Origin of the sequence: Paucidesulfovibrio longus DSM 6739, from assembly GCF_000420485.1 — a bacterium.
In the GTDB taxonomy this organism is placed as follows: domain Bacteria; phylum Desulfobacterota; class Desulfovibrionia; order Desulfovibrionales; family Desulfovibrionaceae; genus Paucidesulfovibrio; species Paucidesulfovibrio longus.
This window is the reverse complement of sequence record NZ_ATVA01000014.1, coordinates 337,913-393,734: the sequence shown is the minus strand read 5'-3', so window position 1 is coordinate 393,734 and position 55,822 is coordinate 337,913. Positions and strand designations below refer to the sequence as shown.

Annotated in this window: 57 protein-coding genes and 1 riboswitch (2 of these 58 cut by a window edge); of the genes, 21 read left to right on the top strand and 36 right to left on the bottom strand. The window is 67.2% G+C overall.

Annotated features, from left to right (window positions below; genetic code table 11):
- The 16 genes from G452_RS0111020 to G452_RS19170 form a co-directional block, all read right to left on the bottom strand.
- On the bottom strand, positions 1-636 hold the 5' portion of the coding sequence (locus G452_RS0111020) for a (Fe-S)-binding protein (protein WP_022662318.1). It extends 549 nt beyond the left edge of the window; the window shows 636 of its 1,185 coding nt (coding positions 1-636); its start codon is at positions 634-636; the stop codon falls past the left edge of the window.
- The gene (locus G452_RS0111015; RefSeq protein WP_022662317.1) at positions 633-2,021 is read right to left on the bottom strand and encodes an FAD-binding oxidoreductase; all 1,389 of its coding nucleotides are present in this window, start codon (positions 2,019-2,021) and stop codon (positions 633-635) included. Before G452_RS0111015 ends, G452_RS0111020 begins: the two co-directional genes overlap by 4 nt.
- A complete protein-coding gene (locus G452_RS19180) occupies positions 2,011-3,462 on the bottom strand; it encodes an ATP-binding protein (protein WP_022662316.1) in 1,452 nt (483 codons plus the stop codon). Before G452_RS19180 ends, G452_RS0111015 begins: the two co-directional genes overlap by 11 nt.
- A gap of 203 nt (positions 3,463-3,665) precedes the next feature.
- Positions 3,666-4,151 carry an SsrA-binding protein SmpB gene (gene smpB / locus G452_RS0111005; RefSeq protein WP_022662315.1) on the bottom strand — a complete coding sequence of 162 codons (486 nt, stop codon included), beginning with the start codon at positions 4,149-4,151 and terminating at the stop codon, positions 3,666-3,668.
- A 12-nt stretch (positions 4,152-4,163) separates the two neighbouring features.
- The gene (gene ptsP, locus G452_RS0111000; RefSeq protein ID WP_022662314.1) at positions 4,164-5,948 is read right to left on the bottom strand and encodes a phosphoenolpyruvate--protein phosphotransferase; all 1,785 of its coding nucleotides are present in this window, start codon (positions 5,946-5,948) and stop codon (positions 4,164-4,166) included.
- Entirely contained in the window at positions 5,948-6,265 is a 318-nt protein-coding gene (locus G452_RS0110995) for an HPr family phosphocarrier protein (RefSeq protein ID WP_022662313.1), read from the bottom strand. Before G452_RS0110995 ends, ptsP begins: the two co-directional genes overlap by 1 nt.
- Positions 6,266-6,320: 55 nt before the next feature.
- Positions 6,321-7,106 (bottom strand): PTS system mannose/fructose/sorbose family transporter subunit IID, encoded by a 786-nt coding sequence (locus G452_RS19175; protein ID WP_022662312.1) that lies wholly within the window; start codon positions 7,104-7,106, stop codon positions 6,321-6,323.
- 60 nt (positions 7,107-7,166) lie between these two features.
- Complete coding sequence (locus tag G452_RS0110985; RefSeq protein ID WP_022662311.1) at positions 7,167-7,712, bottom strand: biotin transporter BioY; 546 nt, start codon at positions 7,710-7,712, stop codon at positions 7,167-7,169.
- Complete coding sequence (bioB, locus tag G452_RS0110980; RefSeq protein WP_051142038.1) at positions 7,712-8,761, bottom strand: biotin synthase BioB; 1,050 nt, start codon at positions 8,759-8,761, stop codon at positions 7,712-7,714. The genes G452_RS0110985 and bioB overlap by 1 nt, the downstream gene beginning before the upstream one ends.
- Entirely contained in the window at positions 8,758-9,627 is an 870-nt protein-coding gene (gene rsmI, locus G452_RS0110975) for a 16S rRNA (cytidine(1402)-2'-O)-methyltransferase (RefSeq protein WP_022662309.1), read from the bottom strand. The genes bioB and rsmI overlap by 4 nt, the downstream gene beginning before the upstream one ends.
- 60 nt (positions 9,628-9,687) lie before the next feature.
- Positions 9,688-10,164: an acyl-CoA thioesterase gene (locus G452_RS0110970; RefSeq protein ID WP_022662308.1), complete on the bottom strand. Its 477-nt coding sequence runs from the start codon at positions 10,162-10,164 to the stop codon at positions 9,688-9,690.
- A complete protein-coding gene (locus G452_RS0110965; RefSeq protein ID WP_022662307.1) occupies positions 10,161-10,409 on the bottom strand; it encodes a hypothetical protein in 249 nt (82 codons plus the stop codon). Before G452_RS0110965 ends, G452_RS0110970 begins: the two co-directional genes overlap by 4 nt.
- A gap of 141 nt (positions 10,410-10,550) precedes the next feature.
- Positions 10,551-10,859: a hypothetical protein gene (locus G452_RS0110960; protein WP_022662306.1), complete on the bottom strand. Its 309-nt coding sequence runs from the start codon at positions 10,857-10,859 to the stop codon at positions 10,551-10,553.
- A 1-nt stretch (position 10,860) separates the two neighbouring features.
- Entirely contained in the window at positions 10,861-12,024 is a 1,164-nt protein-coding gene (locus tag G452_RS0110955) for a THUMP domain-containing class I SAM-dependent RNA methyltransferase (RefSeq protein ID WP_027189194.1), read from the bottom strand.
- Positions 12,025-12,141: 117 nt separating this feature from the next.
- Positions 12,142-13,455 (bottom strand): hypothetical protein, encoded by a 1,314-nt coding sequence (locus tag G452_RS0110950; protein ID WP_022662304.1) that lies wholly within the window; start codon positions 13,453-13,455, stop codon positions 12,142-12,144.
- Between the two features lie 50 nt (positions 13,456-13,505).
- Positions 13,506-14,636 carry a (Fe-S)-binding protein gene (locus tag G452_RS19170; RefSeq protein WP_022662303.1) on the bottom strand — a complete coding sequence of 377 codons (1,131 nt, stop codon included), beginning with the start codon at positions 14,634-14,636 and terminating at the stop codon, positions 13,506-13,508.
- Positions 14,637-14,759: 123 nt separating this feature from the next.
- Between G452_RS19170 and G452_RS0110940 the strand changes: the two genes are divergently transcribed.
- The 7 genes from G452_RS0110940 to G452_RS0110915 all read left to right on the top strand — a co-directional run bounded on the left by G452_RS0110940 (position 14,760) and on the right by G452_RS0110915 (position 20,710).
- Positions 14,760-15,638 carry a TRAP transporter TatT component family protein gene (locus G452_RS0110940; protein WP_022662302.1) on the top strand — a complete coding sequence of 293 codons (879 nt, stop codon included), beginning with the start codon at positions 14,760-14,762 and terminating at the stop codon, positions 15,636-15,638.
- A gap of 58 nt (positions 15,639-15,696) precedes the next feature.
- Positions 15,697-16,692 carry a TRAP transporter substrate-binding protein DctP gene (gene dctP, locus G452_RS19165; RefSeq protein WP_162141300.1) on the top strand — a complete coding sequence of 332 codons (996 nt, stop codon included), beginning with the start codon at positions 15,697-15,699 and terminating at the stop codon, positions 16,690-16,692.
- 11 nt (positions 16,693-16,703) lie between these two features.
- Complete coding sequence (locus tag G452_RS0110930) at positions 16,704-17,231, top strand: TRAP transporter small permease (protein ID WP_022662300.1); 528 nt, start codon at positions 16,704-16,706, stop codon at positions 17,229-17,231.
- Entirely contained in the window at positions 17,225-18,481 is a 1,257-nt protein-coding gene (locus G452_RS0110925) for a TRAP transporter large permease (RefSeq protein ID WP_022662299.1), read from the top strand. Before G452_RS0110930 ends, G452_RS0110925 begins: the two co-directional genes overlap by 7 nt.
- A 112-nt stretch (positions 18,482-18,593) precedes the next feature.
- Positions 18,594-19,457: an NAD(P)-dependent oxidoreductase gene (locus tag G452_RS0110920; RefSeq protein WP_022662298.1), complete on the top strand. Its 864-nt coding sequence runs from the start codon at positions 18,594-18,596 to the stop codon at positions 19,455-19,457.
- A gap of 69 nt (positions 19,458-19,526) precedes the next feature.
- The gene (locus G452_RS21490; protein WP_155887668.1) at positions 19,527-19,763 is read left to right on the top strand and encodes a hypothetical protein; all 237 of its coding nucleotides are present in this window, start codon (positions 19,527-19,529) and stop codon (positions 19,761-19,763) included.
- 23 nt (positions 19,764-19,786) lie between these two features.
- The gene (locus G452_RS0110915; protein ID WP_022662297.1) at positions 19,787-20,710 is read left to right on the top strand and encodes a hypothetical protein; all 924 of its coding nucleotides are present in this window, start codon (positions 19,787-19,789) and stop codon (positions 20,708-20,710) included.
- A 33-nt stretch (positions 20,711-20,743) separates the two neighbouring features.
- Here G452_RS0110915 and G452_RS0110910 read toward each other — a convergent pair whose 3' ends face one another.
- The 10 genes from G452_RS0110910 to ffh all read right to left on the bottom strand — a co-directional run bounded on the left by G452_RS0110910 (position 20,744) and on the right by ffh (position 28,865).
- Positions 20,744-22,195: a sensor domain-containing diguanylate cyclase gene (locus G452_RS0110910; protein WP_022662296.1), complete on the bottom strand. Its 1,452-nt coding sequence runs from the start codon at positions 22,193-22,195 to the stop codon at positions 20,744-20,746.
- Between the two features lie 96 nt (positions 22,196-22,291).
- Complete coding sequence (locus tag G452_RS0110905; protein ID WP_022662295.1) at positions 22,292-22,921, bottom strand: hypothetical protein; 630 nt, start codon at positions 22,919-22,921, stop codon at positions 22,292-22,294.
- 130 nt (positions 22,922-23,051) lie between these two features.
- Positions 23,052-23,459, bottom strand: coding sequence for a YraN family protein (locus G452_RS0110900; protein ID WP_022662294.1), 408 nt, complete (start codon positions 23,457-23,459; stop codon positions 23,052-23,054).
- On the bottom strand, positions 23,456-24,130 hold the full coding sequence (locus G452_RS0110895; protein ID WP_022662293.1) for a ribonuclease HII: 675 nt from the start codon (positions 24,128-24,130) through the stop codon (positions 23,456-23,458). Before G452_RS0110895 ends, G452_RS0110900 begins: the two co-directional genes overlap by 4 nt.
- Positions 24,131-24,328: 198 nt before the next feature.
- Positions 24,329-24,679: a 50S ribosomal protein L19 gene (rplS, locus tag G452_RS0110890; protein ID WP_022662292.1), complete on the bottom strand. Its 351-nt coding sequence runs from the start codon at positions 24,677-24,679 to the stop codon at positions 24,329-24,331.
- 30 nt (positions 24,680-24,709) lie between these two features.
- On the bottom strand, positions 24,710-25,996 hold the full coding sequence (gene trmD, locus G452_RS0110885) for a tRNA (guanosine(37)-N1)-methyltransferase TrmD (RefSeq protein ID WP_022662291.1): 1,287 nt from the start codon (positions 25,994-25,996) through the stop codon (positions 24,710-24,712).
- 97 nt (positions 25,997-26,093) lie between these two features.
- Positions 26,094-26,666 carry a ribosome maturation factor RimM gene (rimM, locus tag G452_RS19160; protein WP_022662290.1) on the bottom strand — a complete coding sequence of 191 codons (573 nt, stop codon included), beginning with the start codon at positions 26,664-26,666 and terminating at the stop codon, positions 26,094-26,096.
- A gap of 25 nt (positions 26,667-26,691) precedes the next feature.
- On the bottom strand, positions 26,692-26,925 hold the full coding sequence (locus G452_RS0110875) for a KH domain-containing protein (RefSeq protein WP_022662289.1): 234 nt from the start codon (positions 26,923-26,925) through the stop codon (positions 26,692-26,694).
- Between the two features lie 88 nt (positions 26,926-27,013).
- Positions 27,014-27,250 (bottom strand): 30S ribosomal protein S16, encoded by a 237-nt coding sequence (gene rpsP / locus G452_RS0110870; protein WP_022662288.1) that lies wholly within the window; start codon positions 27,248-27,250, stop codon positions 27,014-27,016.
- 85 nt (positions 27,251-27,335) lie between these two features.
- Positions 27,336-28,865 (bottom strand): signal recognition particle protein, encoded by a 1,530-nt coding sequence (ffh, locus tag G452_RS0110865; RefSeq protein ID WP_022662287.1) that lies wholly within the window; start codon positions 28,863-28,865, stop codon positions 27,336-27,338.
- A 169-nt stretch (positions 28,866-29,034) separates the two neighbouring features.
- A riboswitch (SAM riboswitch) is annotated at positions 29,035-29,135 on the top strand.
- A gap of 172 nt (positions 29,136-29,307) precedes the next feature.
- Between ffh and G452_RS0110860 the strand changes: the two genes are divergently transcribed.
- Entirely contained in the window at positions 29,308-29,745 is a 438-nt protein-coding gene (locus G452_RS0110860; protein WP_022662286.1) for a hypothetical protein, read from the top strand.
- Positions 29,746-29,864: 119 nt separating this feature from the next.
- On the opposite strand, the gene G452_RS21685 is transcribed toward G452_RS0110860, so the two are convergent.
- The 10 genes from G452_RS21685 to G452_RS19145 form a co-directional block, all read right to left on the bottom strand.
- Positions 29,865-32,099 carry a methyl-accepting chemotaxis protein gene (locus tag G452_RS21685; protein WP_211213495.1) on the bottom strand — a complete coding sequence of 745 codons (2,235 nt, stop codon included), beginning with the start codon at positions 32,097-32,099 and terminating at the stop codon, positions 29,865-29,867.
- Between the two features lie 81 nt (positions 32,100-32,180).
- Positions 32,181-33,392 carry a PP2C family protein-serine/threonine phosphatase gene (locus G452_RS0110850; RefSeq protein ID WP_022662284.1) on the bottom strand — a complete coding sequence of 404 codons (1,212 nt, stop codon included), beginning with the start codon at positions 33,390-33,392 and terminating at the stop codon, positions 32,181-32,183.
- A 244-nt stretch (positions 33,393-33,636) separates the two neighbouring features.
- Entirely contained in the window at positions 33,637-35,028 is a 1,392-nt protein-coding gene (locus tag G452_RS0110845; RefSeq protein WP_022662283.1) for a sigma-54-dependent transcriptional regulator, read from the bottom strand.
- Positions 35,025-38,564, bottom strand: a complete 3,540-nt coding sequence (locus G452_RS20650) for a PAS domain S-box protein (protein ID WP_022662282.1) — start codon at positions 38,562-38,564, stop codon at positions 35,025-35,027. The genes G452_RS0110845 and G452_RS20650 overlap by 4 nt, the downstream gene beginning before the upstream one ends.
- 155 nt (positions 38,565-38,719) lie before the next feature.
- The gene (locus G452_RS0110835) at positions 38,720-39,181 is read right to left on the bottom strand and encodes a TadE/TadG family type IV pilus assembly protein (RefSeq protein WP_022662281.1); all 462 of its coding nucleotides are present in this window, start codon (positions 39,179-39,181) and stop codon (positions 38,720-38,722) included.
- A 9-nt stretch (positions 39,182-39,190) separates the two neighbouring features.
- Positions 39,191-40,531, bottom strand: a complete 1,341-nt coding sequence (locus G452_RS0110830) for a vWA domain-containing protein (RefSeq protein ID WP_081650579.1) — start codon at positions 40,529-40,531, stop codon at positions 39,191-39,193.
- On the bottom strand, positions 40,431-40,820 hold the full coding sequence (locus tag G452_RS0110825; RefSeq protein WP_027189188.1) for a TadE/TadG family type IV pilus assembly protein: 390 nt from the start codon (positions 40,818-40,820) through the stop codon (positions 40,431-40,433). Before G452_RS0110825 ends, G452_RS0110830 begins: the two co-directional genes overlap by 101 nt.
- 35 nt (positions 40,821-40,855) lie before the next feature.
- Positions 40,856-42,061 carry a pilus assembly protein TadG-related protein gene (locus G452_RS0110820; protein WP_040368538.1) on the bottom strand — a complete coding sequence of 402 codons (1,206 nt, stop codon included), beginning with the start codon at positions 42,059-42,061 and terminating at the stop codon, positions 40,856-40,858.
- The gene (locus tag G452_RS0110815) at positions 42,054-42,449 is read right to left on the bottom strand and encodes a TadE/TadG family type IV pilus assembly protein (protein WP_022662278.1); all 396 of its coding nucleotides are present in this window, start codon (positions 42,447-42,449) and stop codon (positions 42,054-42,056) included. Before G452_RS0110815 ends, G452_RS0110820 begins: the two co-directional genes overlap by 8 nt.
- Before the next feature lie 8 nt (positions 42,450-42,457).
- Positions 42,458-42,871: a TadE/TadG family type IV pilus assembly protein gene (locus G452_RS19145; RefSeq protein WP_162141299.1), complete on the bottom strand. Its 414-nt coding sequence runs from the start codon at positions 42,869-42,871 to the stop codon at positions 42,458-42,460.
- Positions 42,872-43,119: 248 nt separating this feature from the next.
- Between G452_RS19145 and G452_RS0110805 the strand changes: the two genes are divergently transcribed.
- From G452_RS0110805 to G452_RS0110745, 13 genes are all read left to right on the top strand, one after another.
- A complete protein-coding gene (locus G452_RS0110805; protein ID WP_022662276.1) occupies positions 43,120-44,529 on the top strand; it encodes a sigma-54-dependent transcriptional regulator in 1,410 nt (469 codons plus the stop codon).
- A gap of 402 nt (positions 44,530-44,931) precedes the next feature.
- The gene (locus tag G452_RS0110800; protein ID WP_022662275.1) at positions 44,932-45,114 is read left to right on the top strand and encodes a Flp family type IVb pilin; all 183 of its coding nucleotides are present in this window, start codon (positions 44,932-44,934) and stop codon (positions 45,112-45,114) included.
- A gap of 126 nt (positions 45,115-45,240) precedes the next feature.
- The gene (locus G452_RS0110795) at positions 45,241-45,825 is read left to right on the top strand and encodes an A24 family peptidase (RefSeq protein ID WP_022662274.1); all 585 of its coding nucleotides are present in this window, start codon (positions 45,241-45,243) and stop codon (positions 45,823-45,825) included.
- A 16-nt stretch (positions 45,826-45,841) separates the two neighbouring features.
- A complete protein-coding gene (cpaB, locus tag G452_RS0110790; protein WP_022662273.1) occupies positions 45,842-46,678 on the top strand; it encodes a Flp pilus assembly protein CpaB in 837 nt (278 codons plus the stop codon).
- A 9-nt stretch (positions 46,679-46,687) separates the two neighbouring features.
- Positions 46,688-48,193, top strand: a complete 1,506-nt coding sequence (locus G452_RS0110785; RefSeq protein WP_022662272.1) for a type II and III secretion system protein family protein — start codon at positions 46,688-46,690, stop codon at positions 48,191-48,193.
- Positions 48,194-48,225: 32 nt separating this feature from the next.
- Positions 48,226-48,519: a hypothetical protein gene (locus G452_RS19140; protein WP_022662271.1), complete on the top strand. Its 294-nt coding sequence runs from the start codon at positions 48,226-48,228 to the stop codon at positions 48,517-48,519.
- The gene (locus G452_RS0110775) at positions 48,516-48,707 is read left to right on the top strand and encodes a hypothetical protein (RefSeq protein WP_022662270.1); all 192 of its coding nucleotides are present in this window, start codon (positions 48,516-48,518) and stop codon (positions 48,705-48,707) included. The genes G452_RS19140 and G452_RS0110775 overlap by 4 nt, the downstream gene beginning before the upstream one ends.
- Before the next feature lie 51 nt (positions 48,708-48,758).
- Entirely contained in the window at positions 48,759-49,949 is a 1,191-nt protein-coding gene (locus tag G452_RS19135; RefSeq protein ID WP_022662269.1) for an AAA family ATPase, read from the top strand.
- A complete protein-coding gene (locus tag G452_RS19130) occupies positions 49,946-51,376 on the top strand; it encodes a CpaF family protein (protein WP_022662268.1) in 1,431 nt (476 codons plus the stop codon). The genes G452_RS19135 and G452_RS19130 overlap by 4 nt, the downstream gene beginning before the upstream one ends.
- 43 nt (positions 51,377-51,419) lie before the next feature.
- Positions 51,420-52,421: a type II secretion system F family protein gene (locus G452_RS0110760; RefSeq protein ID WP_022662267.1), complete on the top strand. Its 1,002-nt coding sequence runs from the start codon at positions 51,420-51,422 to the stop codon at positions 52,419-52,421.
- 10 nt (positions 52,422-52,431) lie between these two features.
- Positions 52,432-53,379 (top strand): type II secretion system F family protein, encoded by a 948-nt coding sequence (locus G452_RS0110755; RefSeq protein WP_022662266.1) that lies wholly within the window; start codon positions 52,432-52,434, stop codon positions 53,377-53,379.
- 61 nt (positions 53,380-53,440) lie between these two features.
- Positions 53,441-54,907 (top strand): tetratricopeptide repeat protein, encoded by a 1,467-nt coding sequence (locus tag G452_RS20645; protein ID WP_162141298.1) that lies wholly within the window; start codon positions 53,441-53,443, stop codon positions 54,905-54,907.
- A 104-nt stretch (positions 54,908-55,011) separates the two neighbouring features.
- A protein-coding gene (locus tag G452_RS0110745; protein ID WP_022662264.1) for a hybrid sensor histidine kinase/response regulator crosses the window boundary here: on the top strand, positions 55,012-55,822 show its start. The gene runs 956 nt beyond the window's last position; 811 of the gene's 1,767 nt are visible here — the first part of the coding sequence; it begins with the start codon at positions 55,012-55,014; its stop codon lies beyond the right edge, outside the window.

Here is a 55,822-nt window from a genome sequence, read left to right as displayed (position 1 = left end):
GCAGCAGGCGAAGTCCGCGTCGATGCGCGGCAGGCCGATCCCGGCGAGCAGACGCCTAGCCGCTTCGTCCCAGTCGGGCCGGGCGAACCGCCCGGCGCAGCCCGAAAACAGCAGCGCCTCGCGCGCGCCGGTCCATTCCTGCGCTTCCGCCTTTGGTCCGGCCGTGAGGCGTACATAAGCATCGATGCGCGGGCGGTCCAGACCCCGCAGCGATTTCAGCAGCGCGCCGAAACGTCCGGGGAACAGGCTTTCCGGGGTTCGGCCCAAAAATTTTCCCGCTCGGAAGGCGGCGGGCCAGAGCGTTTCCGCCCGGCCGATCCACTGCTTCCAGAGCCATTCGCGCCAGCCCGGATGCGCGGCCCGCAGCCGGGCCACCAGGGAAGCCGGTTCGACCCCCTGGCCGCAGGCCTCGGCGCAGCGGCCGCAGCCCAGGCAGAGCGCGGCCAGCCGGGCCGCGTCGCGGCCGTCCAGTTCTTCGGGACGCTCCAGCAGATGCGCGGCCAGCCGGGCCTTGGCGCGCGGGGCCAGCTCCTCCCGGCCCGTGGCCCCCAGCAGCGGGCAGACCGCAAGGCACTTGCCGCAGAGGATGCAGCCGGAGCCGTCCCGCGCCTCGCCGCGCCCCCCTGCACCGCTCATGCCCACTCCTTGCCGGGGTTCATGATTCCGTGCGGGTCGAACGCGGCCTTGAGCCGCCGCATGATGTCCAGCTCCACCGGGCCGATCTGGTCCGCGAGCCAGTCCTTCTTGGACAGGCCCACGCCATGCTCGCCCGTGATGGTCCCGCCCAGGGAGAGCACGAGCTTGAACAGTTCGGCCTTGGCCTGCCGGGCCGCGTCCGCCTGCCCTTTGGCCCGGTCGTAGAGGATGTTGGAGTGCAGGTTGCCGTCGCCCAGGTGGCCGAAGCAGGCCGTGCGCAGGCCCAGGCGCTCGCCGATGGCCGCCAGGCCGCGCACCGCCTCCAGCACTCTGCCGCGCGGCACGGCCACGTCCTCGCCGCTCTTGTCCGGAGCGAGATGAAACAGGCTGGGGCTGACGGCCCGGCGCACGTCCCAGAGGATTTCCTCGTCCGGGCCGGAGGCCGTTTCCAGAAATACGGGCGCGTATTCGTCCAGCGCGCTCCCAAGGGTCTGCGTCTCGGCGCGCACCGCCGCAGCCGAGCCGTCCAGCCGGAAGAGCAGCGCGGCGCGGGCGCGGCCCAGCCAGGCGTATTCCGGCCCGGTGAACTCGCGGGAGAGCGCCTCCAGGGTCACGGCGTCCATGAACTCCAGGGCCGAGGGCAGCAGCCCCGCCTGGAAGACCCCGGCGGCTGCGGCCAGGGCGGTCTCGAAATCCGCGAATCCCGCCAGGGCCGAGGCCGAGGCTTCGGGCAGGGGCAACAGCTTGAGGGTCAGCTCGGAAAAAAGCGCCAGGGTTCCGGCGGACCCCGCGAGCAAACGGGTCAGGTCCAGTCCGGCCACGTCCTTGTGGCAGCGGGAGCCCAGGCGCAGCACCTTGCCGCCGGGCAGCACCGCGCGCATGCCCAGGAGGTGGTCGCGGGTCACGCCGTACTTGAGCGCGCGCATGCCCCCGGCGCAGGTGGAGACGTTGCCGCCCAGGGTGGAAATCTTGATGGACGCGGGATCCGGGGGATAGAAGAGCCGCTGCCGGGCCAGCTCGGCCTGGAACTCGGACGTGACCACGCCGGGCTGGACCACGGCCACGAAGTCGCGCGGGTCGATGTCCAGGATGCGGTTCATCCGCAGGAAGGAAACCGCCACCCCGCCGCGGATCGGCACGGTCTGGCCGACCTTGTTCGTGCCTCTTGCCCGCGCATACACGGGCACGCGCTCGGCGTCGGCCCACTTGAGCAGCTCGCAAAGCTGCTCCTCGCTCTCCGGCCGCACCGCCGCCCAGGGCGCGGCCTCCTTCTGGCCGGCGTCGCCCGCGAAAGCCACCAGCTCCTCCGGCGCGAACACGGCTCCGTCGCCGGGGAAAAGCCCGGAGAGAAAGCTCCGCCCGGAAGCGGAAAGATCATTCGCCATTTTCGTTCTCGCCCATGCCCCTCTTCGCCCATTGCAACAAATTCTTGCCCACGGTGTAGCAGTAGAGGCTCGCGGGAATGAAATCGATCCGCTGCCCCTGCACGCTCCTTTCTCCGCTTCGGGTCTTGGTGGTCACGGTGACCGTGGAAGCCGGCGCGCGCAGCACGTTGCGCGCAAAGGTCAGCAGGCCCTTCAGTTCCTCGGGGGAATCATAATAGCGATCCGTCCACTTGACCTCCAGCGCCCAGCGAGGCTGGCCGAGCTGATCCAGATGCACCAGATCCACCTCCCCGGTCTTCCAGCGGGCATAGGCCAGCTCTTCCCGACAGTGGAACCATTGGCTGAAGATCGCTGTTTCGGTCAGCAGCCCCATGGCCTCGTCCCCATCCCGGACCGGACTGAACAGCGCGGCCCGCAGGGAGGGATTGGTCAGGTAGACCTTGAAGCTGCGCTCGCGCTGAAACCAGCGTCCGTGCTCGTCCATGCGCCGGACCTTGCGGATCAAAAAGGCCGCCTCCAGATATTCCAGATACTTCCTGATCGTATCCTTGCTCACCCCGGACGACTTGGAGAGCTGGTCCAGTGAAAGCACGTTCCCGCTGTTGTAGACCACGGTATTCAACAGCCGGTTCAACTCCTGAATGTCCTGGATGCCGTAGAGACTGGGCAGGTCGCGCAGCAGCACCTTGTCCACGATGTCCCGCTTGATGAAGCGGGCGGGGTCGCCGCGCACCTCCGGATCGGCCACGGCCTCGGGATAGCCCCCGTAGTTGAGGTAGTTCAGGAATTCGGCGTTGAGCCCCGCCATGTCCCGGACGGAATAGTTAGGCAATTCCGGCTGGTGCGCCTCCTGCTCACGGACCAGCTCCCCTTCCCTGCCGATCAGGGCAAGGTATTCCGCAAAGGTCAGCGGGGGCAGGAGATAGTCCGTGAAACGCCCGGCCCCGGACTCGTCGCTCTTGAGCTTCAGAGCGGCGGCGGCCGAGCCGGATACGGCCACACGGGCGTGCAGATATGTGTCCATGAGGCTCTTGAGGTGCCGCTCCCAGTCCGGAAGGTACTGAATCTCGTCGAAAAGAACGACCATACGTTCCTGGCGGTCGATGCCGTTGCGCTCCATGAACAGACGCATCAGACGTTCCAGCGGCATGCCCTGGAACAGGGGCATATCCACGGAAACATAAAGAATCCTGGTCGGGTTCTGGCCGGCACGGAGCAGTTCGGCCACGGTCTGGAAGAGCATCACGGTCTTGCCCACGCGGCGCGGCCCCATGAGCACCACGGCCCGGCGCACCGTGCTCACGGCCAGCAGGCGGTAGAACTCCGGAAAATAGTCGCGACGGCCCAAGTCGTCGTAGAACGCGGCAACGCCGCCGGACTCCCACCAGGGGTTATCCGAAACCATGCGTTCCAGGACTTCGCGTTCCGAGACATTCAGCACGCTCTCACGCCTCCTGATAAGCGGAAGGATTTCTCGCTATTTCCGAAAGGTGCGGCAACCAACTAAAAATATTGATTGATTTGCCATACGATACGAGCAGGCAAACCACACGCTTGCTCGTAAGACTAATCTATTAGTCCTATCTGTCAAGAGAGAGGCAACGCTCCGAAATCGCAGAGGAAATATTGCGGAAATAAGCGCGCCTACTTGTACGCGGCGAGTTGGCGGGCCGTGTCGCGGGCCATGTCGCGGGCCTTGAGGTCGTCGCGGCGGTCGTGGACGTTCTTGCCCCGGCCGAGCGCGATCTCCAGCTTGACCCGGCCGCCCCGGAAATACATGGACACGGGGATCACGGTCAGGCCCTTCTGGTCCACGCGGGCCTGGAGCCGCTCGATCTCGTGCTTGTGCAGCAGCAGCTTGCGGGGCCGCTCCGGGTCGTGCTGGTCATACGGGCCGGTGTGGTCCCAGGGCGCGATGTGCACGCCCACGAGCCAGGCCTCGCCGTCCTTGAGGCGCACGTAGCCGTCCTTGAAGGCCACGCGGCCCTCGCGCAGGGACTTGACCTCGCTGCCCACCAGGGAAAGCCCGGCCTCGAAGGTTTCCAGGAACTCGTACAGGCGTCTGGCCTGCTTGTTCACGCCGATGGTCTTGCGACCGTCGCCGGAAGGGGATTTTGATTTTTTCGCCATGGGATTGAGAGGCTAGCCGGGAAGCTCCTCGCTGTCCAGCAGGGACGCGAAGAACATCAGCTCCTCGGGATACTTCTTGAAAATCGAGTCCTTGACCATGCGGTTGATCCTGCCCACGGTCTGCTGGCTGATCACGTCGCGCAGAAGCTGGCGGCATTCGCCCATGCGGGTCTGGCGGATGATGCGCTTGATGCCGGGAATGGCCTGGGGCGAGAGGGAAATGCAGTCGATCTGCATGCCCATGAGGATCGGCACGCAGAACGGGTCGGAAGCCACCTCGCCGCAGAGGCTGACCTCGATGCCCGCCTGGTGCGCGGCGTCCACGACCTGCTTGATGGAGCGCAGGATGGCCGGGTGCAGCGGCTGGTACAGATAGGAAACATTGGGATTGGTCCGGTCGATGCCCATGCTGTACTGGATCAGGTCGTTGGTGCCGATGGAGAAGAAGTCCACCTCGCGGGCCAGCAGCTCGGCGATCATCACGGCGCTGGGCAGTTCGACCATGATGCCCACGGGCATGTCCGGATTGTAGGGCACGCCCCGGCGCGAAAGCTCCAGCTGGGCCTCCTTGAGCCGCGCCTTGGCCCGGCGCAGCTCGCGCAGGCCCGAAATCATGGGAAACATCAGCGAGACGTTGCCGTAGACGCTGGCGCGGAGAATGGCCCGCAGCTGGACCTTGAACAGTTCCGGGTGCTTGAGGCAGAAGCGGATGGCCCGCAGGCCCATGGCCGGGTTGGCTTCGTCCAGTTGGCCGAATTCGGTGATGTTCTTGTCCGAGCCGAGGTCCAGCGTGCGGAAGACCACCTTGCGCGGGGACATGATGCTGGCCAGGTCCACGTATTTTTCGGCCAGCTCGTCTTCCGTGGGCAGGTCCGTGCGGTTCAGGTAGGAATATTCGGTCCGGTAGAGGCCGATGCCCTCGCCGCCGTTGTCGATGACGGCGGTGACCTCTTCGAGCAGCTCGATGTTGGCCAGCACCTTGACCCGGAAGCCGTCGCTGGTCTCCGCGGGGAGCAGGCAGCGGCGGATGATCTTCTTCTGGTATTCCTCGAACCGGGAGGCGAGCGTGTTGTACTCGAACAGCTCCTCCTCGTCCGGATTGACCACGATGCGGCCCTTGATCCCGTCGATGACCACGAGGTCGCCGTCCGTGACGGAGTTTTCCAGCTCCTGCACGCCTACCAGGGCGGGAATGCCCAGGGTGCGGGCCATGATTCCGGTGTGGGAGGTCTTGCCGCCGCGCGTGGTGGCGAAGCCGAGAATGCGGGAAACGTCGATTTCAACCGTGTCCGCCGGGGTCAGGTCGTGGGCCATGATGATGGCCCTGCCCCCGATGGTGGTCAGGTCGCGCACGGTGCCGAGCAGGTGCGTCTGCACCCGGTCCGCCACCTGGCGCACGTCCTGGAAGCGTTCCTTGAGATAGACGTCGTCGAAGCCGAGAAAAGCCTGGGCCAGTTCGGAAACGGCCTTTTCCAGCGCCCATTCCGCGTTCACCCGCAGGGTCTGGATGTGCTCCTTGGCGCGGCCCATGAGCTTGGGGTCGCGGAGCATCATCAGGTGGGAATCGAGAATCAGGCGGTGCTGTTCCAGCTCGCCGGGAACCTTGTCCCGGATGCTTTCCATCTCCTGCCCGGCCACGAGAAAGGCGTTTTCCAGCCGCCCCTTCTCCGCCTCGACCATGTCCGCGGAAACCGTGTGCCTGGGCAGCACCGAGCGATGGCTGCGGTTGACGAAAACCGCCTTGCCGATGACGATGCCCGAGGAAACCGGGATTCCGGTGATGATCTTGTCGGCCACTACTTCCCTTCGCCGAAGCGCTCCTTGAACAGCTTTTCGATGCGGTCGAGGGCGGACTCGGCGTCCTCGCCCCTGGCCTTGAGGTCCAGCCGCGTGCCTTGGGCCGCGGCCAGCGTGAGCAGGTCGAGGATGCTTTTCGCGTCCACTTCCTGCCCGTCGCACTCGAGAGATATATCGCTCGTGAAGGACTGGGCCAGTTGCGCCAGCGCTCCTGCCGGACGGGCGTGCAGGCCAAGCTGGTTGGCCACCACCACCCGCCGGACCAGGAACTGGCCTCCGGCGTTTTCTTCGTTCACGGCGCCTGCGGTTTCTTCCATCGTATTCTTCCCGTTTTCTCGCGCATGCCAACGCACGATTCCTAACAGATAATCTTCAGCCCGTCAGCCGTTCGAACAGCATTTTCACGCCCCCGGCGATCCAGGGCAGCGCGCCCATGACCAGGAGGAACGCCACCAGCACCACTTCGCGGGGAACCTGTCGGTGTTGGAGAAAGCGGGCGAAAAAGGCCATGCCCAGCGTCATGTAGATCCAGTCCGTCCAGAGCAGGGGACGGGGCCAGGCCAGCAGCCAGAGGCAGAGCAGCAGCAATCCGTTGAGCAGCTTGATCCGCTGCCCCCAGTTGATCAGATCCCATCTTCGCAGACCTTCGAGAAAGGCCAGTCCCCGGCGGTGTCCGGCCCAGAAGGTGTAGACCCGGAAAAATTGCAGGCCGACGAAGAATCCGGCGCCCACGAGCAGCGGCAGGGTCCGGCAGCCCGCAAGCAGAAGGCAGATAGACGACAAGGCCCAGAAAATCAAGAGGCTTCCGGCGAAGACGGAGTCGCCTATGCCCGAAAGCGTGTACCCCGCCGTGTCCTTGAGCCGCTCGATCATCTTGGCGGGCATGTGCCCGGCGGCCACGTGCCGCTCCGCCGTGAGGAAGATGCCCACGAGGCAGGGCAGCCAGAAAAGATGCGTGTTGAAATGGTTGACGTAGCGGCCGCGCGCTTCCATGAGCGTCTGGGGTGTCTTGTGGATGGCCCGCAGTCCGGGGTCCATGGCGTAGGACAGGCCCACGCTGTAGTAGCCGCGCGCGTTGAAGCACGCGCCCGCGAGATAGCAGCGCAGGTAGCAGTTCACCAAAGCCCGGCCTTCGCCGGAAATACCTTTCGCCCCCAATGGGCCTCCAGCAGGTTGCTCGTCCAAATTGCGCCGGGCCGCGCGCCCCGCGCCCCGGAACTACCGGACGATGCTATACCGAACGAGAATGCGATAGCAAGCCACAGCGAACACGATCTTGAACAGATCCCAGAGGATGAAGGGATAGAAGCCCACGGCCAGGGCCTTGTCCAGGCTCATGTCCAGGGCGCGCATCAGCCAGAGCACCCCCCCGGCGTAGACCACGGCGAGGCCGATCAGGCCGAAGAGGAAGCCCCGCGCGAACGAGAGCATTTCGCCCCGCCCGCCCGTGGCCAGGCCCGCGATCGCGGCCATGAGCACATAGGTGTAGAGGTAGCCCGCTGTCGGCCCCATGAGCACGCCCAGGCCGGAGTTGCCCCCCGCGAAAACCGGCAGGCCGGCCGCGCCCGCCGCCAGATAGAGCAGCAGGCAGGCCGCGCCGCGCTTGGGGCCGAGGATGAATCCGGCCAGAAAGATGAACAGCGGCTGCATGGACACCGGAACCGGGCCGATGGGCACGATGAGGTACGCGCCCGCCGCCACCGTGGCGGCCAGAAGCGCGGTCCAGACCAGCTTGTGCAGTTCTCCCAGTGGCATCCGGCTCATCACGCCCCTCCTGAATAATCTTCTCCGCGCTCCGGGCGCAGGCCGAGGCCGCGGGCCAAATCCCGATCCTCTGCCGCGTCCCGTCCCTTGAGCGTCAGATAGTCGCCGACCATGATCCCGCTGGCGCCGGAGCGAAACGGCTCGGCGCGGTGCTCCGGACCGAAAACGTCGTGGCGGCCGCCGCAGATGCGGATCTGCCTGTCCGGCAGCAGAAAGCGGAAAAGCGCCACGATCTTGAGCGCCTCCCCCCGCGAAAGCACGGGCCTGTCCGCCAGCGGGGTGCCCGGCACGGGGTGCAGAAAATTCACGGGCACGGAATGCACGCCCAGGTTGCGCAACTCCAGCGCCAGCTCGACCCGGTCCGCCCAGGACTCGCCCAGCCCGAAGATTCCGCCGGAGCAGACCGTCAGCCCTTCCTCCACGGCGTCGCGCACGGACTGCACGTCCTCTTCGTAGGCGTGGGTCATGCAGATGCGCGGGAAAAAAGCCCTGCCCGTCTCCAGGTTGTGATGGTACGCGCCGCAGCCCGCCATCTTCAGCTCCCGCAGCCGCCCACGGTCCAGGACGCCCGGCGAGCAGTCCGCCCGCAGCCCCAGCGCGGAAACGGCGCGCAGCGTCTCCAGAAGCCTGTCGAAATCATGGTTCGAGAGGCGCTTGCCGCTGGTGACGAGCGAAAAGCGCGTGGCGCCCGCGTCCCGCAGGGCCTTGGCCGCGCGCAGGATCTCGTCCAGGGGCAGAAATTCGTGCCGGGGCGAAACCGCCTTGTGGTGCGCGGACTGGGCGCAGAAGGCGCAGTTCTCGGAGCAGGCCCCGGAGCGGGCGTTGACGATGCCGCAAAAGGAAACGGCGTCGCCGAAATAATGTTCCCGAACCCGCTCCGCCGCCTCGGAAAGTTCCGCTGCGGCCTCTTCGGGCCAGTCCGTCAGCGCCCTGATCGCCTCCTCGTCCGGCAAGCGTGCGGACAAGGCTCCCGCCACCAGCGCGTCCAGGATGTTCCGGTCCGCCGCGTCCGCCTCTTCCACACCTGGAGAATCCGTGTTTTTATTCATGCGGGATTGTGCATGGCATACACTTCCTTGGCTGTCCAGCCCTTGACCCGCGCGGCAACGCGCCGGGCCACCTCCTTGGGCTTACCCCCGGCTTTTGTCTCCTCGGCCAGGGCCAGGGCCACCTCCGCCTCCGGGGTCCGCTCGTTCCCGGACGCCGGGCCGACGACCACGGTGATCTCGCCGCGCAGCTCCAGGTCCATGCCCTCCAGCGCGCCGAGCCTGCCGGGCAGGAATTCCTCGTATTCCTTTGTCAGCTCGCGGGCGATGCAGAATTCCCGGTCGCCCAGGGCCTGGTGCGCCGCCTCCAAGCTCTCGCGCAGGCGCGACTTGCGCTCGAAGAAGACCAGGGTCGCGCCCGTGTCCCTGTGGGCCGCGAAAAAGCGCTCGGCCTGCGATGTCTTGCGGGGCGGGAAACCCAGAAACGAGAAGGGATAGGGCGGCAGCCCGCAGGCGGAAAGCGCCGCCAGCGGCGCGCTCGGCCCCGGCACGGGACGCACGCGCACCCCGGCCTCGCGGCAGGCGCGCACGAGCCGGTAGCCCGGATCGGACAGGAGCGGGGTGCCCGCGTCCGAAACCAGGGCCACGCTCTGCCCGGCGAGCAGCCGCTCCACCACGGCGGGCGTGCGCTGTTCCTCGTTATGCTCGTGAAAGCTCGTGAAGCCCAGGCCGTCCTTGCGGGCGATGCCCAGGCGCGCAAACAGCAGCCCGGAGCGGCGGGTGTCCTCGGCCAGGACCAGGTCGGCCTCGCTGAGAATGCGCGCGGCGCGCGGCGACAAGTCCTCGGCGTCGCCCAGGGGCGTGGCCACCACATACAGAACGCCGAGCCCGTCGGACGCGGGAAGAAGGGGAGTGATTTCGTCGGACATGCCGCATCATCCGGCATGAACGGGGAAAAGGCAAGAAGATGCCCCCGGCCCGGCTTCCCCCTAATATTCTTCGGATCGGATGATGGCTTCGCGCATGCGCCGGCGGTTTTCGGCCTCGCGGGCGCGGCGCTCGGCAGTGGGCGTGTCCAGGTCCAGGGGCGGCACGGAACGGGGCCTGCCGTTCTCGTCCAGGGCCACGTAGGTCACGTAGGCGGAGTTGGTGTGGCGCACGTGCCCGGTGATGGGGTTCTCGGCCTCGACGCGCACCCCGACCTCCATGCTCGTCCGGCCCACGTAGTTCAGGCTGGCCTTGAAGGTCATCAGCTCGCCCACGTAGGCGGGCTCCAGAAAATCCATGCGCTCGAACGAGGCCGTGACCACGTTGGCGCGCGCGTGGCGCATGGCCACCACGCCCCCGGCCGTGTCCACGTGCTTGAGGATCACGCCGCCGTGCAGGTTGCCCGCGGGATTGGCGTCCTCGGGCAGGGCGATGTGGGTCATGACCACCGCGGATTCCGAGGCTTTTTTCGGATTCACTCTTTTTCCCCCAGGCCGCGCCCATACTCGACGCGCGCCTTGTAGACCATCATGCCGATGCGCTTGCCCAGATCCCGCTCGCGGGTCTTGATCAAGGCTTCGGAAGCATCCCGGTTGCCCTGCGCCTTGAGCAGGGTCGCGGATTCCAGGTCGCGCAGGTAGGCCTCGCATTCACGGATGATGCCGGAAAGATCGATGGTTTCCAGTTCCTTCGGCACGCGCACGGACTTGACCTTGCGGCTCATCTGGTCCCCCCCGGTTGTCTGTGAGCCGGAAACGGCCCTGCGTTCGGTGCGGCAGGGCGCATTACATTTTGATGTCGGTTCGTATCGGGATTGTCAAGTCGCGGCGGGAGCAAAAGCCCGCCGGGCACGGCGCGCGCGTTATTATCGGCCCAGCTTGCGCCGCAGGGTCTCGCCCAGGCTCCCGGCCGCGCCGCGCACTTTTTTCGCCGCCAGCGACACCTGCCCGGCGATCCGGGCGGCGGTCCTTCCGGCGAGCTGCCCCGCTCCCTTGCCTTTGTCCGCGGCGTGCCGGGTCATGGCCTTGGCCGCGACGCGCGCGGCTTCCTTCTGGGTCTTCCCGGCGGCCAGCTCCTCGGCGAAGACCGCCCGGCCGTGGGCCAGCACGTCCTCGCCCATGTCTCGGAGCTTTTCCACGGCGATGTACCGGACGATGGCGGTCCAGAAGGCCACATCATTCCCCTTTGCGGCTGCCCTGGTACAGTTCGTAGAGCAGCAGGCGGCATTCGATCTTGGCGTTGAAGAACGGGATGCGCCGACGAGTCTTGAGCCCCACGCGCTTGGCCAGGATCGGATTTCCCGTGAACACGCCGCCCGTGTAGCCGGAGCAGCGCTGCTTGAAGAAATCGCCGATGGCCGAATAGACCTCGCCCAGGACGTCCTCCTCGCCGAGGCGCATGCCGTATTCCGGGTTGAGGATCACGCAGCCCGGCTGCTCTTCGGTCGCTTCCGGGACTTCCGTTTCCCGAAAATCGCAGACTGCGAACTCCAGGAAGGGGGCCAGCCCGGCCCGCTCGGCATTGGCGCGGGCAGCGGCCACGGCAGCGGGGTCGTGGTCCGTGAGCACGATGCGCCCGCCGGGGGAGTCGTGCTCTGCGGCGCGGGCCTCGGCGCACAGGCGCTGAAACGCGCCGGGGTCGTAGGTCTTCAGGCCCATGAAGGCGAAGCGTTCGCGCAGCAGGCCCGGCGCGCGGTTCAGGCTCATGAGCGCCGCCTCGCAGCCCAGGGAGCCGCTGCCGCACATGGGGTTCACGAAAAGTCCGCGCTTGTGTCCGGCGGCCATGACGATGCCCGCGGCCAGGGTTTCCTGGAGCGGGGCCTTGTGGGGCTGGAGCTTGTAGCCGCGCCGCGCCAGGGGCTCGCCGGAGGTGTCCAGATAGAGCGTGGCGCTGTCGCCCTGCCAGTAGAGGAATACCGAGGCTCCGCGCTGGTCCGGGCCGGAATCCGGGCGCTGCCCGGTTTTCTTGCGGATGCGGTCCACCACGGCGTCCTTGATCTTGAGCGCGGCGTGGCCCGAGTGCTCGCGGCCCCGATTGTTCACGGCGGCGCTCACGGTCACGTAGCCGTCCTCGGGAATCCACTCCTCCCAGGGCAGCTTGACGGCGCGGGCGTGCAGCAGGCTCGCGTCCGGAGCGTGAAAATGCCGCAGCTCCAGCAGCACGCGGTGGCCGGTGCGCAGCCAGAGGTTCAGGCGCATGGCCTCTTCCAGGCCGCCCTGGGTTTCGACGCCGAGCGGCAGTTCGCGGCGCACGGGCAGGCCCAGGGCCTCGACCTCGGCGCGCAGCCAGGAGGACAACCCCTTGGGGCAGGTGATCAGTAAAGGATAGGTTTCAGACATATGCCAGGGCATACGATGCGGGCGGGCGCTTGGCAAGCGCCCCGTCGCGGCGAATCAATCCGGCGGCCCGGTCCGGCGGCCTGAGACGCCGAGCTGACACGGCAACCGGATACGCCGTCAGGCTCCGGTGCCGGATTCCGGGTCCGGCGGGGAGACCGGCTCCGAAACGGAGGCGGCAGGGGAATCCGGCGCAGAGTCGGCTTCGGCGCGCAGCACGCGCACGCCCTCGCCCAGCAGGCAGACCACGGCTAGGCACAGCGGCAGCGCGGCCGAGCCGTCGTACAGCAGGGGGAAGACCACGCCCTGGGCCAGGGCCAGGGCCATGATCCCGGCCATGGCCCGGCCCGGAGTCACCGCGGTCAGCGCCATGCTGGTCAGCAGCAGGGCCAGGAGCGGCAGCGCGCCCCAGACCAGGGCCGCCCGCATCCAGAACGAGGGCACGGCGCGGGGCGGAAGGCTGAAATTCATGTCCGGCATGCCCAGGGCCGAAGCGGCCTGCTCCGGCAGGTGGAAATCCAGCGGCCAGGGACCGAAGCCCTTGAGCAGGGCCAGGGGGTGCGCGGCAAAGCTCTCCAGCCCGGCCATCCAGGTCATGTAGACCTGCATGCGCCCGTCCATGTGCAGCGGCGTGCCGCCGTAGAGCGGTCCGGCCACGCCGCCCGCGCAGGCCAGGGCGAAGCCGATGCGCGCCTCGAGGCGCTCGCGCGAGAGGAACAGGTAGGCGCTTCCCGCGGCAAGCTGGGCCGCGGGGGAGCCGCAGCCGAGCAGGCCCGCCATGATCGTCATGCTCTGCCAGGAGGGAAAGCGGCCCTTGCGGTCCGCGTCGTCCACGCCGAGCAGCAGGGCCAGGCCCAGGAGGAAGGCGTGGCGCTCGGCCAGGCTTCCGTCCAGGAGAACGCCGCCCGGCACGGGGAACCCCGCCAGGAAGCTGGCAAAGGCCACGTCCGCGACGACCAGCATGCCGAGCAGCGTGCCGAAACGGCGGAACCAGACGCGCGCGGGCGCTCCGAAGCTCATGGCCCAGGTTCCGGCCAGCAGCGTGAAGATCAGGGGGGCGGTTTCGGGCAGGGCCAGGAGCCAGAAGCGTTCGACCGGGAAGAACGGCCCCTGGAGACGGGGCAGGCTGAGCTTGATCAGGCAGAGGGCCAGCAGCGCGCCGCAGGCGGCCGCGAGCAGCGCCATCCAGACGGGAACGCGCTTCAGGGGGTTGCGCCGGGTGGCCAGCGCGGCCACGGCTCCCAGCAGCCCGGCCCCGGCCAGGGCCAGCCAGGGCCAGCCCGAAGGAACCCAGCCCGGCATGCGCAGGGAAGGCGCGAAGCGGGAGACGGTCCAGGAAAGCGGCAGCAGCAGATAGGCGAGCGCCAGGGGAGCGGCGGCTAAAACGCCGCGCTCCCTTGCGGGCTGGGTCACCTGGCCGTTTTCGTCACGCATGTCTGCTCCCTACCCCGATCACCGGTCCCGGTAAAGGCCGGGATTTCGGGTCACTCCCCGCGATAGAGCGCAGCCGCGCGCTTTTTCAGGCGCAATCGGTTGAAATACTTCGCCGGGCCGGACGATGGGCGCGGCGGTTCGCCGCCCGGCCCGTCCAGCAGGATGTCCAGAACGTGGCGCGTGGGCGCATGGGGCGCGAGCCGCTCCAGACAGCCGGAGCAATACACGGCCAGTTCCCGTCCCCGCGCCTCTTCCAGCCGGGTCTTCAGCCAGTGGTCGGCCAGTTCCGGATGGGCCACGGCCAGTCCGCCGCCCTCGCCGCAGCAGATCGCCTTGTGGTGCGCGTGGCGCATTTCCGAAACCGAGCAGCCGTGGTTCCAGAGCAGGTCGCGCACGGCGGAGTGCACGCCCTTTTCCGCCCGCAGCACGCAGGGGTCGTGCACGGCGGTCTTGATCCGCTCCATGCCGGGACCGGGTTCGGGATCGCCCTCGGCCAGCACCTCGTAGACCGTACGCACCGCAAAGGACGGCTTCGCCTCCCGCAGGGCGTTGAAGCAGTTGGGACAGGCCGCGAGCAGCTCCTCCACCCCGGCCTCTTCCAGGCGGGACGCAAGGGCGCGGCTCTGCTCCAAAAAAAAGTCCGTGCGCCCCAGCATCAGCGAAGGCTTGGCGCAGCAGCGCATCACGAAGCCCGTGGCCGGATCATCGGCGCGCAGCTTTTCCAGCACGCGCCAGACCGTTTCGGGCCGCGTGCCCGACAGGGAGCAGCCAGGGAAGAACACCCGCCGCACCCCGCGCGGCAGGCCGAAAAAGGAGAAGGCCCCGGTCAGGCCCGTGCGCTCGTAGCGCAGCAGGGGCTTGTAGGGCTTGAGCCGCTGCGGCTGCTCCGCCGCGGCCTCGCGCCGCAGGGCCGCGAAGAGGGAGCGCGGGTCCAGGCCGCTTACGGTGCAGACCTGGGTGCAGAGCCCGCAGAGCGTGCATTCGAAGGCGGCCTCGCGCGCGCCTTCCACGTCCAGCTCGCCGGAGAGCAGCCGCGAGGCCATCTCGCCGGGCATGCCCCACTTCTTGATCAGCGGGCATTCCTTCAGGCACATTTTGCAAAGCTTGCAGCCTTGGGCCAAGGTCTGCGCGCATGCGGCCGCGGACTCGTGCGGCAGGGCGTGATCCGGTATTTCGGGCATGGCCCCGCCTTACTCCCAACTCATGGAAATGGCAAGGGATCGACGTTTTAACCTAATATAGTTTCACTCGCGCCATTATTTTGATATATCCCCCCTTCGCAACACATACCGGAGAACAGAGCATTGACGCGCCCCAAGTTCGCCCCCCCGGCCCTCGCGGCCCTGATCCTCGCCTGCCTGGCCATGACCGGCTGCGGCGCGCTGATGCGCGGGGCCGCCTCCCCGATCATGGAGAACCTCTCGTCCTCGGTGAAGCGCCAGCAGGATCTGGAAACCGTGCGCCAGGGCATTCCCTCCTATCTGATCTTCATGGACGCCCTGGTCCAAGGCTCGCCCGACGACGAGGACACCCTGGCCGCCGCCTCCGGCCTGCTCACGGCCTACGCCGTGGCCTTCACCCTCGACGGCGACCCGGAACGGGCCAGGCTGATGACCGCCAAGGCCCGCGACTACGCCATACGCGCCCTTTCCGAGCGCAGCGACGATTTCGCCCGGCTCTGGGACAAGCCCGCCGCCGAATTCGGCCCGGTGCCCGCCAGCCTGGACAAGGGCGACCTCAAATACATCCACGCGGCCGTCAATGCCTGGGGCGCGTACATCAAGGCCCGGCCCGGCTCCTGGACCGACGTGGCCGACGTGCCCAAGCTCCAGGCCCTGGCCGAACGCATGCTCCAGCTCGACGAGACCTACGCCGACGGCGCGCCCCATGTGCTCATGGGCATCCTCCAGACCCTGCTGCCGCCCGCCTACGGCGGCAAGCCCGAACAAGCCCGCGCGCATTTCGAGCGGGCCATCGAAATTTCCAAGGGGGCCGATCTGCTGACCTACGTGACCTTCGCCAAGAGCTACGCGCGCCCCCTTCAGGACCGCGAACTGCACGACAGGCTCCTGGCCCACGTCATGGACACGCCCGCGGACGTGCAGCCCGATCTGGCCCTGCAGAACACCCTGGCAAAGCGGGAGGCCGCCGTGCTCCTGCAGGAGGCGGACGACTTCTTCTAGCCGCCGCCCGACCGCGGAACCACTCCGCGGACACCCAAGACAAAAGAGGACCATGCCCATGAACCGTTTTTCCATACTCGCCCCGCTCCTGGCGCTCGCCCTGGCCTTGCTCGGCGGCACCGCCGGAGCCGAAACCCTGAAGATCGCCACGCTCGCGCCGGACGGCACCACCGTGACCACGTCCCTGCGCGAGGGCGCCAAGGAAGTGGAGATCGCCACCCAGGGCCGCGTGCAGGTCAAGATCTACGCGGGCGGGGTCATGGGCTCCGACGCCCAGGTAATGCGCAAGATGCGCGCGGGCCAGCTCCAGGCCGCCACCCTTTCCGCCGGTTCCCTGGAACAGATGGACTTCAGCTTCGGCATCATCGGCATGCCCATGCTCGTGACCACCCCGGCCCAGGCCGACGCGGCCCGCGCCGCTGTCGAGCCCGAGCTGCTGCGCCGCATGAAGGCCAAGGGCCTGGACTGCACCGGACTCATCGAGGTCGGGTTCATCCACGTCATGGGCGCGGTGCCCGTGCACGGCCCCGCGGACATGACCCGGATCAAGCCCTGGCTGCCCGAAGGTTCCCAGCTGGGCCAGGACGCGTTCAGCGCCTTCGGCGTCACCCCCATTCCCCTGCCCCTGCCCGACGTGCTCACCGGGCTCCAGACCGGAGTCATCGACACCGTGGTCTCCTCGCCCGTGGCCGCGCTGGCCTTGCAGTGGTTCACGCGCATCAAGCACATCATGGACGAGCCCCTTCTCTATTCCTACAGCACCCTGGCCTTCCAGGACCGCGCCCTGGCCAAGCTTTCGGACGCGGACCGCAAGACCGTCATGGACATCTTCACGCGGCGCATGAGCGAAGTGGACAAGAGCGTGCGGCTGGAGAACGACTCCGCGCTCCAGGCGCTGCTGGCCCAGGGCATCACCCTGGAACCCGTCACGCCGGAGGGCCACGCGCGCTTCAAGGCCGTTGCCGACGAGCTGGTGGAGCGCTACCGCGACGAGGGCAAGCTCGACCCGGCCCTGCTTGAAAAGGTCCGCGCCGCCATCCGGGCCGTGAACTGAGCAAGCCCGCGATGGAAAGCCGTTCCCAAGCCTCGTTTCCCCGCAGGGTGCTGCACGCGCTGGAATCCGCCGAGACGGGCCTGCTCGTGCTGTCCCTGGCGGGCATGATCGTGCTCGCCGTGCTCCAGATCGTGCTGCGCAACGCCGCCCAGACCGGACTGGTCTGGATCGACCCGCTCCTGCGCCGCCTCGTGCTCTGGATCGCCCTGCTGGGAGCCATGGTCGCCTCGCGCAACCAGGACCACCTTTCCATCGACGTCATCAACCACTTCCTGCCGCTGCGGGCCGCCGCCTTCTGCAAGGGGCTGGCCTACCTGTTCACGGCCCTGGTCTGCGCGGCCCTGGCCCACTCCTGCGGCCTGTTCCTTCTGGACGAATACGAATACGGCATGCAGGCCATGCAGGGCGTGCCCTCCTGGGTGGTCGAGCTGATCATGCCGCTGGCCTTCGGGGTCATGGCCCTGCGCTACCTCGCGGCCGGGCTGGTCCTGCTCCGCGATCTCGCCCGCGGGGTCGTGACCGGGGAGCGCCCATGCTGATCAAGCTGCTGCTCGGCTGCTTCGCCCTGATGGGCACGCCGCTCTTCGCCCTCATCGCGGCCACGGCCATCCTGGGATTCATGTCCGACGGGCTGGACCCTTCCCTGGTGGCCATGGAAATCCACCGCCTCGTGGACACGCCCGTGCTGGTGTCCATTCCGCTGTTCACCTTCGCGGGCGAGCTCATGGCCCGCTCGCGCACCTCGGAGCGGCTGGTGGGCTTTTCCAAGGCGCTGCTCGGCTGGATGCCCGGCGGCCTGGGCATCGTCACCCTGCTGGTCTGCGCGGCCTTCACCGCCCTGACCGGAGCTTCGGGAGTGACCATCATCGCCCTGGGCGCGCTGCTCTACCCCTCGCTCGCGGGCGAGGGCTACCCGGAGCGCTTCAGCCTCGGACTGGTGACCACGTCCGGCAGCCTGGGCCTGCTCTTTCCCCCGGCCATTCCCCTGATCCTTTTCGGCATCATCGCCCGCGAGGACATCAACAACCTCTTCCTGGCGGGCATCGTGCCGGGCGTCCTGATGATCCTGCTTCTGGGCCTCTGGTGCGTGCGCCAGGGCCTGAAGAGCCGCATTCCCCTGACCCCCTTCCGCCCGGCCGACATCGCCTCCGCCGCGCGCAAGGCGGCCTGGGAGCTGCCCCTGCCCGTGATCGTGCTCGGCGGCATCTACTCCGGCTGGTTCGCCCTGGGCGAGGCCGCCGCCGTGACCGCGGCCTACGTGCTCCTGGTGGAGGTCGCCATCTACCGCGACGTGAAGTGGCGCGAGCTGCCGGGCATCATGACCCGCAGCATGACCCTGGTGGGCGGCATCCTGATCATTCTGGCCGTGTCCCAGGCATCCACCAACCTGCTCATCGACCAGGAGGTGCCCCAGCGCCTCTTCGAGTTCGTGCAGGGTTTCGTGACCAGCAAATGGTCCTTCCTGATGCTCTTGAACATCTTTCTGCTCGCGCTCGGCGCGGTGCTGGACATCTTCTCGGCCACCGTGCTGGTGGTGCCCCTGCTGCTGCCCATCGCCGCGGGCTACGGCGTCGATCCCGTGCACCTGGGCATCATCTTCCTGGCGAACATGGAAATCGGCTACTGCACGCCGCCCGTAGGCCTGAACCTGTTCATCGCCAGCTACCGCTTCCAGAAGCCGATCCTGACCACCTGCCGCTCCACCCTGCCCTTTCTGGCCATCCTGTCCGCCGTGGTCCTGCTGATCACCTACGTCCCGGCCCTCTCGCTCTGGCTGCCCGGCCTCTAGGCTCCCCCCCGGCCTTGCGCCTCGACGCCCGCTCAGGTAGGCCTGTAGTGTCTGGCGTCTTCCCGGAAGCGCCCCGCTCCGGCCTTCCCGCACTTCAGCAAGGAGAGCGAACATGCCCCGATACGGATTTCTCGGCCTCGGCATCATGGGTTCGGCCATGGCCGCCAATCTCGTCCGCGCCGGATTCGGCGTCACGGTCTGGAACCGCACCCCGGAGAAATGCGCCCCGCTCGTCGCCCTCGGCGCAAAGCAGGCCGCGACCCCGCGCGATGCGGCCGCGCACAGCGAGATCACCTTTGCCATGCTCGCGGACCCGGCAGCGGCGCGGCAGGTCTGCTTCGGACCCTACGGCGTGCTCCAGGGCCTGGACGAGGGACGCGGATACGTGGACGTCTCCACCGTGGACGACGCCACGGCCAGGGACGTGGGCGCGGCCGTGCGCGAATGCGGCGGACGCTTCCTGGACGCGCCCGTTTCCGGCACGAAGAAGCCCGCCGAGGACGGCGCGCTGGTGTTCCTCGCTTCGGGCGACCGCAGACTCTTCGACGAAGCGGCCCCGGCCCTGGACGCCATGGGCAAGAAGAGCTTCTATCTCGGCGAAACCCCGGGCCAGGGCACGCGCATGAAGCTGGTCATCAACTCCATCATGGGCAGCATGCTCACGGCGCTGTGCGAAGGGCTCTCCCTGGGGCTCAAGGGCGGGCTGGAAGGTTCGGACATGCTGGAGGTGCTCGCCTCCGGAGCCGTCGCGAACCCCATGTTCTCCATCAAGGGCGCCATGATGCTGCGCGACGAATTTCCCGCGAGCTTCCCGCTCAGGCACATGCAGAAGGACATGCACCTGGCCCTGGGACTGGGAAACGACCTCGGACAGGCCATGCCCTGCGCTGCGGCGGCGGGCGAGGCTTTCAAGAAGGCGCGGGCCGGGGGGCTCGCGGACGAGGACTTCTCCGCGCTGTTCCGCCTGTTCCGCTGACGCGGAAAACGCCGCGGACGCCATGGGAAAAGGCGCGGATCGCTCCGCGCCTTTTCTTGGGAAGGAGGAATGGCTAAGACCTGGAAAGGTATCGACGGTGCTCACTATTTCCGATTTCCCGCAGGAATCGGCAAACAACCGCTTCCGAACCCGACAACGGCGACCATCCGTCCGGCACTGGTTGATTTCCCCATAGCACGAAATTGTTTTTTGCGTAAAGCCCCTCCTGATATTTTTCGTCCGCTTCGCAACGATTTTCCGGCGGCCTTGCCTCCGGCTTCCGCCTGTACTACAGCAGCGCAATAATCCCACGACCACTTCGAGGCACCATGTCCCAGCGCTCCGACACTTCCGCGACCGAAACGCCCTCCCGCGTCCATAGCCGCGTCTCGCAGCGGTTCGCCGTCCGCCTGGGCGCGTCCTTCGCCCTTGCGCTCGTCCTGGTCACCATCCACATCCCGGTCCTGCACCGGGCCGTTTTCGAAAATCCCGCCTTGGAGCGGCTCGATCAATCGGGCTTCCGCTACATCGACGACGCCCTGGTCAAGGCCGGCGCGGCATTCGGCGCGGCCCGCGCCGCCAACGCCTTCATCTCGCTGCTCCAGTCCACCGAGGTGGAAGCGGGCATCGGCGTGGGCGTGGTGGTGGGTGTGGGTGAAGTGCTCGACCCGCTCAACGATCTCGTGGAACGCTTTTCCTGGGTCATGCTCGCGGCCCTGACGTCCCTCGGCGTGCAGCGTTTTCTCCTGGAAATCGCGCCCTGGGCCTGCGTGGACGTGCTGCTCTCCCTGGCCTGCGTCCTGGGGCTCGTGGCTGTCTGGCTGCGGCCCGGCACAGGGGAAACCGGCATGGCTGCCCGCGCGGCCAGAACCCTGCGCACCATCGGGCTGCGCGTGGCCGTGGTGGCGGTGGCCCTGCGGCTGCTCGTGCCTCTGGGCGCGCTGGCCAACGAATACGTCTACGACCGCTTTCTGGCCGCCCGACAGGCGGACGCCGCCGCGCAGGTGGAGGTGTTCCGGCAGCAGATGCAGGAGCGCGAAGGCCAGGGCGCGCTGGAGCAGCTTTCCGGCATTCGCTCGGCCCTGCAACGCATCCGGGGCATGGTGGAGGATTTCGGCAGGCACGTGCTCGAACTGCTCGTGCTTTTCGTGATTCAGGCGGCGGTGCTCCCGCTGCTCACGCTCTGGATGATCCTCTGGCTCGTGCGCAGGCTCGGATCACGCATCGATCCGGCCCCCGCCCTCAGAGAATGAGCCGCGCCCGGCGCGGGCACCTGCAAACGCGCTTCAGCCCGCGTGCGTCTCGACCTTGTTGCGGCCGTTCTGCTTGGCCCGATACAGGGCCTCGTCCGCCCTGCTGGTGAGGTTGTCCAGACTTTCCCCTTCCAGGTATTCGGCGACGCCCATGCTCGTGGTCAGATGGCAGACCGTGGGGCAGACGATCTGGGATTGTTCCACTGCCGCGCGAATGCGCTCCGCGAGATCCTCCGCTCCCTTCAGGCCGCTTTCCGCCATGACGATGAACTCGTCCCCGCCCCAACGAGCCACAAGGTCCGCAGGCCGGATCTGCTCCCGGATCAATCCGGCCACCTCCACAAGCACGCGGTCGCCTTCCAGGTGGCCGGCCTTGTCGTTGATCTTCTTGAAGCCGTCCAGATCGATGAGAATCAGCGAAAACGGGTTGTTGCCCCGCTGGTGGCGCGATTTCGCCATTTCGAACTGCTCATCGAAGCGGCGGCGGTTGGCCACGCCCGTCAGCTCGTCCGTGACGGTCATGCGCTCCAGGCGGCTCTGGAAATGGTTCACGGCCAGCATGCTCACGAGAATGCACAGGAGCGTAGCCGCGAATCCGCCCACGAGCGTGCGCGTGAGGTTTCCTTCCGTGGCTTCCAGCAGCGTCTTCTCATCCTGCTCGACGATCACGAACCAATCCAGCTCCGGAACATAGCTGGCCGACAGCAGCACGATGCCCTTCGGTCCCTCGTATTCGAAATTCCGGGCATTGTTCCTCAGCCCGAGAATCTGGTCGGCGATGTCGCGGATGCCCTGGGCCTCGCGGATGTTGAACACGTTCACCAGGGAGATGTCCGAGTGGGCCTGGACAAGGCCTTCCCGGTTCACCATGTAGACCCGGCGCTGATACTTTTTCTGGGTGTCGCTGAGCAACCGGGCCACGCTGTCCATCTTCACGCCCACGCCCGTGACGCCGAGCAGGTTGCCCTCGTAGTCCTCGATGCGGTGGTTGATGAAGATGGTCAGGATGCCGCCCGTGACCTCGTCCGTGTCCACATCGAGCTGGTAGTCGCTGCCGGACTTGAGGAAATCATAATACCAGACGTCGTGCGCGTTGTTCGGACTGACGATCTTGTGGATGCCCTGGTAGTGGTAATAGCGATGGGTATGCGCGGAGACGAAGAAGACCGAAAAGAACCCGTAGCGCGTGCGGATGTCGCGCAGGTAGCGCGTCACCTCGTCCACGTCCGTCTCCCCGCGCATGGCCCAGGCCCGGAGAAAGGCGTCGTTGGCCATGGTCGTGGAGACGAGAATCGGCTCGATCAGGCTGCTGTGGATTTCGGAGTAGATGTTCTCGCGGATCAGCGGGAGCGAGGAAGTCATGATCTCTTCCCGCATGGATTTGCGGGAGGTCTGATAGTTGAGCACGCTCAGGACCATGAAGGCCGTAAGCAGGATGATCGACAAGGCGATGATCAGCCGGACCTTGATGCTCAATTTCTGCACGAGTTTCCTCCAAGGGGTGACCGCGCAACGGCGATGGTCGGACAAAAAAAAGCCCCCGCTTCCGGGGGCGTATCTTCACATTTTTCCTGATCGAAGTCATCCGTTTCCGCGCACGCGTCTCAGACCGGCGAGGCCGAGCAGGCCGCCACCGAAGATCCAGATCGCGGCGGGGAGCGGAGTGGCGTAGTTGGCGACCACGCCGTCCAGGTCGTAGCCGTCTCCGCCGCCCGTGAACCCGAAGCTCCGGCTCACGTCGCGCAGGAGCAGCGCCGTGGTCGAGCCGATCAGGCCGTTGAAGTCGAACGCGCCGTCCTGCTGGGCGGTTCCGAGCAGCACCCAGTTCGGATCACCGAAGGCCTGACCGGAGTATGCGCCGTTGAAGGCCCAGACCTCGGCGGTTTCCCTGTAGCTGGACCAATTGTCCGCGTTGCTCCCCCAGGTGGACTCGAAGACCTGGAGATCGATTCCGGCCCCGTCCACGATGGCGTTGCTGAAGGTCAGCACGATGCTGCCGCCGAACCCCAGCGAGGTGAAGTTGATGGCGCCGCTCTGGTCGTCGGTCAGGGGATCGTAGACCAGCGCGTTGTTCGGGTCCGACCTCGTGGGATCGATGGTCCCCTGAGGGGTGTAGTTGACGTAGCCGGACGGCATCACGGATGCGAGCGCCGGTACGGCGCTGAATGCCAGCAGAAGCCCGGCGATGATGATCGAATTGAATCTGGTCATAGTTCCTCCTTCCCGTGCTGAAAAGCCTCGGTAAAATTATAATAGTTACTTTTCTTATTTATGCAAGGGAAAACTTCCTGCGACCAAAAAAAAGCAAGACCCTGATCGCCGGAACAGAAGGAAGAAGCTGCTAGAAGGGTTGCCAGAAGCGGGCCGCACCCTTGATATCGTCCAGAGTGAAGGCATTCTTTAGGTGCCGCACCGTGAACGATCCTTCGCAGGGGACGACGGAAAGCAGATCGAAACGGCAGGGAACATGCCAGAGATCATGCTCGGACAGGTAGAGCGCGGCGGCTTTGGCGAGCTTGGTGCGCTTGGAAAGGTCCAGGGCGTCCGAGGGGTTGCCCCTGGAATCCGGCGCGCGCGTCTTGACCTCGGCAAAGACGAGGGTGTCGCCGTCCTCGCAGATGATGTCGATCTCCAGCCGCCGCTTGGACCAGTTTCGCGCCAGGACGCGCAATCCGTGGTCGCGCAGATGGCGAACAGCCGCGTCCTCGCCGGAGCGGCCGAGGACCAGGTGCCGAGCCAGGTTGCTCAAAGGCCCGGAAGGCACGCCTGTCTTCCCTTGCCCGCAGCGTTTCCCGGCTCCTCCGGACGCACGCCCCGGAAGGTCAGCCGGTGCATGCGGCACGGCCCCAGCTCGGCCACGGCGGCCATGTGCGCCTTGCTGCCGTAGCCCTTGTGCCCGGCAAAGCCATAGCCGGGATAGCGCCGGTCCATGACGGTCATGAATCGGTCGCGCCAGACCTTGGCCAGGACCGACCCGGCGGAGATGGCGGGAAACCGCGCGTCGCCCTTGACCTCGGCGCGCTGGGCGAACCCGCCGAGCCCGCACTCGTTCAGGGCGTGGGCCGGAACGGTCTTGTCGCCGTCCACGAGCAGCAGCCGCACCGGACGACGCAGCGCCGCCACGGCCCGGCCCATGGCCAGGAACGTGGCCTGGAGGATGTTCCTCTCGTCGATTTCCCAGGGCCAGGCAATGCCGATGCCGAAGGCCAGGCTGCGTTCCCGGATCAGCGGAAAGAGCGCCTCCCGCTTCTTTTCCGTGAGGGCCTTGGAATCGGTCAGTCCCGGAAGGTCGAACGCGTCCGGCAGGATCGCGGCTCCGGCCACGACAGGCCCGGCCAAGCAGCCGCGCCCGGCCTCGTCCACCCCCGCGACAAGCTCGCTGGGAAGCTCGCCGCCCCAAAGATCGCCATATTCTTGCATGGCAGGTCGATTACTACGAAAGCCGATGCAGGGCCAGCCCCAGGCGAGCGTCGCCTTGGCGGCGAGGCCCGAAAAGGATGGTTTTGGGCGTAAACGCAAAAAAAGACGCAACCGCCCGCACGTCCTGAGACATGCGGGAGGATTGCGTCTTTTCCGGGTCGCGCGGGTGCGCTTCCCGAACCGTCCGTCAGGCCGGGATTACTCCCAGATCTGCTTGGACTTGATGCGGGCGGCCTTGCCGCGCAGACCGCGCAGGTAGTAGATGCGGCTGCGGCGGACCTTGCCCTCGGAAACCATCTCCACGCGCTCGATGAACGGGGAGTGCATGGGGAACACGCGCTCCACGCCCACGCCGTCGGAAACCTTGCGCACGGTGAAGGTGGAGTCGGTGGTGCCGCGACGCACGCGAAGCACCGCGCCCTGGAAGACCTGGATGCGTTCCTTGTCGCCTTCGATGATGCGCAGGTGGACCTTGACGGTGTCACCGGCCTTGAAGGCGGGCATGTCCAGGCGCAGATGCTCCTGCTCGATTTTTTGCATGATTCCCATGTTCCTGCTCCTTGATCTCGATATTTGTGCTCAGTACACGTCCCCCAGGATGCGGTCCACCGTAATGGCGACCGCGGACCTGACGGACAGGTGGTTGTAATCGTCCAGACAACGCAGGGGCCGCAGCAGTTCCGCACCCTCCAGCGCCTGCGGCGCAAGCCCGGAACCCGTTCCGAACAGCAGCAGCACCGGCTCGTCGTCGAGCCAGGCGCGCACCTGCTCCGGCGTCCGCAGCACCCCGCCCTTGGGGTCCATGCGGGCCGACGTGGCCACGATGCGCGGTCGCTGTCCGGTTCTCTCCTCCACCATCCTGACCGCCTCGGCGATGTCCGTGGCCACACGGGCCTGCCGGAGCGCCTCGGCGCGGTCGGGATTGGCTTTGCCGCCGGCGCCGCTCACCCAGTGATCCAGGAGTGTCGCGGCCAGTTCCCTCTGGTCCTCGATGGGCGTGACCAGAGTCAGACCACCCAGCGCGTACGTACGGGAAACGCGGGACATATCGTGTATGTCGAGATTTGTCAAAGACACTGCCACGGTGTCCCCAAATTTATTCAGCACCGGGTAATGCACCAGGGCGAGGTGCAGATTCCTGCCGCGAGTGGCGCGCGGCGCGGCCTTGAGCGTTTCCACGTCGCGCGGGGTCAGAGGCGCGGCGTCCAGCAGTTCGGGCCGATGGCGCAGAGTGTTCAGCACGGACTGCTCGCGCCGCCAGGCCGCCACGCGGCCATGGTCGCCGGAAAGCAGGATGGGCGGAACAGCCTCGTCCTCGAAGACTTCAGGCCGGGTGTAGTGCGGATATTCGAGCAGCCCGGAAGAAAAGCTCTCCTCTTCCAGGGACTCCTCCTTGTGCATGAACTCCGGCAAAAGCCGCGCCACCGCCTCGACAACGCACTGGGCCGCGGCCTCGCCGCCGTTGAGCACGGCCTCGCCCACGCTGACCAGCTCCACGGGAAAAAGATCGAGAATGCGCTCGTCGATGCCCTCATAGCGGCCGCAGATGAGCGTGAGGGCGTCTTCCTGCGCGAGTTCCGCGGCGTAGTCCTGGGTCAGCTTGCGCCCGCGCGGAGAGAGCATCAGCATCCGACCCGGACGCTCCAGGGCGCGCAGCGTTTTCGTCAGCGGCTCCGGGAGCATGACCAGCCCGGCTCCGCCGCCGTAGGGCTTGTCGTCCACGGTCTGGTGGCGGTCGAAGGCCTGGGAGCGCGGGGAAACGCGCTCGAACGTGACCAGCCCCTTGTCCACGGCCTTGCCGAGCAGGCCCACGGAGAGCGCCGAGTCGAAGAACTCGGGAAAGATGGTCACGATGTTGAAATGCACGCGCGTTCCTCGCCAGCCGACCCTGGAAGGGCCTGTCGCGGTGGTTGCCATCCGGAAGCGCCCCCCTCGCAGGGCGGGCGGGTCCGGCGCCGGACCGTCAGCTCTTGCCTTTCCGCTCGCCGTCAAAAGCCAGATACATCTCCACCAGCCCTTCGGGCGGGGCCACGGTGACGACGCCGGCATCCTCGTCCAGGTCCACGAGAAACTCGCGCACGGCAGGCAGCAGGATTTCCTTGCCGGAATCGTGGCGGATGGACCAGACGATCTGACCGGAGGTCTCCAGGAAATTTTCCAGCACGCCGAGCCGCGAGCCGTCCTCAAGGAGCACGTCCATGCCGAGCAGGTCGCGCAGGTAGTACTCGTCGTCGTCCAGTTCGGGAAGCTCGCCCTCGCGCACGTAGACGTCCCGGCCGCGAAGTTCTTCGGCCCGGTTCCTGTCCGCGACTCCGGCGAAGGTCAGCAGGAGGCGGTCCTTGTGCTCGCGCACGGCGCGAATCTCGAAGCGGGTCGGTTTCCCGCGCCCGGTTCCCAGGAGCACGGCGTCCAGGCCGAAGAATAAAGCAGGGGAGTCCGCGTAGCTTTCCACGCAGATCTCCCCGCGAATTCCGTGCGGCTTGATCACCTTGCCCACCAGGACCAGTTCGCGGTCCGCGGCAGTGGGATCAGTCATGTATGCGCAAACCCGTTGTTGGCGGCTACTCGAGAATCTCCAGCACGGAGCGCTTGTGCGCCTTGGTGGAGACGGCGCTCAGGAGCGTGCGCATGGCTCTGGCCGTGCGTCCCTGCTTGCCGATGACCTTGCCAAGATCCTCTTTGGCGACCTTGAGTTCAATAACAGATGTCTGCTCGCCCTCGATTTCCGAGACAACGACTTCGTCAGGATTGTCGACCAACGATTTGGCGATGTACTCGATCATCTCTCTCAGCATGACTCCACCTCCGCTCTCGGCTGATTGGGAATGTGCGCATTCTGGGGGGAGGCGAAATCCGGGCTGCGGCGTGCAGGCCGGACTCGGTCTAGCTGGCCTGCTTGAGCAGCGAGCGGACCGTGTCGGAGGCGGTGGCCCCGTTGGCGACCCACTTGTCCAGCTTCTCCTGGTCGATCTTGATCTCGGGCGGGTTGGTCATGGGGTTGTAGTACCCCAGGAACTCCAGGGGACGTCCGTCGCGACGCGCGCCGCTGTTGGTGGCCACGATGCGGTAGAAGGGACGCTTCTTGGAACCCATACGAGTCAATCTGATTTTAAGAGCCATTCGTCTTTACCCCCAATTATTGCTAGATATGTTGTTGTCACAAAAAATGCAATACCGTACGCCCGAAACACGGGCAAATATAACGTCAGCGCTTTTTGCGCTGTTTCTTGCGCATCTGCTTCTGAAGTTTCTTCTTCTTGCGTTCGGCCTCGACCCTTTTGGCGGACTTGCCCTGCACTGCGGGCGCGCCTTCCTGGCCCATGCCTTCCATGCCGAATCCTTCCATGCCGGGCATTCCCGGCATTCCCATGCCCGGCATGCCGGGCATGTTGTCCGCGCCCTTGGGCAGCTTCGGCATCTTCGGCATCTTGCCTTTCTTGCCGCCCATCATCTGCTGCATCATCTTGCTCATCTGTTCAAAGTTCTTGATGAGCTTGTTCACGTCCGTGACCTGCATTCCGCAGCCGGTCGCAATGCGCTGCTTGCGGCTGGCGTTGAGCAGCTTCGGGTTGTGCCGCTCCGCCATGGTCATGGAGTTGATGATGGCCTCGGTGCGGTTCAGCTCCTTTTCGGGCATCTGCGCGTCGCCGAGCTGCTTGAGCATCCCCCCCATGCCCGGAATGAGCTTGAGCAGGCCCTCCATGGAGCCGAGCTTCTTGAGCCTGCGCATGTTGGTGCGGAAGTCCTCCAGGTCGAACTGGGCCTTCTGCATCTTCTTGGCCATGCGCTGGGCGTCCTCTTCGTCGAAGGCGGTCTGCGCCTTCTCGATGAGGGTCATCACGTCGCCCATGCCCAGAATGCGCGAGGCAACGCGATCCGGGTGGAACAGCTCCATGTCGGAGAGCTTTTCGCCCAGGCCGACGAACTTCACGCTCCGGCCCGTGACGGACTTGATGGACAGGGCCGCGCCGCCGCGGGCGTCGCCGTCCATCTTGGTCAGGACCACGCCGGAAATGCCCAGGCGCTCGTTGAAGCTCTCGGCCACGGTCACGGCGTCCTGGCCGGTCATGGCGTCGGCCACGAAAAGGATCTCCTGGGGGGAGCAGTCCCTTTTGATGGCCGAAAGCTCTTCCATCAGCGTTTCGTCCACATGCAGGCGGCCCGCCGTGTCGAAGAGGATCGCGTTGCAGCCCGCCTCCTCGGCCTTGACCAGCGCGTCCCGGCAGATGTCCACCGGATTCATGCCCGTGGTGGACGGATACGCGGGCACGTCGATCTGCTTGGCCAGGGTCAGGAGCTGATCGATGGCCGCCGGGCGGTACACGTCGGCGGGCACGAGGTAGGGCCGGATGCCCTGCTTGCGCAGCCAGACCGCGATCTTGCCCGACGAGGTCGTCTTGCCCGAGCCCTGAAGGCCGACCATCATGATCTTGAGCGGCTTGGGGCCGGAGATGTCCAGTCCCTGCTGCTCGCCGCCGAGCAGCTCGACCAGCTCCTCGTGCACGATCTTGACGACCTGCTGCGCGGGGTTCAGGCCCTTGAGCACGTCCTCGCCGAGGGCGCGCTCCTTGACCTGGTCGACGAACTGCTTGACGACCTTGAAGTTGACGTCGGCCTCGAGCAGGGCGAGGCGCACCTCGCGAAGCCCCGCCTGGATGTTGGCTTCATCCAGACGTGCCTGCCCTCTGAGCTTCTTGAAAGCTCCCGTCAACCGGTCTGACAGATTGTCGAACACCGCAATTCCTCCAGGTATCTTCTTCCCGCGTCCGTTTCGCCACACTCGGCAGTCCCGGACAAAGGGACTGTGTGTTAAAGGAGAACGCAGCCCAAGTCAAGAGCCGTCAGGAACCGCCCCCTTGACGCGCGCCCGCCCCCCCTGTATGCTTCCGATCAGTTCTTTGCCTTTTCCATTCAGAGTGGCGAGAGAGATTCGGCTCAGTGACCGCCACGGCAACCTGCCTGATATGCAAGGTGCCAATGCCGACCCGCAAGGGAACGATGTAGGGGACGACCTTCTCTGCCCAATCAACCTCTCTTCGCGAGAGGTTTTTTCGTTTCGGGCCGACGATGGAAAAGGCGACCTGTGGGCGATTTGTCGCGATTGCTACCCACAGTATAAAAAAACATGGCTAAACCGCTTGAGGGCTCCGGCCCTCCGGGCAAGGAGGAACCGCCCAATGACCCTGCGACTGCTTACGGTTGAAGACCTCGTGAAATCAAGCCGCCAGGCCCTGGCCTTTCTGGACACTCCCCAGGGAGCCGTGCTCGCTTCCGGGCCGGTGCGCCCCGTGGGCGGGCCGACCCCGGACGAAGAATCCCTCGAACCCGCCCTGACCTTCCGCCTGGCCGCCGACGACGCCTCGGAATACGCCATCCGCGTCATCGGCCACGGTCCGATCCTTTCCGTGCGCCGCACTCCCTCGCCGGAGCGCATCGCCCTTCGGGAGATCAATCTGCCCGCGGACCGTCCCGTGCTCCTGCTGGTGGACGCGCCGGACGAATTCGAGCCCGAAGGGCTGCTGGTCCTGGCCCGGCTCGTGGACGGCCTGGGCCGCCCGCCCCTGCTGCACCCCGGCAGCGCCCTCGGCGTGCCGGACGCGGAGCAGGAGCTCTAGGGCGATCCGTCCGATCATGCTCCCAAGAACGGAAGGGGCGACCTCGGGTCGCCCCTTCTTCATTTGCGGCTCAATGCGCCCCCCGGATCGCCGTCACGGCCTCCGGGACGCGCCGTCGGCTAATAGCGTCCGAATTCGTCGTCGTCCAGGGCGATCACGTCTTCCGGCTGAATGACCTCGGCCTTGCCGCGTTGAACCTGGGCGGCTCCGTTGCCGACGGGGCTTTCGCCCCAGGCGCCTTCCGAGGCGGGCCGCTGGCCGCCGGAGCGGCGCGCCGGAGCCGGAGCGCTCTTGTTCGCGCTTCGCGGCTGGGCCGGGGGAAGCTGGGGGGCGCGCCCGCGGGTCGCGCCGCTGGTGATGGCCCTGGGCACGCCCATGTTTCGGGCCTCTTCCTGGCTGAGCCGGAAGCGGCTCACGAGCCGCCGCATTTCCACGGCCTGGCTGGAAAGCTCTTCCGAGGCGGACGCGGTTTCCTCCGCGTTGGCCGTGTTCTGCTGCGTGACCTGGTCGATCTGGCTCAGGCCGATGTTGATCTGGCCCACGCCCTTGGCCTGCTCCTCGCTGGCGGCAGCGATGTCCGCCACGAGGTCCGCCACCCTGGTGATCTTCTCCACGATCTGGCGCAGGGATTCGGCGGTCTGCCCGGCCATGTCGCCGCCCTTGCCCACCTTGGCCACGGAGCCCTCGATGAGCTGGGCCGTTTCCTGCGCGGCCTTGGCGCTGCGCGAGGCCAGGTTGCGGACCTCCTCGGCCACCACGGCGAAGCCCTTGCCGTGGCTGCCCGCGCGGGCCGCCTCCACCGCCGCGTTCAGCGCCAGCAGGTTGGTCTGGAAGGCGATTTCGTCGATGACCTTGATGATCTTGCTGATGGCCTGGCTGGACTGGTTGATGTCCTCCATGGCCCCGACCATCTCCTGCATCTCGCGGTCGCCCTCGCGGGCCGCGTCGCGCGCCTGGGAGGCGAGCAGGTTGGCCTGGGAGGCGTTCTCCGCGTTGGTCCGCGTCTGGGAGCTGATCTGCGTCACCGAGCTGGTGATCTCCTCCAGGGAGGAAGCCTGCTCCGTGGCGCCCTGGGAAAGGGCCTGGCTCGATTCCGAAACCTGTCCGGAACCGTCCCGGACCTGCTCGGCCGCCGCGTTGATCTGTCCGAGAATGTCGTTCAGGCTCCCGACCATCTTTTCCAGAGCCTTGCCCAGGCGGTCCTTGTCCGAGGCCACCTTGACCCTGCGGGTCAGGTCGCCCCCGGCGATGGCCTGGGCCATCTCCGCCCGCGCGCGCTGCGTCTCGACCATGGCCTGGAAGCCGCGCGCCAGGTCGCCCAGTTCGTCATAGGCGTCCAGATGCGCCCGCGGAACCTCGCGGTCCACATTGCCTTCGGCCAGCTCCTTGAGATGCGTCACCGAGTCGCCGAGGACCCTGGTCACCTTGCCCACGAAGAAGAAGATGACCAGCCCGGCCAGCACGACCGTGACCAGGCCGCCCACCATGGCCAGGTTGCGCACGCGCACCAGCGGAGCGAGCAGCTCGGTCAGGGGCGCGGTCACGGCCACGACCCAGCCCGTGGCCGGAACCTCGTTGAAGCCCATCATCTTCCACTGCGACTGCTGCTCGAACCAATACTTGTAGTATCCGTTCTTTTCCTGAAGCATGACCTTGCCGAAATCGGTGTCGGCCACGTTCAGCTTCATGATGAAATCCTTGTTCGGATGGCCGATGACCGAGCCGTCGCTGTCGAGCACGTAGGCGTAGCCGTTGTCGCCGATCTTGATCCCGTCGATGAAGATGCTGGTCAGGCGGTCGATCTTGAAGACTCCGGCGAGCACGCCCTCGACCCGTCCGTCCGGTCCCTTGACCGGGGCGGAGATGACGAAGACGGGGTTGCCGGAAACCTTGCTCAGGAGCGGCTTGGAACTGGCGACCTCGCCCGCGGCCGCCTTCTTGAAATAGTCGCGGTCGGACAGGTCGAGCCCCAGGCGGGCCGGGTCGCCGGAAGCCACCACCCTGCCCGAAAGGTCCATGAGGTTCACGGACTCGAAATAAGAGAAATCGGCCATCTTCCCGGCCAGGGTGCGCATGGAATCCTCAAACCCGCCGGGCTCGCCCGCGAAGAGGCGGTGGTAGCCGCTGTTGCGAGCCCAGTTCACGAGGTCGATCTTGCGGCCGTCGACCCATTCCTCCATGGCCCGCGAGGCGGCCTCGGATTCACGGATGATGCCCTCTCGAATCTGCGTTTCGAGAAGCGTTGAGGATTCCAGATAGCTGAACGACAACAGGCCGAGGATGCCGACGAAAACCACGCTGATTATGGGCAGGAGCAGCTTGCCCCGCACCTTGAGACGCATCTTCATACCCATGACCTTCCCTCCGTTGGACGATTGACGATCCATGCCCCCCTGAGACCGATCCCATTCAATCCCTCTCGTTCCCCTTATACCCTAGGGCACCTGAATGCCCAATAAAAGCATGTCGTCGGACTGGCGGTAGCGGCAGAAGCTGCGCGCGAAGCGCCAGACGCTCTGGACCTGCTCGCTGAGCGGCAGGTCCGAAAAGATATCCAGGGCGCGCAGCAAGCCGCGCTCGCCGAGCACCCGGCGGTCGCCCGTGGGGCCGTCCACGCTGTGCGCGTTGAGCAGGCCGTCCGTGTAGAGATAAAACCTGTCGCCCGAATGGATCTCCAGATCGACCACGCCGAAATCCACCTCGTCCATGAGCCCCAGCACGGAACCGGATGCGGGGACGCTTTCGGAGGCAGTTCTGTCCGAGCGGCGCAGAAGCATGCGCGGATGCCCCGCGGAGACCACGCGGGCCGTGCGCGCTTCCAGGTCCAGGCTCAGGGCCTGGGCCGTGACCATGCGCTCTTCGCGGCCGTTGACGATGAGTTCGTGGTTCAGTGTGCGGAAAAATTCCACCCCGTCGCGCCCCAGGCGGCAGTTTTCGTCGAACTGGCTCTTGATGAGCACGGTCTGGTAGGAGGCGGCCAGGTCGTGCCCGGCCACGTCGGCCACGAGCACGTTGCAGCCCGTGGAGGTGTCGCAGATGCCCATGTAGTCGCCGCCCAGGTCGCGGTACGGGCGCGAGCGGTATTCCAGGGGCACCTTGAAGGCGCTCCTGTCCACGTCCATGAGGTCGGTATAGGTGCGCACCGCGCGGGCCATCTCGCCGCGCAGATCCTGAAGGTCGCGCCTGTAGGCCTGCACCTCGCGGTCGAGCCGCAGGTTCGCCTTGCGCAGGTCGCTCTGCTCGCGCTCGCGCAGCCGCTCGCTGACCCGCTTCTTCTCCAGCACCTGGGCGACCTTGTCGTGCACCTCGTCCGGTTCAAACGGCTTGGAAAGATAGTCGTCGCAGCCCAGCCGGAGCAGCTCGATGAGCATTTCCTTGTCGCCGTGCCCGGTGATGACGATGACGGGCAGCTCCAGGTCGTCCGTCTTGAGCCTGCGGATCAGCTCCATCCCGTTCATGCCGGGCATCTGGATGTCCGTGATCAGCGCGTCCACGATCACCCCTTCCTCGCGAAACCGTGTCAGCTGTTCCAAGGCCTCGCGCCCGTCCACGCAGGAAGTGATCCGGTAGCCCTTGTTCTTGAGCACGAAGGTCAAGGAAAGCCGCAGGCCCGCGTCGTCTTCTGCCAAAAGGATGTGCTGCTGCATGAATTCCCCCCTGAAAGCGGCCTCACTCGCATTTTCTTATGGAAGAATCGTGCCGTGGGCCGCCGCATGGAAAAGTGCGGATCCTGCGGTGCGTTGCGCGCTTCCGCCCGGCGGACGGAGACTGTGCCAAAACGCAACACCCCTTTTCAGATTGTTCCGATCAGCTTGAAAAGCAATGATTATTCGTGAGGGCGAGATGGTGCAAGGTGCGATTCGCAACACCCTCTCCGGGGCGGTTTCAGGCTCAGGAAATTCTATTCAGATGGCGCGCAAGGGCCTGGCGGGAGATGCCGAGCAGGTCCGCAGCGGCGCTCCGGTTGCCCCCGGTGCGGCGCAGGGCCTCCTCGGCCAGGGCCGCATAGGCTTCCCGTTGTTCCGGCAGGCGGTCCAGCCCGCGCAGCGCCTCGCCGAAGGAGGACACGGCCGCTGCCGGAGCCAGGGCCGAGCGGGTCTGGAAAGGCCGGAGCGCCAGCCAGCCGGACGTGTACCCGGCCACCGCGTCCCAGACCATGCTGCGCAGTTCGCGGACGTTGCCGGGAAAATGATGGTTCTCCAGCCGAGCGGCCAGTCCCGGCGGCAGGGGCGGGCGGGTCTTGCCCAGCTCCTGGGCGGCCTGCTCCACAAAACACTCCAGCAGCACGGAAACGTCGCCGCGCCGCTCGCGCAGGGGCGGCAGGTGGATGCGGTGGCCGGAAAGGCGGTAATAGAGGTCGCGCCGCAGCCGTCCCTGGGTTTCCAGGGCTTCCGGATCCTCCATGGTCGCGGCCAGGACGCGCGCGGAAGAGCGTTCGGCCCGGTCCGAGCCGAGCGGGAAATATTCGCCCTCCTGAAGAAGGCGCAAGAGCTTGGTCTGGGAGAGCGCCCCCAGGTCGCCGATCTCGTCGAGAAAGAGCGTGCCCCCCGCGGCCTTGGCCACCAGCCCCTCGCGCGGCTCCTCCGCCCCGGTGAACGCGCCCCGCCGGTGGCCGAAGAGCGTGTCCGAAAAGACGTTGTCGTCCAGCCCGGCCGCGTTCACGGCCACGAACGGCCCCTTGCGCCCGCTGAGACGGTGCACGGCGCGGGCCATGAGTTCCTTGCCCGTCCCGGTTTCCCCGGTGATCAGCACGGGCAGGGTCGTGGCGGCCACGGCCTCGGCATAGCCGAACAGGGCGCGCATCTTGGGATCGCGGGTGACCAGGGCGTCGAAGGCTTCCGGATGTTCCGGCCCCCGGCCGAGAAACGCGTTCTTGAGCTTGGCGTTCTCGCGGCGCACGTCGGTCAACTCCACGGCGCGGCGCACCGAGGTGATCAGCCGTTCCTTTTCCGTGCTCTTGAGGAAATATTCATAGGCCCCGTCCTTGATGCAGCGCACCGCGGTTTCCAGCTCGTCCTGGCCGGAAAGCACGATGACGGGCAGCTCCGGGTGCTCGGCGACCACCCCGCGCAAAAGCTCCTGCCCGGAGACGTGGGGCATGCAGAGGTCGAGCAGCAGCACGCTGGCATCGTTGCGGAGCAGCAGTTCCGGCACCTCGCGGCTGTCCCGGCAGGTGATGACGTTGCGGATGCCCGCGAGGCTGAGGATTCCTCGCAGGCTCTCCAGCCAGGGCTCCTCGTCGTCCACCATCAGGATGGGCCTCGGCGGCCAGTTCGCGTTCATTTCCCGGCCTCCTCGCGCAGAAGCGGCAGTTCCACGATGCAGACCGTGCCCTTGGAAGGCTCGGAGGTGAAGTACATCCGGCCGCCGTGCTCCACGATGATGCCGTGGGAAACGGACAGGCCGAGCCCCGTGCCGCCGCTGTCGCGCTTGGTGGTGAAGAACGGCTCGAACACGTGCCGGATCTCCTCCGGGCTCATGCCCCTGCCCTCGTCCGTCACGGCGACCTGCGCGGACTTGCCGTCCGGGCTGAGCCCGATGCGCAGGTTCACGGCCTGTTCCGGTTCGGTCAGGGCTTCGCAGGCGTTGATCAGGGCGTTGACGAGCACCTGCTCCAGACGCTGGAAATTGCCCAGGACGCGAACAGGCTCATCGCTCCAGAACGCCTCGAAATGATTCGTGCATTTCTTGATCTTGTTGGCGACGAGACCCACGGCGGCGCGGGCCACCTCGTTGAGGTTCACGATCTGGTCCCGGCCGGTCACGTCCTGGCGTGCAAAACCCTTCAGCTCGGCCACGATGCGCTTGATGCGCCGGGCCGACTCCACGATCTGATCAAAAAGGGCGTCCGCCTCGTCGCGGATGACGCTGTATTCCACCTCGCCGAGGAGAAAATCGCCGCGCTCGTCGTAGCGTTCTTCCAGGATGGGCCGCGCGCCGCGCCAGATGTCGCGCAGGGTGGGCGCGTTCAGGGTGATGATTCCGTTGGGGTTGTTGATCTCGTGCGCCACGCCGGAAACAAGCGTTCCCAGGGCCGCGAGCTTGTCCGCCTGGATCAGCTGGCGCTCGCGCTCCTTGGATTCCTCCTGGGCCCGCACGCGCTGGGTGATCTCCCTGGTGGAGACGACGACGCCCACCACCGCGCCGTTCACGTCGCGGAAGGGCGTGGTCACGGAACGGAAGTGGCGCAAGCCGCCGTCCGGGTCGGGCTGGCAGAAGACGTGGTCCGTGCGCTCCATGCCCGCGTCGAGCAGGGACAGGGGGCAGAGATTCTGCTGGCAGCGGTCGTCCTGGATGACCTCCCGGCAGGCGCGGCCCTGGGCGAAGACCGAGTCCAGGCCGAACATCTCGGCCATGGTGCGGTTGATGCGCTGCACGGTTCCATCCAGCCCGATCAGGGCCATGCCGTCCCCTGTGCTGTTGAAGATCTGGTCCAGTTCGCCGTGGGCCTGGAGCAGGCGCTGCTCGGCCCGGCGGCGCTCCATGTAGGCGCCGATCATGTTCGTGGCCGTGCGCAGGAACAGGCGCTCCGCCTCGCCCCAGCCGCGTTCCCGCCGGGTGTCGTCGAAGCCGATGAACCCGCTCCACTGGCCCTCGACCCGAAGGGGCAGCACGAGCAGGGACTTGATTTCGTAGCGCGCGAGCTGCTCCTGCTCGGCTTCCGGCAGATCGGCAAAATGGCCCTGGATGATCTCGCCGTGCTCGAAGACCTCGCGCCAGCGCGGGATGATATCCTCGTAGCAGGCGTTTTGGAGCCGCTCCACCTCGCGCAGGCAGCTGACCTCAGGCTCCACGGACTCGTTGGTCAGGCGGTAGCAGAGCTTGCCTTCCTCATTGACGAAATTTTCGAACACGTAGGCCCGGCAGGCCACGGCCGCGATGCGCAGCTCCGCAAGAATCCGGTCCAGGGCGTCCTGCTGGCGCGCGGAGGAGAGCAGCAAGGTGGCGCAACTGTTCAACACGGTTTCGTAGGCCAGACTACGGGCCAGCCCTTCCTCGGCGAGCTTGCGGTCCGTGACGTCGAGAATGATGCCCTCGATGACCGGCACGCCGTCGCCCATGCTGATGCCCACGCCGCGCTCCCAGACCCACTTCAGCTCGCCGGACTGGGTTTCGATGCGGTAGGCGAGCTCAAAGGGCCGCTCCTCGGCCAGGGCGCGGGCGATCTCCTGCTTGAGCCGTTCGCGGTCGTCGGAATGCACGAGCGCGCTCCAGCTCTTGGCCCGGTTGTAGAGCAGGGATTCCGGGCCGTAGCCCGTCAGGGCGCGGCAGCCGGGGCTGACGAATTCCAGGGTCCAGTCCGAGTGGAACGCGCTGCGGTAGACCATGCCGGGCATGTTCATGATCAGCGTGGAAAGGCGGCGTTCGCTTTCGGAGAGCGCCTTTTCCGCCAGCTTGTTGGCGGTCACGTCCTGGATGACGGCCATGCCCTCGGCCGCGCCGCCCCCTTCGGAATGGCCGCCGCGCACGGGCAGGGCGTGCAGCTTGAATATCCGGCCCGCGTAGGTCATCTCGAAGACATGTTCCTCGCCCCGCAGCGCCTTGCGGAAATGCTGCTCCGCGGTTCGCGCCACGGAAGGGGGAAAGACCTCGGCCGGAGTGCGGCCGACCATGCCCCCGTCCGAGAAGCCCACGCTCTTGAGCCCGGCGCCGTCCGCCAGCAGGAAGCGCAGCCCCTCGTCATACAGCAGCACCGCGCCGTTGGGGAAGTTTTCGGCCAGGGCGCGGTACTTGGCCTCGCTGCGCCGGACCTCCTCGCCCGCTCGCACCAGCGCGTCCACGTTGCGCAGGCTGCCGATCATCCGAACGGGCGCGCCCTCCGACTCGGAGGCCAGGAACCCGGCGTGATCCTCCACGTAGACGTACCCGCCTTCCTTGCGTTGCAGCCGGTACATGGCGCTCCATTCCCGGCTCTCGCGGACGGCCTCCCGCCAGCTCGCCTGCACCTCGTCGCGTTCGTCGGGATGAATGTTCCCGGCCAGAAACCCGGACTCGCCGTATTCTTCCAGGGTATGCCCGGACACGCCCTCGGCGTCTCCCGTCCAGATCGTATCCCCGCCGAGCACGTCCATGTCGTAGACGATCTGTCCGGGCCGCGACGAAATCATCCGGGAGCGGGATTCGGCGTGGCGCAGGGAACGCTCGGTGCGCTCGTGCTCGGCAATCTCGCGGGCCAGGGCCACGTTGCGCAGGGCGGCCTCGCGCAGCGGCAGCACCAGCGGCACGAAACCGAGCACGAACAGCACGCCCACGAGCAGCCCCGTGCGCAGGGAATCCTGCCGGGCCTCGCTTTCCAGGTCCGAGACGTAGGCCCCGGTGCCCATGAAGCAGTCCAGCTCCGGCAGCGGCAGGACAAAGGATATCTTGGGTTCCGGCGGAAGCGAGGTTCCGGGGCGGCGGTTGAAATAGGAAACCAGGGCGCCTTTGGGGTTCCCCGCCGCGGCCCTGGCCAGTTCGCGGATGTAATACACTCCGCCGGGGTCGCGGGCGTCCCATTGGCTGACCCCGACGAGGTCCGGCTGGACAGGGTCCACCAGGGGCACGCCGTTGTCGGTCATCAGGAAGAGATAGTTGTTGAAGCCGGAGTCCGGGTAGCGCATGTCCCAGAGCATTTCCGAGACCCTGTCCAAGGCCTGGTCCTTGTCCAGCTTGCCGTCCTGCAGGTCGCGCAGCACGGGATCGAGCGCGCCTCGGGCCACGCTGACGATCTGGCGGAGGGCCTCGCTGCGGTCCCGGACCATTTCCTCGTGCTGGCGCTCGGCGAGAAAAGCGAAGAGCAGCAGATACAGGCAGGCCACGAGCGCGAGGCTGGCTGTCACCGCGATCCAAAGGCGCTTGAGGGGTCGCCGCCCGTCGCGGCTATTCTGTTTTATCTCTTTCGTCATTCTTGGCGGCGAGTTTCGTCGTTTCGGGCATTCGACATTGCGTATACCCGGTTTCGAACGTCTTGCCTAGACGAGAAGAGAGGTTCTTGTCACTCGCAGCGTTGCCAGGGTTCGTTGACCTTGCGGTCCGTTCCGGTCAGCAGCAGCGTCTCCCCGATCACGCCCTCCAGGAACGGCGTCAGCGGCCGATAGGCGTAGTCCACGCGGACCTCCACCAGGCCGCAGGGGCAGCCCGCGTCGTTTTCCGTGCCGGCCCCGCTCGCCGCCGTGGTCGGCCAGCTGACCACCTGCACCTCGTCCGCGCCGCCCGGCAGCCGGGACATGACCCGCCCGACCTCCGCGCGGATGAGGGCCAGGCGCAGGCCCTCCTCGTCGCCCTGCCCCGTGGAGGCGAAGCGCGCCCCGGCCTCGGCGGCCTTGCGCACCGTGAGCCAGTCCGAGAGCATGTTGCCCGCCTCCAGCAGGCCCAGCACGAGCACCACCAGCAGCGGAAAGATCATGGCGAATTCCACCGCCGTCATGCCGCGCGTCGTTCCGTTTCCGCCTCGCATGGCTTCCTCCTAGTTGAGCAGCCGCCAGCCGAGCTGCCTGCCGATCTGCTTGAAGACGTCGCCGATGTCGTAGGCCGAGGGCGCATCGAAATAGTGATCGTCGGTGCCCGGCTTGCTGGACGCGATCTCCTTCATGAGCCGCACGTCCTCGGCGTCGGAAGAGCCGAACCGGATCGTGAAGATCTCCACGCCCGCGTCCTTGGCCTTTCGGGCCTCGTCGAGCATGGCCCTGTTCAGCCCTCCGCCGTCCTCGCAGTGGCAGTCCGTCTCGCCCATGCCGTAATAGGCGTTGGTCCAGTAGTTGTTGGGCCGGTAGCCGATGCTGTACGGACCGCCGCACTCGCCGTCCTCGGTGTCCCCGTCCGTGAGCAGGATCAGGATCTTGCGGATGCGCTCCTCGTCCTTGCCCTCGGTGAAGGGGGCCTCCGGCGTGAGCACCTCGCGGCCCCACTTGACGCCTTCGGAAATGACCGTTCCCGACGCGTCCCCGTAGCCGTCCATTTCGCCGATGGCCGAGAGGATGGAGCCCTTGTCCGAGGTCAGGGCGTGGGTCACGGGGATGGAGTCGCACGTCTCCAGGCTGACGTTGCGCCGGGTGTAGTACGGCAGCGCCCAGTAGAGCGGCATGAACTCCTCGCGCAGGCCCTCGTTCAGGGAGCCGTCCGCGTTGCGGCAGCCCGCGGGCAGCCCGTCCACCCCGGCCGGGATGCGGACCTTGCCCCGGAAGGGCACCAGTCCCACCCGCGTGTCCGGGGAGGCGTTGTCCGGCAGGATCAGGTCCACGAGGTCGTTGCAGGCCATGCGCGTCTGCTCCAGGGGCGCGCCCTTCATGGAGCCGGAATTGTCGATGGCGAAGACCACCTCGAGATGGTTGAACCCCGCGCAGGCCTGGGCCTCGATATGGCTGGAGCCGATGCCCAGCGCCCCCATGAGCAGGGTCGGAACCTCGGCCCCGGCCCGCACGCAGACGCTGCGGACCTCGCCGCCGGGAGCCAGGGAAAGGATGGCCGCGTCCTCATAGTTCTTTACGAGCATGGACGAAGCCGCACCCTGAACGATGCCCTTGTCCACGTCCGGATCGTAGGGCAGCTCCAGCGCACCGGCCAGGGCCGCGGCGTCCACCGCGTTCTGGAGGCGCGAGTGGGCGACGTACAGGTTACCGGCGTCCACGGCCAGCCCCACCGCGCCGAGCAGCACGGGAATGAGCACGGCCAGCACGATGTTGACCGCGCCGGACTGGCCGCGCGCCCTACGGCAGCGGCATGGTCGTGCGGGCGCGCAGGATCGGGGCGACGTCCCAGAGCAGGCCGAGAAGGCCGCTGCCGACGCCGAAGAAAGGTTCGTATGCATAGGATACCTCGACGGTCACGGACTGCCCCCCGCCGTCCAAGACCACTGTGGTTTGCAGGTCGTCTCCGGGCAATTGCGCGGCCACGCTGTCCACCAGCGCGCCCACTCCCGACGTGTCCCCGGCCCGGAGCACAAGCCGCGCGCCCTCCCGGCTCGCGTCGCTGATCACCGAATAGGTGTGCATGGCTCCCGCGCCCTCCACCAGCATCAGCAGCAGCGCCAGGATCAGGGGCAGGGCCAGGGCCAGTTCCATCGCGGCCAGGCCGCGTTCTCCGTTTCCAGATGCCATGTTCGTTCCTCCGCCGCGCCGTCCGTTCGCCGGGTTCATCCGCTCCTGCCGGAATCCAGCAGCAGCCGGGGCAGGAATAGAAAATAATCGCCGCATGCTCCGTCCCCCTGTTCGGGGGAACGGGCCAACGCTTCCATAAACCGGGCCGTCACCGTGCCCTGCCCGTCGATGTTCTCGATGAACACCGCGCCGACCTGGAAGACGCGCTGCGTGACCCGTCCGGAAACCGGCGGGAAACGAGGATCGTAGAAGGCCACCACGGCCACACGAGGGCTGGCCATGGGGTCGGCGTGCTCGCTGCCCTTGACCGACTGCGTGGCGTCGTCCCAATACGCGTTCGCGTCCAGGCCGATGAGTTCCCGGATGCCCTGCTTGACCGGGCCGGTCGTGTTTCCCGGTTCGAGCTGGACCTCGTCGCCCGGCTCGACCACGGCCTCGGAATTGCTTCCGTCGCAGCCCAGGATGTTCTCCCGGAGCATGGCCCCGCCGGGCACGGGCACTCCCTTGTTGACGGGCGGCAGGTCGATGAGATTGTATTGGCCTGGAACCACGGCGTCCGCCGGATCGCCCGGCTTGAGCAGAATCCGCGCGCCCTTGTCCGCATCGGCCCAGCCCAGGGTCACGACGGAGGCCATCTCGGCGGCGCTGCCCACGTCGAGGCTGCCGTTGCCGCGCACCTTGGGGTCATCATCCGCATAGTCGTCCCACTCGAACTTGGCGGGCACGATGAAGGGCTTCGCGCACTTGCTGCCGCAGGCTCCGGCCAGCCCGGCCCGTGCCGTGGCCGACAGGTCCGCGCTGTCCACCCCGATCACCGGGCCGAAATTCAGGGCCAGCGCGTTGCCGCGATCCAAAGCGCGCCGGATGGTGATTTCCACCTGGTTGGGATGCTCCGTGTCGGGCACGCCGTCCCGCAAAAAAATCACGTCGCTCTCGCGCACCGCGTTCTCAGGATCGTCGGACGCGGCGAGGTTGGCGCGGGCGTAGTCGAGCATGTCCGCCCGGACCAGGTCCAGGTCGTCGCCGTAGGCCAGCAGGCCCGAAGCCCCGGCAAGAACAGCGGCGTCCGCCGCGTTTTGCAGCCGGGTCCGCTTGAGATGCATGTAGGAGGTGTCCACGGCAAAGGCGGCGAACCCGAAGAGCACGACCACGAGCAGGCCGTAGAGCATGCTGACCACGCCGCCTTCGTCCGCGGGAAGCCGGGAGAGCCGGGTCCGGATGCGCCGATATCCGCTACTCATGGCGCACCTCCACGGAAGCCTCGGCCAGGGAGGGCAGCACGCTGTCCCAGGGCAGCGCGGTGTAGCCGGAAAGGTCGAACCCCACCTGCACGCGGACGTGCCCGCCGGATTCCTCGTCCTGCCCCACGAAGGTCACGCTGGCCCGGGATTCGTCCAAACCTGCGGAACGCAGCGAGGCGAACACGGCCTCGCTCGGATCGCGCCCGCGCGCGGCCCAGACAGCTCCCTCGCGCGCCGCGCGGGTCACGGCCCCGCCCACGGCGAGGTAGCGCGAAGCGTCGATCACGCCGAAGACGAACGGCAAAAGGAAAAAGCACAACATGACGGCCACTTCCAATGTGACCATGCCCCGCTGGGGAGCCTTGTCCGCAAATCGTTCTCTGCGCATCTTCCCTCCTATCGCTCGCAAATGCCCTCGGCCGAAGCGCTGACGGCCCAGGAGTCGGTTTCGCCAAGGTCGGGAAGAAAGAGAAAAGAGAAAGGAACGCTGACTTGGACATTGGTGAAATTGCCGGGCTGGCGCGGCCCCACGGCCACGGACGGGTCCAGGCGCAGGCCGCCCTTGCGGACCTCGCGGATGGCCGCGTCTTCGACGGCGGCCTCGTCCGGCTCGTGCAGCACGGCCATGCGCAATCCCTGCGATGCGGCCTCGCGGACCACGTCCTGCACCCAGAGATAGCGCCCGAGATCCATCAGGCCCAGCATGACGAAGAGAACCAGGGGAAGCAGAAATCCCGCTTCCACCGCTGCGGCGCCGCGCTGGCTCTTGTTCTTTTCGCGGCTTCGTCCGCCTCTGTTCAGGTTCCGCATCTTCATTCCTCTCGGTTGTTCCGTTCGGGCGGCGTTTGCGCCGCACCCCTCGTGCATTTAGTAGATAGCAACAGCCATGCCAGCGGGGGTCGCCCTGTCTCTTCGAAGCGCAACCTGCTGAAACGAAGCAGTATTCATATTTCTCCGACACCGGGCCGAATCCGCGCCGGCTATTGATGAAGACCGCTGATCCACAAAACGTGGATTGTTCTGATCGATTAGTATAGGATGGAGACACGAGGGGACACATGGCGGAACGAATTCTCGTAGTGGACGACGACGCCGCGTTTCGGGGCATGCTGCGCGAGGCCCTGGAAGCCAGGGGCTGGGAGGTGGGCGAGGCGGGCGACGCCGAGACCGGCATCCGGTTCGTGGCCGAGGGCGGGTTCGACATCGTCCTGCACGACGTGCGCCTGCCCGGCATGGACGGCATCGAGGCCCTGGAACACCTGCACCGCGCCGACCCGCTCGTGGACATCATCATCATGACCGCCCACGCCTCGCGCGACTGCGCCGTGGAGGCGCTCCAGCACGGAGCCTACGACTATTTCACCAAGCCCTTCAGCCTGGGCGAGATGGAAGTGGTCATCCGCCGCGCCCTGGAAAAGCGCCGCCTCCAGCATGAAGTCCAGGAACTGCGCCGCTCCCTCGGCAGCCGAGGCCCTTCCGAACGGATCATCGGCCAGAGCGCGGCCATGCGCCGCGTGGTGGAACTCATCGAACGGGTCGCGCCGCTGGACGCCAACGTGCTCGTGACCGGGGAAACCGGCACGGGCAAGGAGCTGATCTCGGACACGATCCACGCCCTTTCCGAGCGCGCCGCCGGGCCGTTCATCAAGCTCAACTGCGCGGCCATTCCGGAAAACCTGCTCGAATCCGAGCTCTTCGGCCACGAGAAGGGCGCGTTCACCGGCGCGGCCGCGGCCAAGAAGGGCAAGTTCGAGCTGGCTCAGGGCGGCACCATCCTGCTGGACGAAATCGGGGACATGCCCCTGCATCTGCAACCCAAGCTCCTGCGCGCCGTGGAGCAGAAGCAGGTCGAGCGGCTGGGCGGAGCCAAGCCCGTGTCCTTCGACGTGCGCATCATCGCCGCCACCAACCAGGATCTGGCCGAACGCGTGCAGGAAAAGCAGTTCCGCTCCGATCTCTTCTACCGCCTGAACGTGGCCGCCATCCCCCTGCCCGCCCTGCGCGAGCGCATGGAGGACATCCCCCTGCTCTGCGAGCACTTCCTCGCCGGCATCAACCGCAAGCTGGGCACGGACATCCGCGGTGTCTCCAAAAGCGGAACCCGGATCATGTTCGGCTACCACTGGCCCGGCAACGTGCGCCAGCTGGCCAATACCCTGGAACGGGCCGCCATCTTCTGCCGGGGCGGGGTGATCACGGACGAGGACGTGAACATGGCCTTGCAGCGCTCCCCTGCGGACGCGGCTGCCGCGGCCCAGGCCGAAAGCCCGCCCATCGGCGTCCCGCCCGAAGGATCGGTGCAGCTCAAGGACGCGCTGCTCGAATACGAACGCGACCTGATCGTCAGCGCCCTGCGCCACTCCGGCGGGGTGCAGACCGAAGCGGCCAAGCGCCTGGGCGTCACGCCCAAGAACCTCTGGAACAAGCTCCAGAAGCACGGCATCGATCCGGCCAGCCTCGACGACTAGCCCCCAACACCTTGCCTGAGAAGGACATCCGCGCCACGGGGCATCCAGCCCCGCGCAGGCGGCCGCGCGCGTTCGCGTCCATGCCCCCCCAGCCGACCCGGCCCCTGAATGCGATCCATTTTTTGTGGATCGACGTATCCTACTGACATCACACCCAAAACAGCTTTCCCGGCCAATCACAAACCAGCCCGCCCCACGAATCGTGGATTGCGCAGGAGCGCAGCCGCGTCTCTCAAAAAGGCCGAAGCAATGCATCGGCATCTCCAAGGCCCTGTCATCACTATCATTAATGAAAATCTCTCCTTGTCCGCTCGGCTTTGGCACGCGGGTTGCTCAAGGAGAGGCAAGACTGATGAGCATTTCGCCAACGCGAAAAGAAATCAAAACTTGGAGGAGAGAACCATGTTGAACCGTATCATGAACCTGGTGAAGGACGAGCAGGGCGCCACCGCCCTTGAGTATGGCCTGATCGCCGCCCTGATCGCGGCCTTCATCGTGGGCGCGGTCACCGCCCTGGGCACCAGCGTGCGCGACACCTTCCAGGGCGTTGCGGACGACATGGCCGGAGCCGGCAGCTCCAGCTAGGCCGACGCGAGAAAGCAAGCACCGGAAGGGCCCGTCCGACCCGCACTCGGGCGGGCCCTTGCCTCGCTCCTCCTGGGGAGGATGGGAGCCGGGGACCGGCGCGCCAATCCGACTTCCGGGGGGACCATGCATCCATACATCGCCGTATTTCTTCTGGCCTCGCTCGGCCTGGCCGTGTTCACGGACCTTCGCGAGCAGCGCATTCCCAACAGCCTGACCCTGAGCACCGCCCTTTTCGGGATTCTCTTCCACGGCCTCGGCGGCTTCGTCTTCGGGCCGCAAAGCGGCGCGGGCGGCGTGCTCTTCGCCCTGGCGGGCATGGGCGTCGGTCTCGCGCTGATGCTCCCGCCCTACCTCTTCGGGGTCATGGGCGGCGGCGACGTGAAGCTCCTGGCCGCCGTGGGCGCCTGTCTCGGCTGGCAGGTGACGGTGGACGCCTTCCTGTATTCGAGCCTTGCCGGCGGGGTCTACGCCCTGGCCGTGCTGCTCCTGCGCCACCGGCCCATGCTCGGCCGCATCCTGCGAAATTTCTGGGCCGCGCTCTGGCTGCTGCTGGCCAGCCGCAAGGCCGAATACGCCCCTGTGCGCGGCGGCGAGACCCTGCCCCGGCTCTGCTACGGGCTGGCCATCGCCGCCGGAACCGGAGCGGCCATGCTCCGCGCCACCGGGCAGATCCAACACCTGACCGGCCTTGTGGCCGGATCCTTCTAGGCAAAGGGGAACCATGATGAGCCGCGCCGCCAAGACCCTGCTCCAGATCGCGCTGGCCCTGGTGCTGGCCGGAGTCACCGGACTGCTGCTCTACAACTGGATGCGCGAGGCCGCGCCCCGAAACGAGGTCCAGGCCGCGAGGCCCCGGACCGTGGACGTGGTCGTGGCGGCCCGCGACCTGCCGCGCGGCACCAAGCTCACGGCCGAGTCGCTGACCACCGCCCCCTTCCTGCCCCAGAGCCTTCCGGCCAAGTCCTTCACGGAAAAGGCCGAGTTGGAGGGCCGCGTGCTCTCCTCGCCCCTGGCCGCCAACGACCCCGTGACCGAACTGCGCCTCGCGCCCAAGGACGTGCGCACCGGCGGAGTCAGCGCCATGATCGCTCCCGGACACCGGGCCATGGCCGTCAAGGGCAACCAGGTCATGGGCCTGGCCGGATTCGTCCGTCCCGGCGACAGGGTGGACGTGCTGGCGACGCTCATGGCCGGGGAACGCGCCAGCCAGCCCACGACCAAGCTCGTGCTCGAAAACGTGCTCGTGCTGGCCACGGGCGTGGAATTCGAGGCTCCGCCCGAAGGCGGCGAGCCCTCTTCCGTGGACACCTACACCCTGGAAGTGAGCCCGGAGGAAAGCGAACGCCTGGCCCTCGCCGCGAGCCAGGGCTCCCTGCACTTCGCCCTGCGCAACGAGACGGACGACGCCTCGGTGCTCACCGAGGGGGTGGACGTGGACAAGGCGCTGGCCGCGCTGCGCCCGGCCCAGAGACCGACCGCCAAGACCCGGCGCGCCGCCGCGCCCGCCGCGCGCAGCGTGGAGATCATCTCCGGCGGCGAACGCTCCAAGGTGAGCTTCTAGGAGGCCTCCATGCCATCTTCCGCCGCACGCATATCCCTGCCCAAGCCAAGCGGCCGCGCCGCTTCCGGTCTTTCCGGCGCCGCGCCGCTCCTGGCCCTGCTGCCCGTCTCGGCCCTGCTGGCCATGCTGGCGCTGCTGGCCCTTTGCTCGGTTCCCGTCTGGACGGCCAGCGCCTTCGCCGCTCCGGCGGAAACGGGCGCGGCCGTGATGGAACGGCCCATGTCCCTGGAGCTGCACACGGGCAAGTCCGTGATCCTGCGTCCGGAAGCGGACGTGACCCGCGTCTCCCTGGCCGCGCCGGAACAGGCCGACGTGATCGTGGTCTCCCCCCGCCAGGTCTACATTTCCGGCAAGACGCCGGGCACGACCACCCTGACCCTCTGGGGCGCGGGCGACCGGATCATGCGCGTCTACGACCTGGCCGTGACCGCTGACGTGACCGAGATCAAGCGCATGCTCCATCAGGTGCTGCCGGGCGAGCCCGACATCCAGGTCATGCCCACGGGCGGGAGCGTGACCCTTTCGGGCACGGTCTCCAGCACGGCGAATCTTTCCACGGCCCTGGCCCTGGCCGAGAACTACGCCCCGGAAAAGGTCGTCAACCTGCTCCAGGTGGGCGGCGTGCATCAGGTCATGCTCGAAGTCCGCATCGCGGAGATGAACCGCTCCGTGACCCGGCGGCTCGGCTTCAACTTTCATTTCACCGACGGCAAGAACGTGACCTACAGCCTGCTGAACAACCTCACGGGTCTGAGCAACGGCGTGACCACCTTCGGCGAAAACGTCTCCGGCTGGATTTCCGGGTCCATCGCCGGAACCACCGGGTTCGACCTCTTCCTGGACGCCCTGAAGACCAACGGCCTGGCCAAGATCCTGGCCGAGCCGAATCTGGTCTGCCTGAGCGGGGAAACCGCCAACTTCCTCGCGGGCGGCGAGATTCCCGTGCCCGTGCCCTCGGGCCTGGGCACCCTGGCCATCGAATACAAGCCTTTCGGCGTCTGGCTGGAGTTCACGCCCACGGTGCTCGGCAACGGCAAGATCAACCTCGTGGTCAGCCCGGAAGTCTCGGAGCTGGACCCGGACCACGGCGTGACCATCGAATCCATCAACGTGCCCGCCCTGACCACGCGCCGCGCCTCCACCACCATCGAGCTGGCCGACGGCCAGACCTTTGCCGTGGCCGGACTGCTCAAGGACAACCTGCGCGAGAACGTGCACAAGGTGCCCGGCCTGGGCGAACTGCCCGTGCTCGGCATGCTCTTCCGCTCCAGCGACTATCTCAAGGAACAGAGCGAGCTGGTCATCCTGGTCACGCCGCACCTGGCCAAGCCCCTGGACAGGGCCTCCCAGAGCCTGCCCACGGACGGCTTCAACGATCCCAGCGAGATGGAATTCTTCCTCTTCGGCATGACGGACGGCCTCTCCGCCGACAGCGGCGCGCAGCGCGCGGCCCCGCCCGTGCCGGACGAGAGCACCGGATTCGACGGCGAGTTCGGACACTCCATGCCCAACTGAGGCGAGGCCACGCAGGAACAAGGAGAATCAGCATGAATATCCGCACCGCACTCCTCGCCGTTCTCGCGGCGATCCTGGCCGCCGCGCCCCTGCTCGCGGGCTGCGCCTCGGAACACCGGTCCGGAGTCGGGTTCGGCGACTCCACGCGCACGGCCCTGGCCGCGCAGACCCTGGACCCCCTGGCGGGCGGCGACGCCCCGGTGGAGGGGCTGGACGGCAAGTGGGCCGCCACGGCCATGAAGAACTACCAGGAAGCGCCCCAACCGGCTCGCGAGGTCAAGGCGGTGAACCTCCAGAGCCTCTTCAACGTGGGAGGAAAGAAGTGAACGCGGAAGTCATCCACGAGAGAAAGCGGGAAGAAAGCCACGGCCTGGAACTGCTGATCATGCTCTTCATCCTGGCGCTGGTCGTCTTCGGCAGCCTGCAACCCTCGCCCGCGCGGGGCCGCACATCAAGCCTGGCCGGGGAGCTGGGAGCGCTGGAAACAGGGCTGACCATGGAAACGAACGCCTAGCCGGGTGGGACCAGCAAGGGCGGAAAACGAGAATCACTTCGGGGGGGAACCATGCACGACGAAATCCGCATCGCGCTCGCGGTCCGCGACGAGACCGCGCGCCAGGGGCTGGAAAAGACCATCCGCGCCGCAAAGGGAGTCAGCCTCCAGGCACGGGGCGAGCCTTCGGACATTCTCGTCTACGAGGTGGACCCGCGCACCGAGCAGGACTTTCCGCGCCTCAGCCGCGCCCTGGCCTCGCAGACGCGGGGCGAGGTCTTCCTGACCTGCGCCGAGCCCTCGCCGGAATTCCTGATCCAGGCCATGCGCGCGGGCATCCATGAATTTCTGCCCCTGCCTGTGCCGCCCAAGGAGCTGGGACGCGCCCTGGCCCGGTTCGCCGAGCGGCGGCGCGGTCCGGAAAGCGGCTCGGCCCCGGCCAGCGGCAAGGTCACGCTCGTGGCCGGAGCCAAGGCCGGAACCGGGGCCACCACCCTGGCCGTAAACCTGGCCTGCGCGCTCCAGGCGCGGGGCGAGCGCACCGCGCTCCTGGACCTGCGGCGGCCCCTGGGCGAAACCCCGCTCTTCCTCGACCTCGAATACGCCTACACCTGGGGCGAGGCCGCCGAAAATCTCGACCGCCTGGACGCCACCTACCTCGAAAGCCTGCTGGCCCGCCATTCCTCCGGGCTGGCCGTGCTGGCCTCCCCCGGCGACGCCCTGCCCGGCGCGGACCTCGGCGAAACCGTGTTCCGGATCATTTCCGAGCTGCGCAGGAATTTCGACCAGATCGTGGTGGACGGCGAGGCGGGCCTGGAGGGCTACGGCCTGCGCGACGTGGACGCCTCGGACCAGGTTCTGCTGGTCATGAATCCGAGCCTGCCCTGCCTGGCCCACGCCAAGCGCGTGCTCGAGGGGCTGCGGCGCAGCGGCGGCCAGGAGGACAAGATCCGCATCGTGGCCTCCCGGCAGCTCAAGGACGGCGACATCGGCGCGCAGGACATGGAAGAAATCCTCCAGAAGCGCATCCACGCCTCCCTGCCCGAAGACTACCGCGCCGTGCTCTCGGCCATGAACCAGGGCCGCTCCCTGGCCGAGGCCGCGCCCAAGTCGCCCCTTTCCCGCGCCGTGGACCGCCTGGCCCGGAACATTTCCGGACGCGAAGCCCGGACCGCTTCCGGAGCGGGCAAGCCGCTCTTCGGATTTCTGCGGCGCAAGCAGCGCGACGCCCACGCGCTCTCCGCCGGGCTGGAGGCGTCATGAGCCTGGCCGCCCGACTCAGCCGCAGCCTGCTGCAAGGACAGCCCAGGCCCCGCCCCCAGGAAGGCGCGGGCGCACCCGCCCCGGCCGCACGGCCCACCCCGGCCCGGCGCATGGCCGAGGCCCTGCGCGAGGCCGACGCGGACGGCCAGTCCGACCAGTATTACGAGATCAAGACCCAGCTGCACTCGCGGCTCATCGACGTGCTCGACCTTTCCCTGCTGGAAAGCCTTTCCAGCGCCGAGGTCCGGGCCGAAGTCAGCCGCCTTTCCCAGAGCGTGCTCGGCGAGGACTTCAAGAACGCACCCCTGAACCGGGCCGAGCGCGAACTGCTGATCACCGAGATCCAGGACGAGGTGCTGGGCCTGGGGCCGCTGGAACCGTTCATCAAGGATCCCACGGTCAACGACATCCTGGTCAACTCCTACCGGATGATCTACGTGGAGCGCGGCGGCAAGCTCCAGCGCACGCGCGCAAGGTTCAAGGACAACGCCCACCTGAAGAAGATCATCGACCGCATCGTTTCCCGCGTGGGCCGACGCATCGACGAATCCTCGCCCATGGTGGACGCCCGCCTGGAGGACGGCTCCCGCGTCAACGCCATCATCCCCCCCCTGGCCATCGACGGTCCGTCCCTGTCCATCCGCAAGTTTTCCAAGGATCCCCTCGAGGTCGGCGACCTGATCGCCTTCGGCTCCCTGACCCCGCAGATCGCCACGCTCATGGAAGGCGCGGTGCGCGCCCGGCTGAACGTGATCATCTCCGGCGGCACGGGCTCGGGCAAGACCACCCTGCTGAACTGCCTCTCGCGGTTCATCCCCGAGGACGAGCGCATCGTGACCATCGAGGACGCGGCCGAGCTGCAACTCAAGCAGGACCACGTGGTCCGGCTGGAAACGCGGCCCGCCAACATCGAGGGCCGGGGCGAGGTCAGCCAGCGCGAGCTGGTCAAGAACTGCCTGCGCATGCGCCCGGACAGGATCATCGTGGGCGAGGTCCGCTCTGCCGAGGCCCTGGACATGCTCCAGGCCATGAACACGGGCCACGACGGCTCCCTGACCACCATCCACGCCAACACCCCGCGCGACTGCCTGATGCGCCTGGAAACCATGGTCTCCATGGCCGGGCTGAAGATCGCGGACGTTTCCCTGCGCCGCTACATCTCCTCGGCGGTGGACGTGATCATCCAGGCCTCGCGGCTCATGGACGGCAGCCGCAAGGTCACGCATTTCACGGAAATCACGGGCATGGAAGGGGACATGATCACCATCCAGGACATCTTCAACTACACCCAGACCGGCGTGGGGCCGGACGGCAAGGTCCAGGGCGGGTTCCGCGCCGCTGGCATCCGTCCCGCGTTTTCCAAGACCCTGGAAGCCAAGGGCATCCGGCTGGACCAGAACATGTTCACGGCAGGGGCGGCGTTTTAGGGGCCTTCCGGCCCCGGCGGACGCGAGCGACAAGGAGGAAGGCATGAACGGCACCGAAACCGGAAACGTCCTGGCACATCTCACGCCGGAACTCCTGGCCGCCGTGGGCGGCGCGCTGGTCTTCCTGCTGGCGCTGGCCGCCATCGTGCTCGTGCGGCGCATGTCCGACCGCTCCGGGCGCGCCGTGCGCGAGCGGCTCGACGCCCTGGCCATGGCCCTGCCCGACGCCCAGCCCGTGGACATCGTGCGGCGCGAATCCATGAGCGAGGTGCCCCTGCTCAACCGCGCGCTGGAGCGGACCCGCTGGGCCCGCAACGTGGGCGAGCTGATCCGCCAGGGCCGGGCCCCCGGCAATCCGGGCATGTACATCCTGCTCTCCCTGCTCATCGGGGTCTGCGCGCTCTACGTCTCCCTGGTGCTTTCCGCCGGGCCGCTCTTCCTGCTCCTCGGCCTCGGCGCGGCCTTTGCACCGTTCGCCTGGCTCAAGCGGCGCAAGGCCAAGCGCATGGCCCGCTTCCAGGAGCAGCTTCCCGACGCGCTGGACCTCGTGGCCCGCGCCATGAAGGCGGGCAACACCTTTTCCGGCGGCCTGCGCATGGTGGCGGACGAGTTCGAGGATCCCATCGGCGAGGAATTCCGCACGACCATGGACGAGATCAATTTCGGGGTGGCCGTGGAGCAGGCCATGCTCAACCTGCTGGCCCGCGTGGACTGCGACGACCTCAAGTTCTTCGTGGTCTCGGTGAACGTGCAGCGCGAGACCGGCGGCAACCTCGCCGAGATCATCGGCGGCATCGCCGGGCTGGTGCGCGAGCGCTTCAAGCTGCTGGGCCGGGTGCGCGTGCTCTCGGCGGAAGGCCGCATCTCCGCCTACATCCTCATCGCCCTGCCCTTCATCGTCACCGGGGTGCTCTACCTGCTCAACCCGGAATACATGACCACGCTCTTCACCACGGAAGTGGGCAAGCGGCTGATCCAGGGCGCGCTGGGGAGCATGCTTCTCGGTTCACTGATCATCCGGCGCATGATCCGGATCAAGGTCTAGGAGGGCGACGATGCAGCAGCAATTTCTTCCGATGGTCATCGTGGCCCTGGGCGCGCTCTCGGTCTTCCTGCTCGCTTCGGGCGCGCTCTCCGCGCTCCGGTCCGGCCGGGCCGGAGAGCTGCGCCGCAGACTGGGCGCGGCCCGGCCCGGCGGCGCGCTCCAGGACGCGGACCAGCGCTCCAATCCCCTGCGCGACGCCGCCGGACTGCTGGCCTCCCTGGGCCGCAAGCTCGGCCCCAAGGAAGAGGAACGGGTGGACCAGACCCGGCTGGCCCTGGTCCGAGCGGGAATGCGCGGTCCCAACGCGGCGCTGACCTTCCAGGGCGTCAAGGCCGGAGGCACGCTGCTCCTGGCCGGCGGCGGGCTGCTCGTGCGCCTGCTGGCCCTGCCCGAGCTGCCCCTGCACTGGACCATCGTCTGCGTGGCGCTGCCCGCGGCCATCGGACTGCTGGCCCCGGACTACTGGCTGCGGGGCCGGGTGGCCGCGCGCCAGCAACGGGCCGCCGAGGAGCTGCCCAACGCCCTGGACCTGCTCGTGGTCTGCGTGGAGGCGGGCATGGGCCTGGACCAGGCCGTGTACCGCGTCAGCCGCGAGCTGGCCTCGTCCGCGCCCGTGATCTCCTCGGAGCTGAAGACCCTCACGCTCCAGCTGCGCGCGGGCAAGCCCCGGCAGGAAGCTCTGCGCGACATGGCCCGGCGCGTGGGCCTGGACGACCTGAACAGCCTGGCGACCCTGCTCATCCAGGCGGACATTTTCGGCATCAGCGTAGCCCAGACCCTGCGGGTCTACTCGGACGCGCTGCGCACCAAGCGTCAGCAGCGGGCCGAGGAAAAGGCCGCCAAGCTGCCGGTCAAGCTGCTCATCCCCCTCGTGACCTGCATCCTGCCCGCGCTGTTCGTGGCCATCATGGGCCCGGCGGGCATCCGCATGGTCGACGTGCTGAGCAAGATGCGCTGAGGCGCGGACAAAGCGGGGAGGGAGAGAAATGCGAAACGGACATGAAACCAAGGAGGACGCGATGCGTACCGCGACCACCGTGCTGATGGGAATGCTGCTCCTGGGGCTGCTCGCGGGCTGCGCGCCCAAGAGCCTGGACGAGACCGCCACCCTGGCCGACCTGGCCATTCCCGGCGAGGGGAACGGGCCGAACCTGAGCCCGGAACAGCATCAACGCATCGGCGACCGGCTGGCCGCCGAGGGGCGCGGGGAGGCCGCCTTCCTGCACTACCAGAAGGCCCTGGCCGAACTCGAACTCGCGGGCGCGCCGCAGGACGATCCGCGCCGCCTGGACCTGCGGGCGCGCAAGGGACTGCTCCTGCTCGCGGACAACCAGACCGACGCGGCCCTGACCGAGTTCCAGGAAGTGCTCGCGGCCAGCCCGGACCACGCCGGAGCCAACGAGGGCGCGGGAGCCGTCTACCTGCGGACCGGACTGCTGAAGGAAGCGCGGGAGCACCTGGAGCGCGCCGTGGCCGCCGATCCGACGCTCTGGCGCACGCACCAGCTCCTCGGCGTGCTCGACAGCCGCGAAGGCGACCTGGACGCCTCCCTGCGGGAGCTGAACGCCTCCCTGGAGCTGGCCCCGAACCGGGCCGGAACCCTGAACAACCTGGGCGTGACCCTGCTCATGCGCCGTGAATACGCCCCCGCCCTGGACGCCTTTCGCAAGGCCCTGCTCGCGGGCGCGCCCAAGGACCGGACCTACAACAACATCGGCCTGACCCTGGCGCGCATGGGCCGCCGCCAGGAGGCGCTGGAAGCCTTCAAGTACGCGGGCGGCGAGGCCAGCGCCTACAACAACCTCGGCTACGTGCTCCTGCTCCAGGGAGAGGTGGACGACGCGGCCTCCTGCTTCGAGAAGGCCGTGGAACTCTCGCCGAGCTACTACGCCAAGGCGTTCGAAAATCTTAAGCAGGCGCGCATGGCCCGTGGCTTCCTCGCCTCCGGCCTGGCCGCCACCCGGCCCGAACCGGCTCCCGCGCCCGCTTCCGGCGACGACCCGGCCCCCGCGCCGCAGGACGAGCGCTCCGCATCGCATCCCGCGCTGCTCGCCGATCCGGAAAAGGAACCCGTTTCCGCGCTGCCCATGCATTTTGAACCCGCTCTTCCCTCCGGCCAGGCCCGCGCCGCCACGGCGAGCCTGCGTCCCGCCCAGGACAGTGCCCAGGCGGAACCCGGCAAGGCGTCCGCCCCGGCCAGGGTCTACGGCTTCCACGTGGCCTCCTTCCGCACCCGCGCCGTGGCCGAGGGCGAGGCCGCACGCCTCGCGCCTTCGGGCCTCGACATCAGCGTGGCCCGCGTGGAGCTGCCGGAAAAGGGCGTCTGGTACCGGGTCATGGCCGGGCGCTACCCCAGCCTCGACGAAGCACGCGCCAAGCGCGCCTCGGCCGCGTCCGCACTGGGCCAGCCCGATACGGAAGAGCTGTTCATCAAGTCGTTCGAGAACCCGGAACAGGCCACCCCCCCGGCCCACCGGGTTCTTTGAACCCTCCCGTCCACGCCCGCGTCCGTCCCGGAGGCCCCTCCCACCCAGCCTCCGGGGCGACGCGGGCAACATCTTCAACGCCGATTGAACTTCGCGGAGAGACGATGTACTCCTATCTCTGGCCCTTTCACAACGATGCGAAAGAAAGGCGGGAACAGAGCTTGCGCGGGGAGACCAACGTCTATCGCCTGCTCGCCGTGGACGACGAGGCGGGCATGCTGACCCTCTACCAGGACATTCTGGAACTGGGGGAGAGCGCCCCCTTGCCCCTGGCCGCGGCCGCCGAAGGCCGGGTCGCCCCGCATCCCACGGGCGGCCTGCGGTTCGAGCTGACCATCTGCGAAGACGGCCGCGACGCGGTGCGCGCCGTGCAGGAAGCCCTGGCCCAGGACGCGCCCTTTGCTGTGGCCCTGGTGGACGTGCGCCTGCGGAGCGGGCCGGACGGGGTCTGGACCGCCGAGGCCATCCGGCAGGTCGATCCGGATCTGGAAATCGTCATGGTCACGGCCTACACGGACGTGAGCCTGGAAGAACTGAACCGCCGCATTCCCCCGCCGGGCAAGCTGCTCTACCTCCAAAAACCCTTCCGCCCCCAGGAATTGCGCCAGCTCGCCATTTCGCTCTGCAACAAATGGAGCACGGAGCAGGAACTGCGCGTGCTCAACGAGACGCTGGCCCAGCGGGTCGAGCGCCGCATCAGCCACCAGAAGGCCCTGGAGGAACAGCTCCGGCAGGCCCAGAAGATGGAAGCCCTGGGCACCCTGGCCGGGGGCATCGCCCACGACTTCAACAACATCCTCGGCGTGATGCTCGGCTATTCCGAGCTGATCCGCGAGGGCGCGGGCCAGGACCAGAGCATGCGCCGCCGCGTGGACGAAATCATGCGCGCCGGCTCCCGCGCCCGCGACCTGATCA

Bases quoted from the DNA above. Each gene is read 5' to 3' on its own strand.
- G452_RS0111015 (WP_022662317.1), bottom strand. From the start codon at position 2,021: ATGGCGAATGATCTTTCCGCTTCCGGGCGGAGCTTTCTCTCCGGGCTT.
- smpB (WP_022662315.1), bottom strand. From the start codon at position 4,151: ATGGCGAAAAAATCAAAATCCCCTTCCGGCGACGGTCGCAAGACCATC.
- G452_RS0110995 (WP_022662313.1), bottom strand. From the start codon at position 6,265: ATGGAAGAAACCGCAGGCGCCGTGAACGAAGAAAACGCCGGAGGCCAG.
- G452_RS0110985 (WP_022662311.1), bottom strand. From the start codon at position 7,712: ATGAGCCGGATGCCACTGGGAGAACTGCACAAGCTGGTCTGGACCGCG.
- bioB (WP_051142038.1), bottom strand. From the start codon at position 8,761: ATGAATAAAAACACGGATTCTCCAGGTGTGGAAGAGGCGGACGCGGCG.
- rsmI (WP_022662309.1), bottom strand. From the start codon at position 9,627: ATGTCCGACGAAATCACTCCCCTTCTTCCCGCGTCCGACGGGCTCGGC.
- G452_RS0110965 (WP_022662307.1), bottom strand. From the start codon at position 10,409: ATGAGCCGCAAGGTCAAGTCCGTGCGCGTGCCGAAGGAACTGGAAACC.
- G452_RS0110955 (WP_027189194.1), bottom strand. From the start codon at position 12,024: ATGTCTGAAACCTATCCTTTACTGATCACCTGCCCCAAGGGGTTGTCC.
- G452_RS0110950 (WP_022662304.1), bottom strand. From the start codon at position 13,455: ATGCGTGACGAAAACGGCCAGGTGACCCAGCCCGCAAGGGAGCGCGGC.
- G452_RS19170 (WP_022662303.1), bottom strand. From the start codon at position 14,636: ATGCCCGAAATACCGGATCACGCCCTGCCGCACGAGTCCGCGGCCGCA.
- dctP (WP_162141300.1), top strand. From the start codon at position 15,697: ATGAACCGTTTTTCCATACTCGCCCCGCTCCTGGCGCTCGCCCTGGCC.
- G452_RS0110930 (WP_022662300.1), top strand. From the start codon at position 16,704: ATGGAAAGCCGTTCCCAAGCCTCGTTTCCCCGCAGGGTGCTGCACGCG.
- G452_RS0110925 (WP_022662299.1), top strand. From the start codon at position 17,225: ATGCTGATCAAGCTGCTGCTCGGCTGCTTCGCCCTGATGGGCACGCCG.
- G452_RS0110920 (WP_022662298.1), top strand. From the start codon at position 18,594: ATGCCCCGATACGGATTTCTCGGCCTCGGCATCATGGGTTCGGCCATG.
- G452_RS21490 (WP_155887668.1), top strand. From the start codon at position 19,527: ATGGCTAAGACCTGGAAAGGTATCGACGGTGCTCACTATTTCCGATTT.
- G452_RS0110915 (WP_022662297.1), top strand. From the start codon at position 19,787: ATGTCCCAGCGCTCCGACACTTCCGCGACCGAAACGCCCTCCCGCGTC.
- G452_RS0110905 (WP_022662295.1), bottom strand. From the start codon at position 22,921: ATGACCAGATTCAATTCGATCATCATCGCCGGGCTTCTGCTGGCATTC.
- G452_RS0110895 (WP_022662293.1), bottom strand. From the start codon at position 24,130: ATGCAAGAATATGGCGATCTTTGGGGCGGCGAGCTTCCCAGCGAGCTT.
- rplS (WP_022662292.1), bottom strand. From the start codon at position 24,679: ATGGGAATCATGCAAAAAATCGAGCAGGAGCATCTGCGCCTGGACATG.
- rimM (WP_022662290.1), bottom strand. From the start codon at position 26,666: ATGACTGATCCCACTGCCGCGGACCGCGAACTGGTCCTGGTGGGCAAG.
- G452_RS0110875 (WP_022662289.1), bottom strand. From the start codon at position 26,925: ATGCTGAGAGAGATGATCGAGTACATCGCCAAATCGTTGGTCGACAAT.
- rpsP (WP_022662288.1), bottom strand. From the start codon at position 27,250: ATGGCTCTTAAAATCAGATTGACTCGTATGGGTTCCAAGAAGCGTCCC.
- G452_RS0110860 (WP_022662286.1), top strand. From the start codon at position 29,308: ATGACCCTGCGACTGCTTACGGTTGAAGACCTCGTGAAATCAAGCCGC.
- G452_RS21685 (WP_211213495.1), bottom strand. From the start codon at position 32,099: ATGGGTATGAAGATGCGTCTCAAGGTGCGGGGCAAGCTGCTCCTGCCC.
- G452_RS0110850 (WP_022662284.1), bottom strand. From the start codon at position 33,392: ATGCAGCAGCACATCCTTTTGGCAGAAGACGACGCGGGCCTGCGGCTT.
- G452_RS0110845 (WP_022662283.1), bottom strand. From the start codon at position 35,028: ATGAACGCGAACTGGCCGCCGAGGCCCATCCTGATGGTGGACGACGAG.
- G452_RS0110835 (WP_022662281.1), bottom strand. From the start codon at position 39,181: ATGCGAGGCGGAAACGGAACGACGCGCGGCATGACGGCGGTGGAATTC.
- G452_RS0110830 (WP_081650579.1), bottom strand. From the start codon at position 40,531: ATGCATACGAACCTTTCTTCGGCGTCGGCAGCGGCCTTCTCGGCCTGC.
- G452_RS0110825 (WP_027189188.1), bottom strand. From the start codon at position 40,820: ATGGCATCTGGAAACGGAGAACGCGGCCTGGCCGCGATGGAACTGGCC.
- G452_RS0110820 (WP_040368538.1), bottom strand. From the start codon at position 42,061: ATGAGTAGCGGATATCGGCGCATCCGGACCCGGCTCTCCCGGCTTCCC.
- G452_RS0110815 (WP_022662278.1), bottom strand. From the start codon at position 42,449: ATGCGCAGAGAACGATTTGCGGACAAGGCTCCCCAGCGGGGCATGGTC.
- G452_RS19145 (WP_162141299.1), bottom strand. From the start codon at position 42,871: ATGCGGAACCTGAACAGAGGCGGACGAAGCCGCGAAAAGAACAAGAGC.
- G452_RS0110805 (WP_022662276.1), top strand. From the start codon at position 43,120: ATGGCGGAACGAATTCTCGTAGTGGACGACGACGCCGCGTTTCGGGGC.
- G452_RS0110800 (WP_022662275.1), top strand. From the start codon at position 44,932: ATGTTGAACCGTATCATGAACCTGGTGAAGGACGAGCAGGGCGCCACC.
- G452_RS0110795 (WP_022662274.1), top strand. From the start codon at position 45,241: ATGCATCCATACATCGCCGTATTTCTTCTGGCCTCGCTCGGCCTGGCC.
- cpaB (WP_022662273.1), top strand. From the start codon at position 45,842: ATGAGCCGCGCCGCCAAGACCCTGCTCCAGATCGCGCTGGCCCTGGTG.
- G452_RS0110785 (WP_022662272.1), top strand. From the start codon at position 46,688: ATGCCATCTTCCGCCGCACGCATATCCCTGCCCAAGCCAAGCGGCCGC.
- G452_RS19140 (WP_022662271.1), top strand. From the start codon at position 48,226: ATGAATATCCGCACCGCACTCCTCGCCGTTCTCGCGGCGATCCTGGCC.
- G452_RS19135 (WP_022662269.1), top strand. From the start codon at position 48,759: ATGCACGACGAAATCCGCATCGCGCTCGCGGTCCGCGACGAGACCGCG.
- G452_RS19130 (WP_022662268.1), top strand. From the start codon at position 49,946: ATGAGCCTGGCCGCCCGACTCAGCCGCAGCCTGCTGCAAGGACAGCCC.
- G452_RS0110760 (WP_022662267.1), top strand. From the start codon at position 51,420: ATGAACGGCACCGAAACCGGAAACGTCCTGGCACATCTCACGCCGGAA.
- G452_RS0110755 (WP_022662266.1), top strand. From the start codon at position 52,432: ATGCAGCAGCAATTTCTTCCGATGGTCATCGTGGCCCTGGGCGCGCTC.
- G452_RS20645 (WP_162141298.1), top strand. From the start codon at position 53,441: ATGCGTACCGCGACCACCGTGCTGATGGGAATGCTGCTCCTGGGGCTG.